53 protein-coding genes and 3 tRNA genes (2 of these 56 cut by a window edge) are annotated in these 55,592 nt (G+C 62.2%); 42 read left to right on the top strand and 14 right to left on the bottom strand.

Going from position 1 to position 55,592, the window contains the following annotated elements:
• Window positions 1-147 carry the end of an antibiotic biosynthesis monooxygenase family protein gene (locus AC1Q67_RS00805; protein WP_492235552.1) on the top strand. 150 nt of this gene lie to the left of the window's left edge, so only the last 147 of its 297 coding nucleotides appear in the window; its start codon lies beyond the left edge, outside the window; the stop codon is at window positions 145-147.
• 103 nt (window positions 148-250) lie between these two features.
• Here the strand turns inward: AC1Q67_RS00805 and AC1Q67_RS00800 are convergent, their stop codons facing one another.
• Window positions 251-1,402: an AI-2E family transporter gene (locus AC1Q67_RS00800; RefSeq protein WP_492235553.1), complete on the bottom strand. Its 1,152-nt coding sequence runs from the start codon at window positions 1,400-1,402 to the stop codon at window positions 251-253.
• A 133-nt stretch (window positions 1,403-1,535) separates the two neighbouring features.
• Between AC1Q67_RS00800 and AC1Q67_RS00795 the strand changes: the two genes are divergently transcribed.
• A complete protein-coding gene (locus AC1Q67_RS00795) occupies window positions 1,536-2,252 on the top strand; it encodes a hypothetical protein (RefSeq protein ID WP_492235554.1) in 717 nt (238 codons plus the stop codon).
• Between the two features lie 810 nt (window positions 2,253-3,062).
• Here AC1Q67_RS00795 and AC1Q67_RS00790 read toward each other — a convergent pair.
• Window positions 3,063-5,702, bottom strand: coding sequence for a DUF3772 domain-containing protein (locus tag AC1Q67_RS00790; protein ID WP_492235555.1), 2,640 nt, complete (start codon window positions 5,700-5,702; stop codon window positions 3,063-3,065).
• Window positions 5,703-5,900: 198 nt separating this feature from the next.
• On the opposite strand from AC1Q67_RS00790, the gene AC1Q67_RS00785 reads away from it, so the two are divergent.
• The 4 genes from AC1Q67_RS00785 to AC1Q67_RS00770 are packed head-to-tail and all read left to right on the top strand — an operon-like array spanning window position 5,901 to window position 7,349.
• Window positions 5,901-6,224: an ArsR/SmtB family transcription factor gene (locus tag AC1Q67_RS00785; protein ID WP_492235556.1), complete on the top strand. Its 324-nt coding sequence runs from the start codon at window positions 5,901-5,903 to the stop codon at window positions 6,222-6,224.
• On the top strand, window positions 6,221-6,652 hold the full coding sequence (locus AC1Q67_RS00780; RefSeq protein WP_492235557.1) for an SRPBCC family protein: 432 nt from the start codon (window positions 6,221-6,223) through the stop codon (window positions 6,650-6,652). Before AC1Q67_RS00785 ends, AC1Q67_RS00780 begins: the two co-directional genes overlap by 4 nt.
• A 39-nt stretch (window positions 6,653-6,691) precedes the next feature.
• On the top strand, window positions 6,692-6,904 hold the full coding sequence (locus AC1Q67_RS00775) for a hypothetical protein (protein WP_492235558.1): 213 nt from the start codon (window positions 6,692-6,694) through the stop codon (window positions 6,902-6,904).
• Window positions 6,905-6,911: 7 nt separating this feature from the next.
• Window positions 6,912-7,349 (top strand): DUF1801 domain-containing protein, encoded by a 438-nt coding sequence (locus tag AC1Q67_RS00770; protein WP_492235559.1) that lies wholly within the window; start codon window positions 6,912-6,914, stop codon window positions 7,347-7,349.
• 247 nt (window positions 7,350-7,596) lie between these two features.
• Here AC1Q67_RS00770 and glnA read toward each other — a convergent pair whose 3' ends face one another.
• A complete protein-coding gene (glnA, locus tag AC1Q67_RS00765; RefSeq protein WP_024575266.1) occupies window positions 7,597-9,006 on the bottom strand; it encodes a type I glutamate--ammonia ligase in 1,410 nt (469 codons plus the stop codon).
• A 131-nt stretch (window positions 9,007-9,137) separates the two neighbouring features.
• Window positions 9,138-9,476 (bottom strand): P-II family nitrogen regulator, encoded by a 339-nt coding sequence (locus tag AC1Q67_RS00760; RefSeq protein WP_024575267.1) that lies wholly within the window; start codon window positions 9,474-9,476, stop codon window positions 9,138-9,140.
• 384 nt (window positions 9,477-9,860) lie between these two features.
• Between AC1Q67_RS00760 and AC1Q67_RS00755 the strand changes: the two genes are divergently transcribed.
• Both AC1Q67_RS00755 and AC1Q67_RS00750 read left to right on the top strand, forming a co-directional pair.
• Window positions 9,861-11,360 (top strand): NAD(P)H-hydrate dehydratase, encoded by a 1,500-nt coding sequence (locus tag AC1Q67_RS00755; protein WP_492235560.1) that lies wholly within the window; start codon window positions 9,861-9,863, stop codon window positions 11,358-11,360.
• Between the two features lie 95 nt (window positions 11,361-11,455).
• Window positions 11,456-11,755 carry a DUF1330 domain-containing protein gene (locus tag AC1Q67_RS00750; RefSeq protein WP_492235561.1) on the top strand — a complete coding sequence of 100 codons (300 nt, stop codon included), beginning with the start codon at window positions 11,456-11,458 and terminating at the stop codon, window positions 11,753-11,755.
• A 103-nt stretch (window positions 11,756-11,858) separates the two neighbouring features.
• Here the strand turns inward: AC1Q67_RS00750 and AC1Q67_RS00745 are convergent, their stop codons facing one another.
• Window positions 11,859-13,166, bottom strand: coding sequence for a multicopper oxidase family protein (locus AC1Q67_RS00745; protein WP_492235562.1), 1,308 nt, complete (start codon window positions 13,164-13,166; stop codon window positions 11,859-11,861).
• A gap of 186 nt (window positions 13,167-13,352) precedes the next feature.
• On the opposite strand from AC1Q67_RS00745, the gene AC1Q67_RS00740 reads away from it, so the two are divergent.
• Window positions 13,353-13,437 (top strand) — tRNA-Leu (locus AC1Q67_RS00740).
• A gap of 166 nt (window positions 13,438-13,603) precedes the next feature.
• Window positions 13,604-14,962, top strand: a complete 1,359-nt coding sequence (gene tig / locus AC1Q67_RS00735; protein WP_492235563.1) for a trigger factor — start codon at window positions 13,604-13,606, stop codon at window positions 14,960-14,962.
• A 34-nt stretch (window positions 14,963-14,996) separates the two neighbouring features.
• On the opposite strand, the gene AC1Q67_RS00730 is transcribed toward tig, so the two are convergent.
• Window positions 14,997-15,443 (bottom strand): MaoC/PaaZ C-terminal domain-containing protein, encoded by a 447-nt coding sequence (locus tag AC1Q67_RS00730; RefSeq protein WP_492235564.1) that lies wholly within the window; start codon window positions 15,441-15,443, stop codon window positions 14,997-14,999.
• A 336-nt stretch (window positions 15,444-15,779) separates the two neighbouring features.
• On the opposite strand from AC1Q67_RS00730, the gene AC1Q67_RS00725 reads away from it, so the two are divergent.
• The 9 genes from AC1Q67_RS00725 (at window position 15,780) to AC1Q67_RS00685 (ending at window position 26,657) form a co-directional block, all read left to right on the top strand.
• A complete protein-coding gene (locus AC1Q67_RS00725) occupies window positions 15,780-16,412 on the top strand; it encodes an ATP-dependent Clp protease proteolytic subunit (RefSeq protein WP_024575273.1) in 633 nt (210 codons plus the stop codon).
• A 269-nt stretch (window positions 16,413-16,681) separates the two neighbouring features.
• Window positions 16,682-20,053, top strand: coding sequence for a CHAT domain-containing protein (locus AC1Q67_RS00720; protein WP_492235565.1), 3,372 nt, complete (start codon window positions 16,682-16,684; stop codon window positions 20,051-20,053).
• Window positions 20,054-20,130: 77 nt separating this feature from the next.
• On the top strand, window positions 20,131-20,583 hold the full coding sequence (locus AC1Q67_RS00715) for a hypothetical protein (protein WP_492235566.1): 453 nt from the start codon (window positions 20,131-20,133) through the stop codon (window positions 20,581-20,583).
• Window positions 20,584-20,639: 56 nt separating this feature from the next.
• Window positions 20,640-20,804: a hypothetical protein gene (locus AC1Q67_RS00710; protein WP_492235567.1), complete on the top strand. Its 165-nt coding sequence runs from the start codon at window positions 20,640-20,642 to the stop codon at window positions 20,802-20,804.
• A 48-nt stretch (window positions 20,805-20,852) separates the two neighbouring features.
• Entirely contained in the window at window positions 20,853-21,620 is a 768-nt protein-coding gene (locus tag AC1Q67_RS00705) for a hypothetical protein (RefSeq protein WP_492235568.1), read from the top strand.
• 342 nt (window positions 21,621-21,962) lie between these two features.
• Window positions 21,963-23,237 (top strand): ATP-dependent Clp protease ATP-binding subunit ClpX, encoded by a 1,275-nt coding sequence (gene clpX, locus AC1Q67_RS00700; RefSeq protein ID WP_024575278.1) that lies wholly within the window; start codon window positions 21,963-21,965, stop codon window positions 23,235-23,237.
• A gap of 333 nt (window positions 23,238-23,570) precedes the next feature.
• Entirely contained in the window at window positions 23,571-26,000 is a 2,430-nt protein-coding gene (lon, locus tag AC1Q67_RS00695) for an endopeptidase La (protein ID WP_024575279.1), read from the top strand.
• A 174-nt stretch (window positions 26,001-26,174) separates the two neighbouring features.
• Window positions 26,175-26,251: transfer RNA gene (locus AC1Q67_RS00690), tRNA-Val, on the top strand.
• Between the two features lie 97 nt (window positions 26,252-26,348).
• Window positions 26,349-26,657, top strand: coding sequence for a YciI family protein (locus AC1Q67_RS00685; RefSeq protein ID WP_492235569.1), 309 nt, complete (start codon window positions 26,349-26,351; stop codon window positions 26,655-26,657).
• Between the two features lie 172 nt (window positions 26,658-26,829).
• Here AC1Q67_RS00685 and AC1Q67_RS00680 read toward each other — a convergent pair whose 3' ends face one another.
• The 5 genes from AC1Q67_RS00680 to AC1Q67_RS00660 form a co-directional block, all read right to left on the bottom strand.
• The gene (locus tag AC1Q67_RS00680) at window positions 26,830-27,411 is read right to left on the bottom strand and encodes a hypothetical protein (protein ID WP_492235570.1); all 582 of its coding nucleotides are present in this window, start codon (window positions 27,409-27,411) and stop codon (window positions 26,830-26,832) included.
• Window positions 27,408-28,679: a peptidase T gene (pepT, locus tag AC1Q67_RS00675; RefSeq protein ID WP_192817761.1), complete on the bottom strand. Its 1,272-nt coding sequence runs from the start codon at window positions 28,677-28,679 to the stop codon at window positions 27,408-27,410. Before pepT ends, AC1Q67_RS00680 begins: the two co-directional genes overlap by 4 nt.
• A gap of 218 nt (window positions 28,680-28,897) precedes the next feature.
• Window positions 28,898-29,197 carry an HU family DNA-binding protein gene (locus AC1Q67_RS00670; RefSeq protein ID WP_024575283.1) on the bottom strand — a complete coding sequence of 100 codons (300 nt, stop codon included), beginning with the start codon at window positions 29,195-29,197 and terminating at the stop codon, window positions 28,898-28,900.
• Window positions 29,198-29,470: 273 nt separating this feature from the next.
• Window positions 29,471-29,547, bottom strand: a tRNA-Asp gene (locus AC1Q67_RS00665).
• An 81-nt stretch (window positions 29,548-29,628) separates the two neighbouring features.
• On the bottom strand, window positions 29,629-30,048 hold the full coding sequence (locus tag AC1Q67_RS00660) for a MarR family winged helix-turn-helix transcriptional regulator (protein ID WP_029659783.1): 420 nt from the start codon (window positions 30,046-30,048) through the stop codon (window positions 29,629-29,631).
• Between the two features lie 147 nt (window positions 30,049-30,195).
• Here AC1Q67_RS00660 and AC1Q67_RS00655 point away from each other — a divergent pair, with 147 nt between their 5' ends.
• The 22 genes from AC1Q67_RS00655 to AC1Q67_RS00550 all read left to right on the top strand — a co-directional run bounded on the left by AC1Q67_RS00655 (window position 30,196) and on the right by AC1Q67_RS00550 (window position 51,623).
• Entirely contained in the window at window positions 30,196-31,074 is an 879-nt protein-coding gene (locus AC1Q67_RS00655) for an NmrA family NAD(P)-binding protein (protein WP_492235571.1), read from the top strand.
• Between the two features lie 175 nt (window positions 31,075-31,249).
• Complete coding sequence (locus tag AC1Q67_RS00650) at window positions 31,250-32,341, top strand: tartrate dehydrogenase (protein WP_492235572.1); 1,092 nt, start codon at window positions 31,250-31,252, stop codon at window positions 32,339-32,341.
• A gap of 281 nt (window positions 32,342-32,622) precedes the next feature.
• Window positions 32,623-32,988, top strand: a complete 366-nt coding sequence (locus AC1Q67_RS00645; protein ID WP_024575287.1) for an NADH-quinone oxidoreductase subunit A — start codon at window positions 32,623-32,625, stop codon at window positions 32,986-32,988.
• Window positions 32,979-33,575, top strand: a complete 597-nt coding sequence (locus tag AC1Q67_RS00640; protein WP_024575288.1) for a NuoB/complex I 20 kDa subunit family protein — start codon at window positions 32,979-32,981, stop codon at window positions 33,573-33,575. Before AC1Q67_RS00645 ends, AC1Q67_RS00640 begins: the two co-directional genes overlap by 10 nt.
• A gap of 6 nt (window positions 33,576-33,581) precedes the next feature.
• The gene (locus AC1Q67_RS00635; RefSeq protein WP_024575289.1) at window positions 33,582-34,220 is read left to right on the top strand and encodes an NADH-quinone oxidoreductase subunit C; all 639 of its coding nucleotides are present in this window, start codon (window positions 33,582-33,584) and stop codon (window positions 34,218-34,220) included.
• Window positions 34,220-35,428 carry an NADH-quinone oxidoreductase subunit D gene (locus AC1Q67_RS00630; protein ID WP_492235573.1) on the top strand — a complete coding sequence of 403 codons (1,209 nt, stop codon included), beginning with the start codon at window positions 34,220-34,222 and terminating at the stop codon, window positions 35,426-35,428. The genes AC1Q67_RS00635 and AC1Q67_RS00630 overlap by 1 nt, the downstream gene beginning before the upstream one ends.
• Complete coding sequence (locus AC1Q67_RS00625) at window positions 35,428-36,399, top strand: FkbM family methyltransferase (protein WP_492235574.1); 972 nt, start codon at window positions 35,428-35,430, stop codon at window positions 36,397-36,399. The genes AC1Q67_RS00630 and AC1Q67_RS00625 overlap by 1 nt, the downstream gene beginning before the upstream one ends.
• A gap of 50 nt (window positions 36,400-36,449) precedes the next feature.
• Window positions 36,450-37,223 (top strand): NADH-quinone oxidoreductase subunit NuoE, encoded by a 774-nt coding sequence (gene nuoE, locus AC1Q67_RS00620; RefSeq protein WP_492235575.1) that lies wholly within the window; start codon window positions 36,450-36,452, stop codon window positions 37,221-37,223.
• Complete coding sequence (locus AC1Q67_RS00615; RefSeq protein ID WP_492235576.1) at window positions 37,220-37,399, top strand: hypothetical protein; 180 nt, start codon at window positions 37,220-37,222, stop codon at window positions 37,397-37,399. The genes nuoE and AC1Q67_RS00615 overlap by 4 nt, the downstream gene beginning before the upstream one ends.
• Window positions 37,400-37,409: 10 nt before the next feature.
• Window positions 37,410-38,735, top strand: a complete 1,326-nt coding sequence (gene nuoF, locus AC1Q67_RS00610; RefSeq protein ID WP_024575294.1) for an NADH-quinone oxidoreductase subunit NuoF — start codon at window positions 37,410-37,412, stop codon at window positions 38,733-38,735.
• 5 nt (window positions 38,736-38,740) lie between these two features.
• On the top strand, window positions 38,741-40,816 hold the full coding sequence (gene nuoG / locus AC1Q67_RS00605; protein ID WP_492235577.1) for an NADH-quinone oxidoreductase subunit NuoG: 2,076 nt from the start codon (window positions 38,741-38,743) through the stop codon (window positions 40,814-40,816).
• Window positions 40,817-40,826: 10 nt separating this feature from the next.
• Complete coding sequence (gene nuoH, locus AC1Q67_RS00600) at window positions 40,827-41,867, top strand: NADH-quinone oxidoreductase subunit NuoH (protein ID WP_024575296.1); 1,041 nt, start codon at window positions 40,827-40,829, stop codon at window positions 41,865-41,867.
• Window positions 41,868-41,874: 7 nt separating this feature from the next.
• Window positions 41,875-42,363 (top strand): NADH-quinone oxidoreductase subunit NuoI, encoded by a 489-nt coding sequence (nuoI, locus tag AC1Q67_RS00595; protein ID WP_002711590.1) that lies wholly within the window; start codon window positions 41,875-41,877, stop codon window positions 42,361-42,363.
• Between the two features lie 9 nt (window positions 42,364-42,372).
• A complete protein-coding gene (locus tag AC1Q67_RS00590) occupies window positions 42,373-43,011 on the top strand; it encodes an NADH-quinone oxidoreductase subunit J (RefSeq protein WP_492235578.1) in 639 nt (212 codons plus the stop codon).
• Entirely contained in the window at window positions 43,008-43,316 is a 309-nt protein-coding gene (gene nuoK, locus AC1Q67_RS00585; RefSeq protein WP_024575298.1) for an NADH-quinone oxidoreductase subunit NuoK, read from the top strand. The genes AC1Q67_RS00590 and nuoK overlap by 4 nt, the downstream gene beginning before the upstream one ends.
• A 92-nt stretch (window positions 43,317-43,408) precedes the next feature.
• Entirely contained in the window at window positions 43,409-45,484 is a 2,076-nt protein-coding gene (gene nuoL, locus AC1Q67_RS00580; RefSeq protein WP_492235579.1) for an NADH-quinone oxidoreductase subunit L, read from the top strand.
• On the top strand, window positions 45,484-46,992 hold the full coding sequence (locus tag AC1Q67_RS00575) for an NADH-quinone oxidoreductase subunit M (protein WP_492235580.1): 1,509 nt from the start codon (window positions 45,484-45,486) through the stop codon (window positions 46,990-46,992). Before nuoL ends, AC1Q67_RS00575 begins: the two co-directional genes overlap by 1 nt.
• Window positions 46,993-47,004: 12 nt before the next feature.
• The gene (nuoN, locus tag AC1Q67_RS00570; RefSeq protein ID WP_492235581.1) at window positions 47,005-48,432 is read left to right on the top strand and encodes an NADH-quinone oxidoreductase subunit NuoN; all 1,428 of its coding nucleotides are present in this window, start codon (window positions 47,005-47,007) and stop codon (window positions 48,430-48,432) included.
• Entirely contained in the window at window positions 48,432-49,235 is an 804-nt protein-coding gene (locus AC1Q67_RS00565; protein ID WP_492235582.1) for a biotin--[acetyl-CoA-carboxylase] ligase, read from the top strand. The genes nuoN and AC1Q67_RS00565 overlap by 1 nt, the downstream gene beginning before the upstream one ends.
• 1 nt (window position 49,236) lies before the next feature.
• Window positions 49,237-50,907: a ribonuclease J gene (locus AC1Q67_RS00560; RefSeq protein WP_492235583.1), complete on the top strand. Its 1,671-nt coding sequence runs from the start codon at window positions 49,237-49,239 to the stop codon at window positions 50,905-50,907.
• Window positions 50,908-50,934: 27 nt separating this feature from the next.
• Window positions 50,935-51,339: a methylmalonyl-CoA epimerase gene (gene mce / locus AC1Q67_RS00555; protein WP_024575304.1), complete on the top strand. Its 405-nt coding sequence runs from the start codon at window positions 50,935-50,937 to the stop codon at window positions 51,337-51,339.
• An 8-nt stretch (window positions 51,340-51,347) separates the two neighbouring features.
• The gene (locus AC1Q67_RS00550; RefSeq protein WP_492235584.1) at window positions 51,348-51,623 is read left to right on the top strand and encodes a DUF1467 family protein; all 276 of its coding nucleotides are present in this window, start codon (window positions 51,348-51,350) and stop codon (window positions 51,621-51,623) included.
• 479 nt (window positions 51,624-52,102) lie between these two features.
• Here AC1Q67_RS00550 and AC1Q67_RS00545 read toward each other — a convergent pair whose 3' ends face one another.
• Genes AC1Q67_RS00545 through AC1Q67_RS00535 form a run of 3 tightly spaced genes read right to left on the bottom strand, consistent with a single transcriptional unit; the run spans window position 52,103 to window position 55,202 of the window.
• Window positions 52,103-52,570, bottom strand: a complete 468-nt coding sequence (locus AC1Q67_RS00545; protein WP_492235585.1) for a copper uptake system-associated protein — start codon at window positions 52,568-52,570, stop codon at window positions 52,103-52,105.
• 52 nt (window positions 52,571-52,622) lie between these two features.
• Window positions 52,623-54,764: a TonB-dependent receptor family protein gene (locus AC1Q67_RS00540; RefSeq protein ID WP_492235586.1), complete on the bottom strand. Its 2,142-nt coding sequence runs from the start codon at window positions 54,762-54,764 to the stop codon at window positions 52,623-52,625.
• A gap of 57 nt (window positions 54,765-54,821) precedes the next feature.
• Window positions 54,822-55,202 carry a hypothetical protein gene (locus AC1Q67_RS00535; protein ID WP_492235587.1) on the bottom strand — a complete coding sequence of 127 codons (381 nt, stop codon included), beginning with the start codon at window positions 55,200-55,202 and terminating at the stop codon, window positions 54,822-54,824.
• Between the two features lie 165 nt (window positions 55,203-55,367).
• Between AC1Q67_RS00535 and proS the strand changes: the two genes are divergently transcribed.
• Window positions 55,368-55,592, top strand: the beginning of a protein-coding gene (gene proS / locus AC1Q67_RS00530; RefSeq protein WP_492235588.1) for a proline--tRNA ligase. The gene runs 1,098 nt beyond the window's last position; only the first 225 of its 1,323 coding nucleotides appear in the window; its start codon is at window positions 55,368-55,370; the stop codon falls past the right edge of the window.

The following is a 55,592-nucleotide window of genomic DNA, read 5'->3' as shown; positions in this document are numbered from 1 at the left end:
CGCCTGCACATCAAGTGGGAAACCCTCGAAAACCACACGGTGGATTTTCGCGAATCCGACAATTTCACCGAGTGGCGCGCGCTGGTCGGTCCGCATTTCGCGTCGCCGCCGGAAGTTGAGCACACCAACACGGTGGCGAGCTTCTGACACTATTCGCCGTCATTGCGAGGAGGTATTGCGACGAAGCAATCCAGTCTTTGCTGTCAAAAGCTGGATTGCTTGGCTTCGCTCGCAATGACGAACGTTTACGTCACGCTATCTTGAACTCCGGTTCGCGCTGCTCGTCCTCTTCGCGCAGATAGGTGATGATCACCTTCACGATCGCCATCAGCGGCAGCGCCAGCGCCAGTCCCCACAGCCCGAACACGACGCCGAGCAGGATCTGGAACGCGAACAGCGTCGCGGGCGGGATGTCGAGCGCCTGACGCTGGATGATCGGCGTCAGGATGTAGCTTTCCAGCGCGTGCACGCCGAGAAACAGCACGAAGGCACTGAAGGCCGCAACCCAGCCTGAGGCGAGGCTTGCCAGCACGATGATGAGGCCGCCGATCAGGGCGCCGACGGTCGGGATGAACGCCAGCAAGCCGGCCTGAATGCCGAGGATGAAGGCGCTGTCGATCCCGATGATCGTGAGGCCGATCCATGTCACCAGGAACACGGCGGCCATGGTGATCATCTGCGCGATCAGCCAGCGCTCCAGCGTGTCGCTGATCCGGTCAACCACGGCCGTGACACTTGCCCGGTGTTTCCTGGGAGACAGCGCCAGTACGCCTTTGCGATAGACGCCCGGCTGCGCCGCGAATGACAGGCCGAGAAACAGCACGATGAAGAAGTTGCCGACGGCGCTGACCGTGCCGAGCAGCAGCTTCAGGGTCTGGCTGACGATGGCACCGCCGCCGGAGGCGAGGGCGCCTGCGCTCGGCAGGCCTTTCGGCAGGCCGGGCGAGGGCGCCGGAACTGTTGCCGCCGGCGTGTCGGTGGCGCCCGCCGGTGTCGCTGTCACCGAACCCAATTCGAGATAGCTGGTATCGACGCCATGCTGTTCAAGGAACGTCTTCACGGTCACAAGTTGCGACTTGAGGGTGTTGCTCAGAACGGCAGCCTGCCGGGCGATGGTCGAGCCGCCGAGGAACACGACGCCGGACAGAAACCCCGCCAGCACCACGCAGACCAGCGCGAGGCGCAGCGCGTGCGGCCCGCCCATGACCTTCCGCAGCAGATTCGTCATGGCGGTGAGGGCGACGCCGAGCAGGATGCCCGCGAACACCAGAAACAGCGTGGCCGCATAGTACCAGGCGAACACCAGGAAGGCCGTGAAGGCGACGACACCGATGCCCCCCACTGCGATCGACCACGCAAGGTCACTGCGGGTCTGCACTCGGGTCTCGATGGGGGCTGACACGTGCGATCCTCTTCCGTTATTGCGGTCGCAGTCTTTCCCGAAAGGCCGCGCCGGATCAAGAGAAGATGGCGTGACAGCGGCGTGGCCAGCGCCTAATCCAGAGGCTTGCGCGCAGAATCAAAGGTCACGCCGCATGAACTGGAAGAGATGGATTGGCCTGGCGGTGCTGCTGGCAGCGCTGGTGATCGGCGAGCGAATCTACCTTTACCGGCCTGACCACAAATACCGGCTTACCCTGGAAGTCGATACGCCCGGCGGTGCCCGCTCGGCGTCCGGCGTGATCTCGGTGACCCCCAATCGCGCCTATGGCGGCTCCGGCAGCGGACCGGCCGGCCCCCGCATCAAGGGCGATGCCGTGTTTGCCGATCTCGGGAGCGGGCGAAATCTCACGGCGCTCCTGCTGCACGGAACGAACTCGGCCGAGACGGATGGCCTGAGCTACCTGCCGCTGCGAGCGTTTGCCGCGGCCGGACGGCGGATCGATTTCCGCGACGTCAAAAAGCAAACCGGGAGCGTCGCTGTTACGGGCGAGTTGATCCCGACGTTGGTGACATTCGCTGATGTGTCGAACCCCGCATCCGCACGCGTGGTCGATCCCGCGAATCTGTCGGCTGCCCTTGGCGACGGGTTTGGGTTGCGGCGGGTATCAATTGATATTGTGCCGGCGGGAGTATGGCCGCTGGATTTTGGCGGCGCGCTGGGCGAGCCGGTGACGCGGGATATTCAGTCACGGCTGCCGTGGTCAAACGATCCGGCAAAGGCGGCCGCGGCGCTGAGTGCGGCGGGGATCGTCGCCGTGCCGCCGCCGGATGCGGGCTTCAGTCCGGTGCAAGCGTTCCGGCGTGAGTAACGCGGCGTCTCGCTTTGTTCCGATTCAATTTTCAAACAGCAGGCGCGCGTGGGGCTTGCCCCATTCGCGCCAACGAAGACGAGCGTCATCGCTCTCGCGCTTCAATCGCGCGAGGTGAGCTTTTCGTTGTGCCCCTCAGCGCGCGCGAGGCCTGTCTCGTTCGCGCCCTCAAAACGAGGGGCATGGAGCGCCGCGAGGCGCACCTTGTGTTCGTTTCGCTTCCGGCATCGCGTGCGAAGCGATGGATGTCCGGAAGCGCATCGCCTTGCGGCGCTCCATTGCGGCGATTTTGGGCGAGGGGACCGTACTTCCGGGTGCGGACGGGGGGAAGGTACTCGACCCCTGATCCGGACGGCTTTCGCCGCCTTCGTCCGCTCCGCGTCCAGCCGGCGAACGGCAGAGCCACGTAGTTGGCCCGGACGGTGACCCCAGCCTCCCGGACGCAACGGGTGCGAACCGTGCGCGCAGGCGCCGCATCCTGCTCCGCTTCAAAGCGCCCTCGAGAAGCGCCCCTCACGAACAGGACGCAGCGAATTTAAGCGCGGTGCGGAGCGCGGGGATACGTATCCCCATCACGAAATGTTTCGGGAGTCGGAATTTCCCCACTCGTCATTCCGGGGCGCGCGGCTTCGCGCGAACCCGGAATCCATGTTCACTCACCGGATTCCCGCAGGATGGATTCCGGGCCTGCGCCAAGCGGCGCATCCCGGAATGACGAGCAACAATCGAGTTATGCAGTCTGGTTGCTTCGCTTCGCCCGCAGTGACGGACGATTTCGGATGTTGATGTCTCGCGCAATCCGCGCTGCGCTTACTGCCAGCTTTCCTTGCCGGTTCTTTTCCCATCTGTCCTGGTGGCATCAGCCTTGGAACGGTCGCCTCTGGCGCGATCGGTTTTGCCGTTGTCGGCCCTGACCCGATCGCCCGCAGTGGCCTCGGCCGTCTCAAGCCCGGAGTCGGGACGGTTGCGTCTACCAGCCGCGCGCACCATGGCTTCGATCCGGCCGAGATCGCGGATGTGGAGATCGCGCTGGGCGAAAGGCATTTCAATGCCTTCCTTGCGAAACCGCCTGAGGATTTCGAGCCGTATCTCGTCAGCGACACCGCCGTCAGCGCCGATATTGGCGACATGAAAGAACACCGTAAATTCCAGCGCATCGGCGCCGAAGTTGCCGAGGTTCGCAAATGGCGCGGGCGATTTCATTGTTCGCGGATGGTTGCCGGCGATATCGAGCAGGACCGCGATGACGTGATCCGGATCGGCATTGTAGGATGTTCCGACTTTCACCGACAGGCGCGCCGTATAACTGCCGTGCATCCAGTTGACGACCTGACCGCTGATCAAGTCGGCGTTGGGAACGATGACAGAGACATTGTCATAGGTCGCGATCTCGGTCGCACGCACATTGATGCGCTTGACGACGCCCATGCGGGCGCCGACCTCGATGCGATCGCCAACCTTGATCGGCCGCTCCACCAGCAGGATCAGGCCCGATACAAAGTTATTGATAATCGATTGCAGACCGAAGCCGATACCGACCGACAGTGCGCCGGCCACAATGGCGATGTTCTGTAGATTGAGGCCGACATACGACAGCGCGATGAAGACCGCCAGAATGATGCCGATGTAGCCGACCCCGGTCCGGATGGAGCTGCGAACGCCGAAGTCGAGATTGGTCTCGGGCAGAAAACGGGATTCGAGCCAGCCCTGGATCGCCCGGGTTGCCGCCACGCCGATGATCAGTACCAGGATCGCACCGAGAATTGCGGAGGGTGAGATCGTGAACTTGCCGATCGAGAATCCGAAGAACGCCGCCGACAGCGATCCGAACACATCGTCGAGATTGATCCCCCACGTGGCGAGGACCACGAACACGGCGAATGCAATCAAGGCCAACTGGACGAAGCCATTCAGCAACGCGGCAATCTGGCGGACCGCAGGGCCACTTAGTCCCGCCGTCTGCCGCAGAAACCGGCCCACGGCTCCATAATAGGAAAACGTCGCAGCGATCAACGCATCGGCAAACCGGCTGAGCAGAACAGCCGCCATCAGGACGACGACGACAAGTGTCATCTCTGCCGCGACGAACCCGCCAAACGAGACGAAGCCAACCAGCGGCCCAAGCACCGCGGTGGCCGCGAGCAACCAGCCGAGCGGAATCAGGAGACGCCATGCCGAGCCTGTGACGGTCGTTGCTGCGTACTCTTCTTCGTTGTCGCCATCGTCTCCAGTGTTGGCAGCGATGCGCAAGGCCGCCATGAACAGGAAAGCTTTCGTCAGGGCGACCACGCCGTCGCTGGCTGCCGATAGCTCGGCGGGGGCGCCGATCGCGCGATTCAGGCCCTGAAGCAGAACGCCAAAGCAGGCCGCGACGCCAAGCAGAGTCGCCACCGGGACCAGCTTGCCGGCGACCTCGTCGTCGAGATCGATCAACCGCCAGGCAGGCCGATCCGGCGCCAGCGTCGCTGTTGCAAGGCTGTAGAAAAAGAACGCAAGGGTGATCACGGCAAACAGCGGCCGTGCGATGGCGCTGACTTCGTCCGGCAGAACACCCAGCGCAATCAGCGCCTGATAGAGCACGAGCAGGCAGGTGCCGGGGATGAGGGTATTGGCGAGAACGATAACCGCCGCCGAGCTTGTCTTGCGCAGGGCTGAAGGCTCCGTGATCACGGCATCGCGGGTTGTCCAGCGCGCCTGCCAGCGCCGCCACGGCGACAGGAAAAAGCCGAGCAGGACAACGACGGCAATTGCGAAGCCCGAAGCGGCGCGAAGCGGCTGCTCCGCCATGACGCCGATCCACCGCGACCCAACTTCAATCAAGCGGCTTGTCGCGGGAGGAATGGCCCCAGCCACACTGACCCAGAACGATGGATTGATCAGACTGGGGGAGCGTTTGAAAACCGTGTCCGTGAACTTGGCACGGCGGCGCTCCGAGATGAGATCGAGCGATTGCTGCGCCCGTACGTTGATCAGGTTGGCCTGCTGAACGATGCTCTGACGCGCGGAAATCTCGGCCAGCAGCTTGGCACGTTCTAGTTTGACGTCGTCGGACTGCGGCGTTGTATCCTTTTCACCCGGCGCCAGTTCGGCGGCTCGTTCGGTCGCCTCATTGAGGCGCAGCGTCGTGGAGGCGATGAGGTCGCGTGCTGCCTTTTGCGCCTCGGTAATCCCGTCGCGGATCTGGGTCAGTCTGGCATCATCCGTCATGCCCAGCTGCAATTGCCATTCGGCCGCGTCGAGCAACTGCTTCCAGCCGTTGAGACTGGCGATGGCGCTCGGGTAGGTCGGGGTCGGCACGCTGGGAAGCGTTTCCTTCGCCGGGGCCGGTGCTGCAGCGGGGCTGTCGGCTTCCTTCGCCGTGGGGGGAGCGGGCGCTGGCGTAGCGGCCTGGAGGGCTGACCATGGCGTCAAGGCGAGGGCGAGGAAAACGGCAATCGTACGGATATTCATTATCGTCCTTGTTTCATCGAATTAATCGACGCTCATGCCGCATAAACACGGCGATGTTCTGTTCGCTGCCGGCCGGAGATGACCACCGGGTTCCACAGTTGAGGCGATGGCGTCTTGGGCGACTCCGGTTCCGCTTGACGCACTCATAACTCGTTGGCTATAGATCAATACATAGCCATCGGGTTATTGATCTCAGACATGCAGAATACTCAGGACATCCTCTTCAAAACACTGGCCGATCCGACCCGCCGGGCGATCTTCGAGCGGCTGTGCCGCGGCGGGGAGCAGACCGTCGGGGTGCTGACCGCGCAGGCCGGGGTCTCGCAACCGGCCGTCTCGAAGCATCTCGGCGTTCTGAAGCAGGCCGGGCTGGTGAGCGACCGGCATGAGGGACGCCAGACCCATTACAGCGCAAAGCCAAGCGCGCTGGCCCCCCTGATCGACTGGACCAGCCGGATGGCCGGATTCTGGGAAAGCCGCTTCGACGACCTCGAAAGCCTGCTCAAGAGGATGGATCAATGAACGATAGCGCAGCCGGCATCCGCTCCGTTGTTGTCGAGCGTGAGTTTCGTCACCCGCCGGAAAAACTCTGGCGCGCGCTGACACAGCCGCACCTGATCGAGGAGTGGCTGATGAAGAACGACTTCAAGCCTGTCGTTGGCCACAGCTTCAATCTCAAAGGCGAGTGGGGCGGCGTGCTGGACTGCGAGGTGCTCAAGCTCGAGCCGAACAGGACGCTATCCTACACCTGGAATTTTGCGCATGACGATGCGGCGTTCAATCTGACCAGCGTAGTGACGTTCACGCTCACGCCGACGGCGTCGGGGACTCATCTGCGCATGGAGCAGGCGGGCTTCCGGCCGGATCAGAAGCAGGCGTTCGGCGGCGCGCGCCACGGCTGGGAGCAGTTCTTCGGAAATCTGGAACAGGTGCTGGCGCGGGCCGCGTGAGGCACGCAGGCGCACCGTAACATCGGCATGGAGAATTCAATGAGCAACACTATCCGGCAGGTTCATCGCTGGCTGTCGATCATCTTCACCCTGACGGTCGTCGCCAACTTCGCTGCGATGGCGCTGGGCGAGCCGCCCGCCTGGATCGTCTATTCGCCGTTGCTGCCGCTGTTCCTGTTGATGTTCACCGGCCTGTATATGTTCGCGCTGCCATACGTCACCGGCGGGCGAGGCGCGGGCAAGCAGGTTTGATGATCCCATGACTCCATCGGAAAAGATCGATCAGTTGATCGCGGCCACCGCGGACTGGCGCGGCAGGACGCTCGCCGCCGTGCGCAAGGCCATCCTCAGTGCGAACAAGGAAATCGCCGAGGAATGGAAATGGATGGGAAGCCCGGTGTGGGAATGCGACGGCATCATCGCAGTCGGCAACGTGCACAAGGACAAGGTGAAACTGACGTTTTCGCATGGTGCATCGCTCGCCGATCCCGACAGGCTTTTCAACGCAGGCTTAGAGGGCAAGGTGTGGCGGGCGATCGATTGTGTCGAGGGCGACAAGGTCGATGCGGCCGCGCTGAAGAAACTGGTGCAGGCGGCGATTGAGTTCAATCGGGCGAAGCGGGCGAAGAAGAAGGCATCTGCGAAGAAAATTCCTGCAAAGAAAACAGCGGCGTCGGCGCGAACGAAAGCCGGTTAAAAGCAGGAAGGCGTGAACGGCCTTCTTCCTGTCGTCCCCGCGTAAGCGGGGACCCATACTCCCTGAATTATCGATTTGAGGGAAATGCTGGAGCGATCATCTCGTCGTCACCATAACTTTCGGTGGTTATGGGTCCCCGCTTTCGCGGGGACGACATGGGATATGTGATTGCGTCGAACCATATCTGGTCACAAACAAAAAGGCGCTCCTTTCGGAGCGCCTTTCCATTTCCGTAAGCGGAAGAAGCTTACTGCGAATAATACATGTCGAATTCGACCGGATGCGGGGTCATTTCGAAACGGGCGACTTCGGTCATCTTCAGCTCGATGAAGCTGTCGATGAAGTCGTCGTCGAACACGCCGCCGGCCTTGAGGAACGCGCGGTCCTTGTCGAGGCTTTCCAGCGCCTCGCGCAAGCTGCCGCACACCGTCGGAATGGTCTTCAGTTCTTCCTTCGGCAGATCGTACAGATCCTTGTCCATCGCCGGGCCTGGATCGATCTTGTTCTTGATGCCGTCGAGGCCGGCCATCAGCATCGCCGCAAAGGCGAGATACGGATTCGCCATCGGATCGGGGAAACGCACCTCGACGCGCTTCGCCTTCGGCGAGGTCGTGTAGGGGATGCGGCAGGAGGCCGAACGGTTGCGCGCCGAGTAGGCGAGCAGCACCGGCGCTTCATAGCCCGGGACCAGACGCTTGTAGGAGTTGGTCGACGGGTTGGTGAAGGCGTTGATGGCCTTGGCGTGCTTGATGATGCCGCCGATGTAATGGAGGCAGGTTTCCGACAGGTCGGCATACTTGTTGCCGGCGAAGGTCGGCTTGCCGTCCTTCCAGATCGACTGGTGCACATGCATCCCCGAGCCGTTGTCGCCGTAAACCGGCTTCGGCATGAAGGTGGCGGTCTTGCCGTAGATGTGCGCGACCTGATGGATGCAGTACTTGTAGACCTGCATCTGGTCGGCCATGTGGGTCAGCGTGTCGAACTTCATGCCGAGTTCGTGCTGGGCCGACGCCACCTCGTGGTGATGCTTCTCGACCTTGACGCCCATCTTGGCCATCGAGCCGAGCATTTCCGAGCGCATGTCCTGCACCGAGTCCTGCGGCGGAACGGGGAAGTACCCGCCCTTGGTGCGGATGCGGTGGCCAAGGTTGCCGCCTTCATACTCGGTGTCCGAGTTGGTCGGCAGTTCGGACGAGTCCAGCTTGAAACCGGTGTTGTACGGATTCGCGGAGAAGCGCACGTCGTCGAACACGAAGAACTCGGCTTCCGGGCCGACGAACACGGTGTCGCCAACGCCCATCGCCTTGACCTGGGCTTCGGCCTTCTTGGCAATGCCGCGCGGGTCGCGGTTGTAAGGCTCGCCGGTGGACGGCTCGAGAATGTCGCAGACGATGACCATGGTGGTCTCGGCGAAGAACGGATCGATGGTTGCCGTCGCGGGGTCGGGCATCAGCGTCATGTCGGACTCGTTGATGGCCTTCCAGCCGGCGATCGACGAGCCGTCGAACATCGTGCCTTCGGCAAAGATGTCCTCGTCGATCATCGAGACGTCGAAAGTCACGTGCTGCCACTTGCCGCGCGGATCGGTGAAACGCAGGTCGACGTATTTTACGTCGTTGTCCTTGATCGACTTGAGGACGTCTTTGGCGGTCTTCATGGATACCCCTTATGTCTGCTTTGGCGTTCGTCGTGGAAATAGTCTGAATGCGGTGAGGGCCCCGGCCGGCAGAGACTGCCAGCGAGGCGAGGGCGGGCTTCGGATTTCAGGACACTCGCCTGAAATCAGCTTCAAATGGCGTCGAGGCCGGACTCTCCCGTTCTGATGCGGATGGCTTCCTCGACGTTGGATACGAATATCTTACCGTCGCCGATACGGCCAGTCTGCGCGGCGCGCCTGATCGCGTCTATGGCTTTCTCGACAAGATCGGCACCGATCACAATCTCAATCTTCACCTTGGGCAAGAAGTCCACGATGTATTCGGCGCCGCGGTACAGTTCGGCGTGGCCCTTTTGCCGCCCGAAGCCCTTGGCCTCGGTGACCGTGATGCCCTGAATTCCGACTTCCTGAAGGGCCTCTTTCACCTCGTCGAGCTTGAAGGGCTTGATGATGGCCTCGATCTTTTTCACTGAACGTCTCCCCGGCACTTCTACTGGCCTGTCTGTACTTCCATATCGCGCGATGGACGCGCTCGTCACGTCGGTTCGTCGTCACACCGTGGCCGCGAGCAGGTGAACGCCCGGGAAACGAGAGCTGGCCCGCCGGGCGTGTGCCGGTGAGCAAGACAATCCGAAAGTCTCCCCCCTAAAAGCAGGGTCTGTGCCAATTTATTAAGACGTTGAATTGAGCAACAAGATCATTTCGTTAGGGGGCGCTTTGCCTGTTTGTGCGGCTAATGCTGCGAGAGTGAAAGTCTATGAATTAGGCAATTGCACAAATATTAGACTGCCGTTTTTCACTTTCCTCCTATCAGAGTGCCTCTGGATGAGGCGAGCCGAACAGGCGAATGGCACATGGAAATCCTGACAGTCGCCGAGATGGGAAGGGCCGATGAAGCCGCGATCATGGGTGGCACCAGCGGCTTCTCCCTGATGCGCAGCGCAGGCCAGGCAGTCGCGATGGCCGCGGAGGCGATGGCGGAGCAGGGCCGGATCGTGGTCGTCGCGGGCCGTGGCAACAATGGAGGCGATGGCTTCATCGCCGCGGCGGAATTGGCGGCGCGCGGGCGAGATGTTTCCGTCATTCTGCTATGCGACCGCGCCACGCTGAAGGGCGATGCCGCGTTCGCCGCCGAGGAATGGACGGGCGCTGTCCTGCCGTGCGACCCGCAGGCGATCGGCAAACCCAATCTCATTATCGACGCGCTGTTCGGAGCGGGTCTCAATCGGCCGGTGAAGGGCGACCCTCGTGCGATGATCGAGGCGATGAACGCCAGCGGCGCTCCGATCCTGAGCGTCGATCTGCCGAGCGGCATCAACGGCGATACCGGCGAAGTGATGGGCATCGCGGTGGAGGCGTCCGCTACCGTCACGTTTTTCCGCCGCAAGCCGGGTCATCTGCTGTTGCCGGGACGCATTCACTGCGGCGAAGTCGATGTCGCCGACATCGGTATCGATGCGGACGTGCTCGACAGGATTGCGCCCAAGACGTTCGAGAACGTTCCGGACCTGTGGGCCGACGTGTTTCCATTTCCGCAGGTCGAGAGCCACAAGTACGCGCGCGGGCACGCCGTGGTTGTCTCGGGCGACCTGATTTCGACGGGAGCCGCGCGCCTTGCTGCGCGCGCCACCCTGCGGGCCGGCGCGGGGCTTGTCACGGTGGCGTCGCCGCGCGACGCGCTTGCGGTCAATGCCGCCGCGCTGACAGCGGTGATGGTGCGCGAGACCGAGACGCCGAAGCAGTTCGCCGAATTGCTGTCCGACAAGCGGCTCAGGGCCTGCGTGATCGGGCCGGGGGCAGGGATCGGTGAGCGCACGCGCGAGATCGTACAGGCGGCGCTGTCGGCCCAGCGCGCCCTGGTGCTCGATGCCGACGCGCTGACGAGTTTCGCCAAGGCTCCCGAGCGGCTGTTTACCGAGATCAAAAAGCAAAATGATCCACAGGTTGTCCTCACCCCCCATGATGGCGAATTCGGACGGTTGTTCAGTGCGTTGCAGTCCGATGATCCACTTACGTCGAAGCTTGAACGGGCGCGGCTAGCTGCCATCCAGTCGGGCGCCATAGTGCTTCTGAAGGGAGCTGACACTGTTGTCGCGGCGCCGGATGGGCGCGCCGCCATTACGGCCAATGCGCCGCCGTGGCTGGCAACGGCGGGATCGGGCGACGTGCTGGCCGGGATCATCGGCGGGATGCTCGCGCAGGGTGTTCCGGCATTTGAAGCGGCCTGCATCGGTGCGTGGATGCACGGTGAAGCGGGGCATGAGTTCGGACCGGGCCTGATCGCCGAGGATCTTCCGGAGATGCTGCCCATGGTGTTGCGCAACCTCTACGACGAGATCGGCATCGCATACTGAGCCAGATCGTTTCACAAACGCTGTCGATAGTTCTCGCGAAGGCACGGCGGCTTTCGCTATCCGATCCAAAGCATCAAACAGGTGAGACACAGAGAATGACGGTTTACGTGATTGCTCAGTTGAAGTTCACGAACGAGGACAGGTACCGGAAGTATCAGGCGAAGTTCTTCGACGTGTTCAAGGACTCGGGCGGCAGGCTGCTGGCGGCGGACGAGAAGCCGGTGGTCCTCGATGGGGAATGGACCGGCAACAAGGTTGTGGTGATGTCGTTCGCCGACGAGCAGCAGGCGAAAGCCTTTCTCGATTCTCCCGGCTATCAGGAGATTTCAAAGGATCGGATCGCCGGCGCGGATACGATCGCGCTGCTGGTGCACGGATTGCCTGCGCCGGTTTAAAAAGCTGATGTCGTCATTGCGAGGAGCGTAGCGACGAAGCAATCCACTCTTTGGGTATGAGAAAGAATGGATTGCTTCGCTTCGCTCGCAATGACGACTGAGTTCACTCCACCGCATAACTTCGCACGAGTTTCGGCGCGGTCCAGTTGATCGCGGTGGCTTCCATCAGCCAGCGTCCCGGATACTCGGCGAGGAATGCAATGCGCTGGGTCTGTCCTTTGTCCAGCATCAGGGTGTCGAGCCAGAACGGCTTCCAGCCGTCGTCGAGCCGGTCGAGCAGGCGGAAGTGATGCCCGTGCAGGCGGAAAGCGACCGGCGCGGAGGTTGGATTTGCGATCGCCAGTACGACGGTGCGGTCGCGCTTGACGCTGTAGGCGGGCTTCGCCGCGGCATCGAACTTTGATGGAGCGATCCATTGTGCGTTCGGATCGAGCGAGAGATCGCTGCGCAGCGCGCCCTGAAGGTTCAGCCGTTCGGGCATCCCATTGGACGGAAAGGCGGGTGCTGAGGGTAATGGCGCCGGGCGAACGGGCGCGTCGCTCAAGGTCGTCAGCCGCGCAATCGTCTTCGGCGCGGTGCCGTCATGCAGGATGATCTGCGAGACCGTCCCCGGCGCGCGTGTCGCGTCGATGAAGGCATCGATCCGCGATCCGGGTGCGAGCACAAGCTGGCCGTCACGCGCGAGGAAGGGTTCGGCAGGAAGGCCGTCGATGGCCATGACGCGCACGTCATGATTCTCGATCCGGAGGCCGAGGGGAGCGCGGGCGCATCCATTGACGATACGCAGGCGCAACCGCTCGTTGAGTTTTGCGGTGATGTCGAGGCTTGCCTGCCCATTGACGGTGTAGGCTGCGGTGGTGCCGTCAGGATCGCTTCCCGGCAGGATCGCGCTGCCGTCCGCTCTCACGCGCCATTCCTCGATCAGCAGAACCTCATCGCGGTCGGCCGCGATCTTTGGATTGTCTTCAACGATCAGCGCGCGGGCGGCGGTGGGTTGCCCGGTGGCTTCACCGGCGAGCAGGGCATTGACCAGATATGTTCCGGACTGGCGCAGCGGCAGTGTGAATGCCGCCCGTCCGCCCGGTGGGACCGGAGCCTGTCCGGTCAGTGGGGATGCTGCCTGCGCGCCATCGATTCCGAGCCAGTTCAGCACGATAGGAGCGGGGAGTTCATTTAAAAGCGTAACGGCGAGGTCGCCCTTGGAGAATCGCAGCGGTCCGGATGTGCCTGTATCGAGTGCCCAGATCTGGCTCTTGGGCAGTCCCGCGCCCGGCGTCGCGGGTCGTGCCCGCAGGGACAGGGGGGTGCCGCTCTGTGCCGTGGCAGGGAGCCGCAGCCCGGAAGCAAGGGCGGTTCCGCCCAGTCCGGCCAGCAGGGCCCGCCTGGACGGCGAAAAAACCTGATTTGTCATGGCGTTTTTCATGGCCCATGCGGACCATTTTCCCGTTGCGCTGTCCAGCGGGCGCTTGGTCGCTCGGGAAGGTGCCCGAGCGCGCCCTAAGGCCGCGTTGCGAAAGCCATTTTTTTGGCTCGCGCAGCGGGTACACCATGTTATAAGCCCGCCGCTCGCGGCTGTGCCGGGACAGACAACCACTGCGCGCTCGTGGCGGAATTGGTAGACGCGCTGGGTTTAGGTTCCAGTGTCGAAAGATGTGGGGGTTCGAGTCCCTCCGAGCGCACCAGGCGCGATTTTTCGTTTGCGCGAAATTCTGGAGGAGGCGTCCCTCGCGGGAACGTGTCCGCCGCACCACCGATGCATTCCGAACGGCTCCGCTGCCGGATGGTTTGTATCCAATCGATTGACAACGACCCGGCGGCGCCGGGTCAAGCCGGAAGAAGATTGACGCCATGCAGGTCACCGAGACCCTCGCCGAGGGATTGAAGCACGAGTTCAAGGTCAGCGTTCCCGCATCGGATATCGATGCCCAGGTGGATGCCCGTCTTGTCGACATGAAGGACAAGGTCCGGCTGAACGGTTTCCGTCCCGGCAAGGTGCCTGTCGCTCACCTCAAGAAGGTCTACGGCCGCTCCGTCGCCGCCGAGACCGTCGAGCAGCTGATCCGCGACACCAACGCCGGAATTTTCACCGAGCGCGGTTTCCGTCTTGCGACCGAACCCAAGGTCACGATGCCGACCGAGGAAAAGGAAATCGAAAACATTCTGGCGGGCAAGTCCGACCTGAACTATTCGGTCGCGATCGAAGTCGTGCCCGCGATCGAACTGGCTGACTTCAAGACCTTCAATGTCGAGAAGCCGGTGGCGGAAGTGACCGATGCCGACATCGACGAAGCGCTGAAGCGCATCGCCGACCAGAGCCGCCCCTATGAGGCGAAGGCGGAAGGCGCGAAGGCCGAGAAGGGCGATCGCGTCACTGTTGCCTTCAAGGGCACCATCGACGGCGTGGCGTTCGACGGCGGCACCGGCGAGAACATCCAGGTCGTGATCGGCTCGGGCACCTTCATTCCGGGCTTCGAAGACCAGCTCATCGGCATCGCGTCGGGCGAAACCCGCAACGTGAAGGCCTCGTTCCCGAAGAACTATGCCGCGCCGAATCTCGCCGGCAAGGACGCGGAATTCGAGACCACCGCGAGCCTGATCGAAGCGCCGCAGGAGTCGAAGGTCGATGACGAGTTCGCCAAGAACCTCGGCATGGAATCGCTCGACAAGCTGAAGGAAGCCATGCGCGAGCGTCTCGTGCAGGAATTCTCCGGCGCCTCGCGTCAGCGCGTGAAGCGTACGCTGCTCGACAAGCTCGACGAGACCCACAAGTTCGGTCCGCCGCCGTCGCTGGTCGAGGAAGAGTTCAACCTGATGTGGAACTCGATCAAGGCCGAGATGGAATCGACCGGCAAGACCTTTGCCGACGAGAACACCACCGAGGAGGCGGCGAAGGAAGAGTATCACAAGATCGCGGATCGCCGCGTTCGCCTCGGCCTCGTGCTCTCCGAGATCGGTGAGAAGAACAAGATCACCGTCACCGACGATGAGGTCAGCCGTGCGCTGATCGACCGTGCGCGCCAGTCGCCGGGCCGCGAGAAGGAAGTCTGGGATTTCTATCGCAGCAACCCGAACGCGCTGGCCCAGCTTCGCGCACCGATCTACGAGGACAAGGTCGTCGATTTCATCCTCGAGCTTGCCAACGTGACCGAAAAGAAGGTCTCGCGCGACGACCTGCTCAAGGAAGAAGAAGACAAGACGGCCGCCTGATAGCGGCCGCTGCGACCGGACCGGTCATCGTCAGCTACGGCTGCGGGTGATCGGGTCGCAAATGGATTACGGCATCCAGGACGACCGACAGAACCGTATCGGTTCCGTCGGTCAGCTGGCTGCGGATCGTGATGACGGCATTCTTCCGTTCGGGCCGAAGCGCTATCTCGGCGATCTCTGCGTGCCCCGTGAGCGTCATGCCGGGGCGGACCGGTCTCTGAAATCTGGATTCGATGCGGGTGCCCGCAACGCCGGCGACCTGCCACCACATCGCCTCGACAATCAGCCGCTGATAGATCGCCGTGGTGTGCAATCCGCTGGCGATGATGCCGCCGAAGGGCCCGTTCCTGGCGGCGACCGGATCGACATGGATAAAGAGCGGGTCGAAACGTTCCGCAAATTCGATGATTTCGGCTTGCCCGATCGGATAGGCGCGAAACGGAAAACGTTGCCCGACCGTGAGATCTTCGGCGTAAAGCATGAGGGGATGGTCCTGACCGTGAGAAGGGGCCGACGATAGCAGGTCGGGTCCGTGCGGCCATTACCTCGCGGATCAAGCCCACGGCGGCCGAAAAACCATTAACGATACGGGCCGAATAAGCCCTTCCGATCCGGCCGCGTCGCTTTTCGCCCCCGGCCGAATCGGCTTCAACTGGCCGGGCTTGGGCCTTCTTGGGCTTTTTCCCGCTCTTGTGGCCGGGCTACCTTGCTATATCTGTAGGGTCCGACCCTTCTGCATCACGAGGCACATCGTCCGCCGGAACCCTTCAAGTCCCCAAGACGTCCGGCTGCGCCTCAACTAACCTTCAGGTGATAAATGCGCGATCCCGTTGAAACCTACATGAACCTCGTGCCGATGGTGGTCGAGCAGACCAACCGCGGCGAGAGGGCGTACGACATTTTTTCGCGCCTCCTGAAAGAGCGCATCATTTTCGTGACCGGTCCGGTCGAGGACGGCATGTCGGTGCTGATCGTCGCGCAGCTCCTGTTCCTGGAAGCTGAGAATCCGAAGAAGGAAATCTCGATGTACATCAACTCGCCCGGCGGCGTGGTGACGTCGGGTCTGGCGATCTATGACACCATGCAGTTCATCCGCCCGCCGGTCTCCACGCTCTGCACGGGGCAGGCGGCATCGATGGGTTCGCTGCTTCTCGCCGCCGGCGAGAAGGACATGCGCTTCTCGCTGCCGAACTCGCGGATCATGGTCCACCAGCCATCGGGCGGGTTCCAGGGCCAGGCCACCGACATCATGCTGCACGCGCAGGAAATCCTGAACCTGAAGAAGCGGCTGAACGAGATCTACGTCAAGCACACCGGCCAGCCCTACAAGGCGATCGAGGACGCGCTGGAGCGCGACAAGTTCCTGACCGCCGAAATGGCGAAGGACTTCGGTCTGGTTGACAAGGTGATCGACAAGCGCGCCGAGGAAACAGCGCCGAAAGCGCCGTAACTCAGGTTCCCGGCCTGGTTGTGACAGTCAATGCGGACGCCTTCGGGCGTCCGTTTTCGTTTGGGTGGCACTACCCAATTGGATAGGTGGTTTTTGCGGTTTCGTCCGCGGGCCGTACTTGACCGCAATCTGTTATTGGCCGCTAATTATCTCAATTGATCCGGGACGTTTGGCCCGTCTTATTTCGATCTGTATTTTTTGGACGGTCTCCAATTGCGCTCCGGACACGCCGCATTTCGGTGGGAACGACAATGTCCGGGAGCAGACCCATGATGACAGCAGCAAAGAGCGGCTTGGCCGCGTTCATCGTTTCGCTCTGCTCGTTCATCACCACTGTTCCAGCCTCGGCGCTTGAACTCGAGCAGGCGCGCGAAAGCTGCCGCAACTCGATCGGCCGACCCACCTACATGGCGTGCAAGCAGAGCGGCGGACCGCATGAAGCCTGCATGGCGCGCGCGAAAGCCGCTGCCACGCCGTGTGTCCGCAATGCGATGATGGCCGCACGGCCGAAGGCGGCGCTGTTCGACGCCGCGAAGGTGTCCGCGCCGAAGAAGGAGGACATCGCCGCAGGCGCCGCGGCGCTTGCGAAAAACGCGACGACGCTCGTGGCGCCGCCGCGCACGGTGTCGGACATCACGGCGATTCTCGACCAGCAGAAGCCGGATCCCGCCAAGATCGCCGAGTTGAACGCGACGGCCGATGCACCGGTCCCGGCCGGTTTGAAGGGGAACGAACTCGCGGCGTTCCACTACAAGCGAGGGCAGGCACGAACGCTCGTCGGCCGCAGCAATGATGCGCTGGCCGATGCGGAACTGGCGGTCTCGCTTGGCAAGGGTGACGACTACAAGAACGTCGTGAGCCGCTACGAGGATTTTCTGATCCGCCGCCTGCGCGACAAGGGCGAGAATAAGCGCGCGATGGCGATGTACACCAAACAGATCGCCACGTTCTCCGCCATGCCCAAGGGCAAGGGGCGCCTGTTCGGTCTCCATAACGCCGTGACAATCCTCTCGCTCCAGTCCGGAGACGTGAACACGGCGGAATCCTACGTCGCGCGAAATCGCAGCCTGATGGATGAGGCGCGCCGGTGGCAGGGCTTTCCGATCTACGGAATGGCCTGGCAGGCCATCCTCGAGGACGGCATCGCGCGGGTCGCGGAGGCGCGGGGGCGCTTTGCCGACGCGGAGGCCGCCTATCGCAAGTCCGGCATCTTCTATGCGAACTCGCTGGCGACTATGTCGCAGTGGGAAAGCAAGCCCGCCGAAGGCGAGATGGAGCGGTTCATTGATTGGGCCACGGCGTTTGAAGGCCGTACCAAGGTCAAGCAGGGGCGTGTCGGCGAAGGCGAGGCGGATGTGCGGCGCGCGTTGCTCAGCCGCCTCAGCAAGTCCGGTAAATTCCATGCCGACACCGCGGGCATTCTGTCGGTGTTCGTTTATGTGGTTCAAGAGCAGGGCCGTTACGCAGAGGCCGAACGGCTTCAGCGCGAAGTCATCGATATCTACAAGGGGCTCGGCTACGCCGACGACTCCGGTCAGATGGTCAATGCGAATGTCTTCCTTGCGCAGATTTTGAATCTTGAACGCAAGTATGAAGAGGCCACCAAGCTCTACGATCAGGTCGACGTCTGGACAGCGAAATGGGAGCCTTCGCGCCGTGAAGCGGTGAGCGGTGGCCTTGCCCGTGTCTCCATCCTGCTCACGCAAGGCAACTACGACAACGCGCTTGAAATTGCGCAGCGATCGTATGAACGGGAAAGGGCACGCTCGGGCGACAAGAGCCTCAATACCGCTGTTGCGCGCGGCTATTATGCGATAGCGCTGGCGCGCAAGGGCAGGACCAACGAGGCGCTGCAGGCGTACAAGGATTCCATCCCGGTCCTGCAGACCGCATCCGGCGGCAGCGACGACGACAGCGGATCGACGGCCGCGGCGCGCGAAGGCCGCATCCGGTTCGTGGTCGAAGGTTATCTCCGCACGCTGGCGCTCAATCCGGCGGCTGCGCCCCCCAATGTTGCAGAGGAAACCTTTGCCTATGCGGATCTGCTGCGCGGGCAATCTGTGCAACGCGCATTGCAGGCGTCGTCCGCCCGTGCGTCCACCAGCAATCCTGAACTCGCCAAGCTGATGCGTACGTCGCAGGACAATGAAAAGCGGATCGGTGCGGCGGTCGCCACGCTGAACAACCTGCTGACCCTTCCTCCCGCCGAACGCGAGGAGAAAGCCGTCAAGGCAACGCAGGCGGAAATCGCGGCATTGCAGGCTGCACGGACGCAGACGCTAGGCGAGATTGCGAAGAAGTTTCCCGACTACGGAAATCTTGTGAACCCGCCGCCGCCGAACGCGAGCGACCTGCAAAAACAGCTCACGGGAGAGGAGGCGCTGCTGTCGTTCTACTTCGGCCGCTTCGACAGCTTCATCTGGGTGGTGCGGAAGGACGCCCCGGTGCAGTTCGCCCGGATCAAGATGTCGCTCGGCGATCTGAACGCGACCGTGACCAAGCTGCGCGAGGCGCTGGAGCCGAAGGCGGCGATGATCTCGGACATTCCGGCATTCGATGTGAAACTGGCGTCGGAGCTGTACGATCAGTTGCTGAAGCCGCTGGAGAGCAGCTGGAAGCCAGCGAAAAGCCTGATCGTCGTGACCAACGGCGGGCTCGGCCTGCTGCCGCTCTCGCTGCTGCCGACCGCCCCCGCCGAAATCAAAACGAATGACGACCCTCTGTTCGTGAGCTATCGCAACGTGCCCTGGCTGGCGCGGACTCATGCGGTAACGCTGGTGCCGTCGGCATCTGCCTTGCTGACGTTGCGCAAGCTGCCGGCGGGCAAGGCCACGCGGCAGGATCTGATCGCGTTCGGTGATCCTTACTTCAGCAAGGAGCAGGCGGATGAGGCGGCGAAGACCGACAAACTGATACAGGTCGCCGATGCTTCGGTCGCCACGCGCGGCGTGCCGCTCAAGCGGCGCAACAGCCCGCAGCTCGAGGGCGTCGACAGTGCGCAGCTTGGACAGTTGCCGCGCTTGCCCGATACCTCGGAAGAACTGACCTCGATCGCGCTCGCGCTCCAGGCCGATCCCACCAAGGTTCTCAACCTCGGCAAGGACGCGAACGAGAAGAAGGTGAAGTCGATGGACCTCTCGGGGTTCAAGATTGTCGCCTTCGCCACGCATGGTCTGGTGCCGGGCGAACTGGATGGCTTGACGCAACCGGCGCTGGCGCTGTCGGCGCCCGCGATCTCCGACGGCGATGGCGACGGGCTGCTGACGATGGAGGAAATTCTGTCGCTCAAGCTCGATGCCGACTGGGTCGTGCTGTCCGCCTGCAACACGGCGGCCGGAGCAGGCGCGGGTGCCGAGGCCGCATCCGGTCTTGGCCGGGCGTTCTTCTACGCCGGGACACGTGCGCTTCTGGTGACCAACTGGTCGGTGCATTCGCAGTCGGCCCGCGAGCTGGTGACGGATCTGTTCAAGCGGCAGGCCGATGATCCGAAGCTGACACGCGGCGAGGCGCTGCGGCAGGCGATGATGGCGCTGGCTGACGGGCCGGGTTACCTCGGTGCGAACGGCAAGACAGAGTTCGCCTACGCGCATCCACTGTTCTGGGCGCCGTATTCGATTATCGGTGACGGCGGCGGGCGTTAAGGAAGGACAGGCAAAGTGTCTTTCGAAGGAAGATGTCGTGCTGTAGACTTGCGGCATTGCGGTTGAGGAGATTTGAGATGCGCCGGTCGTTGTTGCAGGTTGCGGTGCTCGCAACCGGTTTCGTCCTGATGGCTGCGCCCCCGGTCAGCGCTGGCACCGTTCTGATTTCCGCCGACGAGGCCAAGCTTCCTCCGCCCGCAGGCGCGGTCGCGGTTGCCACCCGCGGCATCACGCGCGGACCCAAGGTCGCCTTTGTCGGGACTGCCGATCCAGCGAAGTCGCCGATGCGTCTTCAATTGAAGTTCGAGTCATTCGGCGGGGCCAGGATCGATACGGATTCGCTGAAGGTAACTTACATCAAGAGCCCGTCGGTCGATCTGACGCCGCGAATGAAGCCGTTCGTCAAGCCGGACGGGATCGACATGCCCGATGCGGAATTGCCGGCCGGCGATCATGTCATTCGCGTGGATGTGAAGGATTCGGAGGGACGCACTGCGACCACCAGCTTCACCCTTAAAGTCGCGCCCTGAGCCGCATGCCGGCACATTGTCCCTTTTGCGCACAGCCGACAGTCGCCGAGGCGCTGGTGTGCAGTTCGTGCTCGCGCGACATCACGATTCCGGAAACGCTGATCGCCGAACGGGACGACCTCGTCCGCAAGCGGACTCTGGCCCGCGAAGAACTGATGCAGGCGAAGGCGGAGCTTGAAGCATTGCGGCGGCGCCAGCGCCTCTCGTTGCGGCGGGGTTGATATGTCCGGACGGTTCGCTTTCCTTACATCTCACCCAGCGGCATTCTGATGGAATGTCCTTTTTGCGCCGAGAAGGTGAAAGACGAAGCGCTGGTCTGCAAGCACTGCTCGCGCGACCTGCGGGTGGTGCGCCCGGTGCTTCTCGAAATCGAGAGCATCGTCTCGGACATCGAAAAGATAAGGCGCGAGTTCGACAATGTCAGCGCGCGGCTTTACCGGCGGCGCCATCCTGTCAGATCGTTCGCGGTTCACAGTATCGGTTACATCCTGATTCCGGCGATCCTGCTGGTCGCGGCGCATATCATCGTCACCATCGTACTGAACGTGTCGCCGCTCTACCTGCGGATCGCCTCGGTGATCATTCCGTTGCCGTTCGGCTTCGCCATCTACGCGGTTCAGAAAATCGGCTATCGCGGCGCCGCCGTTGTCGGCATCCTGACGGCGCTGCTCAGCGTGTTCTGTATGCTGACCGTGACGGGCCTGAACGACCATGTTCCGATCCTTCCGGGATCGTGGGTGGAATGGCGCGAGGTGCTGGAGTATTCGGCGAGCATCGCGCTGGCGTTCCTGACCGGCAACATTCTCGGCATCCTGATCTTGCAGCTGCTGGCCAGTTCCCTGTCTCAGGTGGATCGGCCGAATGCCGCCGCCTACCAAGCAGCTCGTTTTCTCGGGCCGTATGTCGGGGAGGAGCAGCTCCGGCGCCGGGCGAGAATCATTCAGGAATTGATGCGCACGGCTGGCCCGCTGCTTGGCATCTTGTCCACAGCGGCCGGGTCGATATATGCGGGCCTCAAGGGCATCCTGGGCACATAGCTGCCAACCGGTGTCCGCCCGGCGGAGTTCCATCGGGCAGAGGCCCGTGTCATTCCCGCAACGCTGCAATGAATTCGACAGGCCAAGCTCCTGAAATCGCGCAAAATTGCGCCAAGATCACGGAGTTGAATGGTTGGGCGGTTAGCGAATTCTTGATAGTCGGGTGTCACCATGGTTGGCTAGGGACCGTGGATCAGGATTCGATTGAGCCGTGATTCGCACGGTAACTGAGGTGACGGGTCTTTTTTGGTACGGTTTTTGCTCCTATCTACACATCATCTCGGTGTGTGCCGGGATGGGGCAAGCCCCTAGAACAAGATCGAGCGGCGGACGGAGATAGGAATGAGCAAGGTCGGTACGAGCGATTCAAAGAACACTCTCTATTGCTCGTTCTGCGGGAAGAGCCAGCACGAAGTCCGCAAACTCATTGCGGGCCCGACCGTATTCATCTGCGATGAATGCGTCGAACTGTGCATGGACATCATCCGCGAGGAGAACAAGTCGTCGCTGGTGAAGTCGCGCGACGGTATTCCGACGCCGAAGGAGATTTGCAAGGTTCTGGACGATTACGTGATCGGTCAGCAGCACGCCAAGAAGGTGCTCTCGGTCGCGGTCCACAACCACTACAAGCGCCTCAACCATCAGACCAAGCACAACGATGTTGAGCTGGCGAAGTCGAACATCCTGCTGATCGGTCCAACCGGTTCGGGCAAGACACTGCTCGCGCAGACGCTCGCCCGCATCCTCGACGTGCCGTTCACGATGGCTGACGCGACCACGCTCACCGAAGCCGGTTACGTTGGTGAGGACGTCGAGAACATTATCCTGAAGCTGTTGCAGGCGGCCGACTACAACGTCGAGCGCGCCCAGCGCGGCATCGTCTACATCGACGAAATCGACAAGATTTCGCGCAAGTCCGACAATCCGTCGATCACCCGCGACGTGTCGGGCGAGGGTGTGCAGCAGGCGCTGCTGAAGATCATGGAAGGAACGGTCGCTTCCGTGCCGCCGCAGGGCGGACGCAAGCATCCACAGCAGGAGTTCCTGCAGGTGGACACGACCAACATCCTCTTCATCTGCGGCGGTGCGTTCTCGGGCCTGGAGAAGATCATCTCCTCGCGCGGGCGGACCACGTCGATCGGCTTCGCTGCACAGGTTCTGGCGCCGGAAGACCGCCGCACGGGCGAAATCTTCCGCGAGGTCGAGCCGGAAGATCTGCTCAAGTACGGTCTGATCCCGGAATTCGTCGGACGTCTGCCGGTTGTGGCGACGCTCGAGGACCTCGATGAGGCTTCGCTGAAGAAGATCCTGGTCGAGCCGAAGAACGCGCTGGTGAAACAGTACCAGCGGCTGTTCGAGATGGAGAATATCGAGCTGACCTTCGCCGACGAAGCGCTTGGCGCGGTGGCCCGCAAGGCCATCGAGCGCAAGACCGGCGCGCGCGGGTTGCGGTCGATCCTCGAAAGCATTCTGCTCGAGACCATGTTCGACCTTCCGGGCCTTGAAGGCGTCGAGGAAGTCGTCATTTCGCGCGAAGTGGTCGAGGCGACGGCGCGTCCGCTGTACATCTATGCCGACCGGTCTGACCGCGCGGCTGAGACCAGCGCGAGCGCCTGAGCAGGCCGCATAGACCACTGAGGTTTTCAACAGGAACCGGCTGCCGAGCCCCCTCGGCAGCCGGTTCCGCGTTTTACACGACTTTAGAATAACCCAAGTCTGGCAGGGGTTTTTCGCTCTCTTGACACCCCCATGCACCATAGCCACCTAATGGTGTGCTGCGGCAAGGTAAGTCTATCGAGTCGCAGCACACCTACCCGGACAGGGAGAGGCCGCACCGCGGCTGCTGGCTCAAAAGAGCTCCTTCTTTGTTCGGCACACAAGGCACCTTGTGGCAGTCGCGTCAGGAAAGGCGGATTGCGTGCAAGGGGGCGCAACAAAAGGATTATGGGCATGACAACTGCCTCAAAGCCTCGTCCAGTCATCGTTTACGGCGAAAGCCACTCTTATCCGGTGCTGCCGCTTCGCGACATCGTCGTCTTCCCGCACATGATCGTGCCGCTGTTCGTCGGCCGCGAGAAGTCGATCAAGGCGCTCGAAGAGGTCATGAAGAACGATGCGCTGATTTTCCTCGCGACGCAGAAGAACGCGTCCGATGACGATCCGGCTCCGGATGCAATTTACGAGATCGGTACGCTCGCCAGCGTGCTGCAGCTCCTGAAGCTTCCCGACGGCACCGTGAAGGTGCTGGTCGAAGGCCTGGAGCGCGCGAAGGCCGGCAAGTATTCCGATCGCTCCGATTTCTATGAGGCCGAAGCCGTGGCCCTTGCCGACGTCGATGCCAAGAGCGTCGAGGCGGAGGCTTTGTCGCGTTCGGTCGTGTCCGACTTCGAGAGCTATGTGAAGCTAAACAAGAAGATTTCCGCCGAAGTGGTGGGGGTCGTTCAGCAGATCACGGATTTCGCGAAGCTCGCGGACACCGTGGCGTCGCATCTCGCCGTCAAGATCTCCGATCGCCAGACTATCCTGGAAACGTTGTCCGTCTCCCAGCGCCTTGAGAAGGTGATGGGCCTGATGGAGAGCGAGATCTCGGTGCTGCAGGTTGAGAAGAAGATCCGCTCGCGCGTCAAGCGCCAGATGGAGAAGACCCAGCGCGAGTACTACCTCAACGAGCAGATGAAGGCGATCCAGAAGGAGCTCGGCGACGACGAAGGCCGCGACGAACTTGCTGATCTCGAAGAGAAGATCAACAAGACCAAGCTCTCGAAGGAAGCTCGCGAGAAGGCGGCGCATGAACTGAAGAAGCTGCGGCAGATGTCTCCGATGTCCGCCGAGGCGACGGTCGTGCGCAACTATCTCGACTGGCTGCTGTCGATTCCATGGGGCAAGAAGTCCAAGGTCAAGAAGGACCTCGTTGCCGCGCAGGAAGTGCTCGACTCGGATCACTACGGGCTTGAGAAGGTCAAGGACCGCATCGTCGAGTATCTCGCCGTGCAGTCCCGCGCCAACAAGCTGACCGGACCGATCCTGTGCCTCGTCGGCCCTCCGGGCGTCGGCAAGACCTCGCTTGGCAAGTCGATCGCGAAGGCGACCGGACGTGAGTTCGTGCGCGTGTCGCTGGGCGGCGTGCGGGATGAAGCGGAAATCCGCGGACACCGCCGCACCTACATCGGCTCGATGCCCGGCAAGATCATCCAGTCGATGCGCAAGGCGAAGACCTCGAACCCGCTGTTCCTGCTGGACGAGATCGACAAGATGGGCGCCGATTTCCGCGGCGATCCGTCGTCGGCTCTGCTTGAGGTCCTCGACCCCGAGCAGAACGGCACGTTCAACGATCACTACCTCGAGGTGGATTACGACCTCTCCAACGTGATGTTCATCACGACCGCGAATACGCTCAATATTCCCGGACCGCTGATGGACCGCATGGAGATCATCCGCATCGCCGGCTACACCGAGAACGAGAAGGTTGAGATCGCCCGCAAGCATCTCATCCCGAATGCGATCGCCAAGCACGGCCTGAACTCGAAGGAATGGTCGATCGACGACGAAGCGCTGCTGTTCCTGATCCGCCGCTACACCCGCGAAGCGGGCGTGCGTAACCTCGAGCGTGAGATTTCGACACTGGCCCGCAAGGGTGTGAAGGAACTCATGATCTCGAAGAAGAAGTCGGTGAAGGTGACTGCGGCCGTTGTCGAGGAGTTCCTCGGTGTGCCGAAGTATCGCTACGGCGAGATCGACAGCGAGGACCAGGTCGGTGTTGTGACCGGTCTGGCGTGGACCGAGGTGGGCGGCGAGCTGCTGACCATTGAAAGCGTCATGATGCCCGGCAAGGGCCGCATGACGGTGACGGGCAACCTGCGCGACGTGATGAAGGAGTCGATTTCGGCTGCTGCGTCCTACGTCCGCTCGCGAGCGATCAACTACGGCATCGAGCCGCCGTTGTTCGACCGCCGCGACATCCACGTGCACGTGCCGGAAGGTGCGACGCCGAAGGATGGTCCGTCTGCCGGTGTCGCGATGACGACGTCCATCGTCTCGGTGCTGACCGGCATTCCGATCCGGCATGATGTCGCCATGACCGGCGAGATCACGCTGCGGGGCCGGGTGCTGCCGATCGGCGGTCTGAAGGAGAAGCTGCTTGCGGCCGCTCGTGGCGGCATCAAGACGGTCTTCATTCCTGAGGACAACGCCAAGGACCTCACGGAGATTTCCGACGCCATCAAGGGCGGCATGGAAATCATCCCGGTCGCGCGGATGGACGAAGTGCTGGCCAAGGCGCTGGTGCGGGTTCCGACCCCGATCGTCTGGGAAGAGGACGTCAAGGCGCTGGCAACGCCTGAGGCCGATGAGGCCACAGGCGGCCTGACCACCGCGCACTGAGTGATACGCTGAATTGATGATAAAACGGCGCCTTCGGGCGCCGTTTTTTTTATCGGCATCCGGCAGCAATCCGCAGGAAGATCGATGGCCGATGCCGCCCCGCTGATTGAGAGGCGGTTTCGCACCTCAGGACGGCTTGCACACCGGGGCCGAGGAACGCTAAACAGGCCATGAGGGCGGTTAGCTCAGCTGGTTAGAGCATCTCGTTTACACCGAGAGGGTCGGCGGTTCGAATCCGTCACCGCCTACCACCCATGCGCTTGCCATCCTGTCATGGCGCCGCCATGTTGCGTGCCCTAGCATCGCGAAGTCTTTGCCCCTCTCACTGCTGTCAGCGCGGAGTGATCGATGAAGTACTTCCTTTGCCGCTTCGTCCCTCCGGGGCCGGACTTCCTCAAGACCATGACCCCCGAGCAAAAGGTGCTGATGAAATCGCACGGCGAGTTCTTGCAGGCCTTGCTGGAGCAGGGCGGCGTTGTCGCGCACGGGCCGGTGGCCGATCCGGCGGGCGGCTGGGGCATGTCGCTGTTCGAGATGGCCGACGACGAGAGCGCCGACGATGTCCGCGCCATCGTTGCGGAGGACCCGATGGTCAAGGCCAACATCGGCGCACGCTATGAGGTGCTGCCGATGCTTCAACTGCGGATGCGGGGCTAGGGCACTTCGAATCAACGGATGTATGGTTCTGTCTCACCTCTCCCGTGGGGAGAGGTCGACGCGCGAAGCGCGGCGGGTGAGGGCGTAGAATCTCTCGATAGACCTAGCCCCTCACCCCAACCCTCTCCCCACTGGGGAGAGGGAGCACATCCGATGTCGAACTATGCTTGCGCTAGCGCCTCGTCAGGACGAACTGCGATTGCGTCAGGCGGCATGGCTTTCCGCCGGCACAATCGGCAAGGGCAAGCAGTTTCGCGCTGCGAACGAGACGCTCCTTGGTGTCCTCGGAGCGGTGCGGCGTCAGCACGCTCATCGCGGTGCGCAGGGAATCCGCGATGTCCTCATTCGCCTTCGCGTCGGTTCTGTCGGTAAGGACGGCTACGTCGATGATGTCGTGATTGCGCGCGTCGATATCGACGAACACCAGCCCGATCGGGAGCGGCGCAAGCGCGACATTGTCGAATTTGCAGGTCAGCGCGTTTTGGCACATCGAGAGAAGGCGACGCCCTTGCGGCCGCCACAGGCATTCGGGTTTTGCATTGGCGCGCACAAGGCACACGGCGATGTCGGGCGCCGCATTGAGGTTGAGCTTTGAATTGCCGAGCCGGGGCACGCCGTCCCACGGGCTGCCGTTGGTCTTGGTGGCATCCGCGGTCACGGTGATGTCAAACCGTTGGTCCTGCGCCTGTGCGTTGAGCGGCACAAGGAGAGCGAGCGAGAGCACCGCGGCGAGGCGGTTCACAATCCGGATCATGCCTTTTCCTCCCAGATCGCGGCGAGATGGACGATGGTGCGCACCGCCGCTTCCATGTCCTGAACGCTGACCCATTCGAGGCGCGAGTGGAAGGCGTGTTCGCCGGCGAAGATGTTCGGGCAGGGCAGCCCCATGAATGACAGGCGCGAGCCGTCGGTGCCGCCACGGATGCTGCTCAGGACAGGCTGGAGTCCGGCGCGGCCGATCGCTTCCAGCGCATGCTCGACCACTTCCGGATGACGGTCGAGCACCTCCTTCATGTTGCGGTACTGTTCCTTGACCTCGAATTTATAGGTCGAATGCGGGAAGTCCTTGATGACGCCGCGCACGATGTCCTCCAGCAGCGCCTCTTTCTCCTTCAGGCCCTGCACGGTGAAATCGCGTACGATCAGCGACAGCGTCGCGCTGTCGAGGCCGCCCTGAAGCCCGACCGGATGCAGGAAGCCTTCACGGCCCTCGGTGGTTTCCGGGGCAAGGTCCCTCGGCAGCCGGTCGACGATGCGCGATGCGATCTTGAGCGCGTGCTCCATCTTCCCCTTGGCAAAGCCCGGATGGATGCTGACGCCCTGGATGGTGATGGTCACGCCGTCCGCCGAAAAGGTCTCGTCTTCGAGATGGCCGGCGCTTTCACCGTCGATGGTGTAGCCGAACGCGGCGCCGAGCTTCTTGAGATCGACCTTGTCCGCTCCGCGGCCTATTTCCTCGTCCGGCGTGAAAAGAACTTTGATCGCGCCGTGTTTTATCTGCGGATTGGCGATCAGGACCTGCATGGCATCCATGATCTCGGCGACGCCGGCCTTGTTGTCGGCGCCCAGAAGGGTGGTGCCGTCGGTGGTGACGATGTCGCTGCCGATTTGGTCTTTGAGCGCCGGATTGTCCGCCGCGCGAATAACCTGCGATGGATCGGCGGGCAAGACGATGTCGCCGCCCTGATAGTTGCGAACGATCTGCGGCTTGACGTCCTTGCCGGTGCAGTCCGGCGAAGTGTCCATGTGCGAGCAGAAGCAGATGACCGGCACGGTTTTCGCGGTATTGGCGGGCAGCGTCGCGTAGACATAGCCGAGTTCGTCCATATGGGCGTCGGCGAGTCCCAGATCGCGCAACTCCTGCGCGAGCAGGCGGCCGAGGTCCTTCTGCTTCTCGGTGGACGGGCAGGTGGGAGAGGATGCGTCGGACTGGGTGTCGATGCGGACGTAACGCAGGAAACGGTCAAGAACGGTATGAGAGAAGATGACGGGCAAGATGGTGGCTCCGGTTTCGATCGTCATACGCGGGCATAGCCGTTTGAAGAACGGCATCGCTTCCGCTCGCCTATGACCCGCGTATCCATCACGTGAAATGCATTTCGTGAAAGATGGATTGCCGGGTCAAGCCCGGCAATGACGAGCAGTCGGTGACGGCGAAATGCTGCCTGCCCTGGCTCAATGAAAAACGCCATCCCGGCGGTACCGGAATGGCGTCGGGCCTTAAAGTCTGGATGCCGGACTTAGACGGCTTCCTTCAATTCCTTGGCAGCACGGAAGGCAACCTTCTTGCTCGCCTTGATGTGGATCGCTTCGCCGGTGGCCGGGTTGCGGCCCATACGGGCGGCGCGCTTGCGAACCTGGAGGATGCCGAGGCCGACGATGCGGATACGCTCGCCCTTCTTCAGGTGCTTGGTGATCTTGGTGACGAGGTCGCCGAGGATGGTTTCAGCGGTCTTCTTCGACAACTCGTGCTCTTCGGCGAGAGCAGCGGCAAGGTGCTTCAGGGTAATGGTCGCTGGGGTAGCTGCTTTCTTTGCCATATTTGGCCCTCCTCGTGGATACTAGGCTTCACAAAACCAACGGTACATCAGGGCTTATTTGATTCGGGAGCGTCCTGACTACGAGTTTTGCCTGTAAATAGCGCCTTATTTAAATCGGCGGTGGAAAAGAGCCTGACACACAAGGGGAAATGCAACAACACCCTCGCAAATGTGGCCTCGGAACGGGCGCTGCGCGTCGGCCCGACCCCGGACGGACGGTGTAGTCCGGCGCGAACGTGCGAAGCAGGAACTGATTGTTTTTATGAGATAATTTGGCGCGAGAGACGGGGCTCGAACCCGCGACCTCCGGCGTGACAGGCCGGCGCTCTAACCAACTGAGCTACTCCCGCAAGGCCGCATCAGCGGACCGCAGGGTCCCGGACTTAAAGGTGCCGCCCTGCCAAGTCAAGCACTGCAGACTTTTTACACGATCAGCCTGTGACCGCGCTGAGTACGGAGCGAAATTGCTCCGCAAACCTCGCGCCGTGCTTCTGTTCGAAGCTGTCGTGGGCGTTCCGCCAGAGCGGATAAGCCTTGTCGAGGAGGGAGCGGCCTTTTCGCGTGAGCAGGATGTCGCGGCTGCGACGGTCTTCTTTTGAAACCCTGACGTCGACGAGGCCATCGCGTTCGAGGGGGCGGAGATTCTTCCCCATCGTGGTGCGATTCATCACCATCAGTTCGGCCAGCCGGTTCACCGACAGGCCGCCTTCCTTGTTCAGCGCCATCAGGAGCATGAACTGCGTCACCCGCACGCCTGAGGGCGCAAGCGCGGCGTCGTAGATCTGGGTCATGCGGCGCGCCGCCTTGCGCACGGCGAAGCAGTTGCACGTGTCCAGTCCCGGTTGCGCCATGACCCGTCCGCTTCCTGTTTCAAGAGTTCCGGCCGTCGCAGCCGGGATCAAAAATTAGGTGAACATTCTCCTGTTTTTGTCAAGCCCTTGCCAAAGACCGGTTTGGATAATAGGAGCATATGCTCTTAGTATTGGGAGGAGATGAAAATGAGCGATTTAATGCTGGTGACGGGTGCGACGGGTTCGACAGGGAAGGCCGCCGTTCGCGAATTGAGACAAGCGGGCGCCCAGGTACGGGCGTTCGTTCACAGGGATGACGCGCGGGCCGATGCGTTGCGGGACCTCGGTGCGGAGGTGATGGTCGGCGATCTGCTGGACCTCGCTGCCGTGCGGGCCGCAACCAGGGGCGTAACGGCAGCTTATTTTGTCTATCCGATCCGGAGTGGATTGGTCGATGCGACAGCGTATTTCGCGCAGGCGGCGTCAGAAGCGGGTGTGAAGTTCATCGTGAACATGTCGCAGATTTCGGCGCGTTCGGATGCCAAGAGCAACGCGGCTCGCCAGCACTGGGTCTGTGAACGGATGCTGGATCGGTCCGGCATTCCGGTCGTGCATCTGCGCCCGACCTTCTTCGCCCAGTGGCTTCTGTATTTCGGCCGCGGCAGCGGGATCGCTTCGACGGGCCAGATCGTGCTGCCGTTCGGGGAGGGGCGTCACGCGCCGATCGCGGGAGAAGATCAGGGGCGGTTGATCGCTGCGATTTTGAGGGACCCGGCACCTCATGCCGGAAAGACCTATCCTCTCTACGGTTCCACCGAAATGAACCACCATGAGATCGCTGCACAGGTCACCACGGTGCTTGGCAAGGAGATCAGCTACATCGCGCAGTCCATTCCGGACTTCAAGGCGCAGCTTGAAAGCCTGCATGCGCCGCAGCACCTGGTTCAACACCTGTGCGAAGTGGCGCAGGACTATCAGGACGGCATCTTCGCCGGCACCAACGATATCATCGAGCGTGTCACAGGGCGTCCGCCTCTAACGGTTCCTGAGTTCGTCGAACTCCACCGGGCGGAATTTTCCGCCTGACTTCGGCCGGTCCCGGACGGCGCGTGCCGCACGGGGCCGGACCGACCGCTCCTACGGCCGCGCCACGGGCATCCCCACCCAGCACGATTGTCATTTCAGCCGGGACGCTATCTCCTGTATTGCTGCCCGGCGACGCAGGATCGACCGCGCTCAAAATCATGTGGGGAAACGTTTAATGCCGACCACCAGCACCGGAACCAACAGGAAATACAGGCTGGCCGTGATTCCCGGCGACGGCATCGGCAAGGAAGTGGTGCCCGAGGGGTTGCGGGTGCTGGAAGCGGCGGCAAAGAAGTTCAATTTTGAACTGACGCTCGACAGTTTCGACTTCGCCTCCTGTGACTACTACCAGAAGCACGGCAAGATGATGCCGGACGACTGGAAGACCCAGATCGGCAGCCACGATGCGATCTTCTTCGGCGCGGTGGGCATGCCGTCGATCCTGCCGGACCACATTTCGCTGTGGGGATCGCTGATCCAGTTTCGCCGGGAGTTCGACCAGTATGTGAACCTTCGGCCTGTTCGCCTGATGCCCGGCGTGAAGTCGCCGCTGGCCGGCAGAAAGCCCGGCGATATCGACTTTTTCGTCGTGCGCGAGAACACCGAGGGCGAGTATTCGTCCATCGGCGGGCGGATGTTTCCGGGCACCGACCGCGAGGTGGTGATTCAGGAAAGCGTCATGTCACGTACCGGCGTCGACCGGATCCTGAAGTTCGCCTTTGAGCTTGCGCAAACCCGCCCCAAGAAGCACCTGACCTCTGCCACCAAGTCGAACGGTATTTCGATCACGATGCCGTACTGGGACGAGCGCGTGGAGGAGATGGCGAAGGCCTATCCGGGCGTGAAGTGGGACAAGTATCATATTGATATTCTGGCCGCGAACTTCGTCCTGCACCCTGACTGGTTCGACGTTGTGGTCGGCTCGAACCTGTTCGGAGACATCCTGTCGGATCTCGGCCCGGCCTGCACCGGCACCATCGGCATTGCTCCGTCCGGCAGTCTCAATCCGGAACGCAAGTTTCCCTCGCTGTTCGAGCCGGTTCACGGCTCCGCGCCGGACATCGCCGGGAAGGGAATCGCCAACCCCGTCGGCCAGATCTGGTCGGCCGCGATGATGCTGGACCATCTCGGCGAGCCGGAAGCGGGCAAGGCGATTGTGTCGGCGATCGAGACCGTTCTGGCCGACGAGAGGCTGCGGACGCGCGATCTCGGCGGACAGGCCGACACGGTTGCATGCGGCAAGGAAATCGCGCGTCTGCTGTCATAAAGGCAGATGCTCGCGGTCTACGCCGAAGGTCGTAGACTGCGTTGTTCCCGGCGTCGTTCCCCCGTCTCGCGTCGCTGCTAATAAGCGCCGCAGATGGGTCCATCGGTGGAGCTTTGGGTGCCGGGAGGCCCGGTGCCACCGGGTTTCCGATCGGCGATCAAAGCGGATCAGGCCTCAAAACAGCTTGTCTTGCCCTCCCTGTTGCGCTGCGCTATCCCTTTCGAACCATTCCAATGTTTCGCGAATCCGCGGGACAAATTCGGGCAGCATGAGGATCGCCGATGGGCGGAATTCTGCAGAATTACCTGCCACTTGTGGTGTTTATCGGAGTCGCGACCGTGATCGGTCTCGCGCTTCTGATCGCACCGTTCATCGTCGCCTATCAGCAGCCGGATCCGGAAAAGCTTTCTGCCTATGAATGCGGCTTCAATGCATTCGACGATGCGCGCATGAAATTCGATGTGCGGTTCTATCTGGTTGCCATTCTTTTCATCATCTTCGATCTGGAAGTCGCCTTCCTGTTCCCGTGGGCAGTGGCATTCGGCAAGCTCGGCCTCGCCGGGTTCTGGTCGATGATGGTGTTCCTCGCCGTGCTGACCGTCGGCTTTGCCTATGAATGGAAGAAGGGAGCGCTCGAATGGGATTGAGCCCCAACACGGCGCCTTCGATCATGCAGCCCGCGGTCTCGCAGGCGGCAACCGGGATTCTCGATCCGCGTACCGGCCAGCCGGTCGGCGCGGACGACAAGTACTTTCTCGAGATCAACAGCGAGCTGTCCGACAAGGGCTTCTTCGTTGCCGCGACAGACGACCTGATCACCTGGGCGCGCACCGGCTCGCTGATGTGGATGACCTTCGGCCTCGCATGCTGCGCAGTCGAGATGATGCAGGTATCGATGCCGCGCTACGACGTCGAGCGCTTCGGCTTCGCACCACGCGCTTCGCCGCGCCAGTCCGACGTGATGATCGTCGCCGGCACGCTGACCAACAAGATGGCGCCTGCGCTCCGCAAGGTCTACGACCAGATGCCGGAGCCGCGTTACGTCATCTCGATGGGGTCGTGCGCCAACGGCGGCGGCTACTATCACTACTCGTATTCGGTGGTGCGCGGCTGCGATCGCATCGTGCCTGTCGACATTTATGTTCCGGGTTGTCCGCCGACCGCGGAGGCGCTGCTTTACGGCGTGCTGCTGTTGCAGAAGAAGATCCGGCGCACCGGAACGATTGAACGGTAATCGCACATGGATGATGCGAAACTAGACGCTCTTGGCCAGACGATCGTGGCCGCGCTTCCCGGCGCGGCGCTCGGGCATTCGGTTGCATTCAATCAGCTCGCGATCTCGGTCGATCTTGCAAAGATCGTGGACGTCGTCCGCGTGCTGAAGACCGATCCGCGCTTCCGCTTCGTGAACGTCACCGACGTGACGGCGGTGGACTATCCGGGCCGCGAGAACCGCTTCGATGTGATCTATCACTTCATGTCGCCGGTGCTGAACACGCGGCTGCGTCTGCGCGGCGAGGCGAACGAGACCACGCAGGTGCCGTCGATCATCTCGGTGTTTCCGGGCGCGGACTGGTTCGAACGCGAGACCTACGATCTGTACGGTGTGATCTTCATCGGCCATCCCGACATGCGACGCCTGCTGACCGACTACGGTTTCGACGGTCATCCGTTGCGCAAGGACTTCCCGCTGACCGGCTTCGTCGAGGTCCGCTACGACGACGCCGAGAAGCGCGTTGTCTACGAGCCGGTCCGACTTAATCAGGAATTCCGCAAGTTCGACTTCCTCTCGCCATGGGAAGGCGCGGACTACGCGCTGCCGGGCGATGAGAAGGCCGCTGCGCCCGCGTCGGCGCCAGCACCAAAGGCAGGTGGCTGATGACCGACGTTCTGAACGCCGAAGCTACCGGCGAGCGCAATTTCACCATCAACTTCGGGCCGCAGCATCCGGCCGCGCACGGCGTGCTGCGTCTGGTGCTTGAGCTTGACGGCGAAGTCGTCGAGCGCGTCGATCCGCATATCGGTCTGCTTCATCGCGGCACCGAAAAGCTGATCGAGCAGAAGACCTATCTTCAGGCGATTCCGTATTTCGACCGGCTCGACTACGTCGCGCCGATGAATCAGGAGCATGCATTCTGCCTCGCGGCGGAAAAGCTGCTCGGCATCACCGTGCCGCGCCGCGGCCAACTGATCCGCGTGCTGTATTCCGAGATCGGCCGCATCCTGTCGCACCTGCTGAACGTGACCACGCAGGCGATGGACGTCGGCGCGCTGACACCGCCGCTCTGGGGTTTCGAAGAGCGCGAAAAGCTGATGGTGTTCTATGAGCGCGCCTCCGGCTCGCGCATGCACGCGGCGTTCTTCCGCGTCGGCGGTGTGCATCAGGATCTGCCGCCCGCGCTGATCAACGACATCGAAGCGTGGTGCGATCCGTTCCTCAAGGTCGTCGACGATCTCGAAACGCTGCTCACCGACAACCGCATCTTCAAGCAGCGCAACGTCGATATCGGCGTGGTGACACTCGATCAGGCGTGGGAGTGGGGCTTCTCCGGCGTGATGGTGCGCGGCTCGGGCGCGGCATGGGATCTGCGCAAGTCGCAGCCTTACGAATGTTACGCCGAGATGGATTTCGATATTCCGATCGGCAAGAACGGCGACTGCTACGATCGCTACTGCATCCGCATGGAAGAAATGCGCCAGTCGGTGCGCATCATGAAGCAGTGCATCGAGAAGCTGCGCGCGCCCGAGGGGCAGGGACCGGTTGTCGTCGAGGACAACAAGATCGCGCCGCCGCGCCGCAGCGAGATGAAGCGCTCGATGGAAGCGCTGATCCACCACTTCAAGCTCTATACCGAAGGCGTTCACGTCCCCGCCGGCGAAGTCTACGCCGCGGTCGAAGCGCCGAAGGGCGAGTTCGGCGTGTTCCTGGTCGCCGACGGCACCAACAAGCCGTACAAGTGCAAGATCCGCGCGCCGGGCTTCGCACACCTTCAGGCAATGGACTTCATCTGCAAGGGCCATCTGCTGGCGGACGTCTCGGCCATTCTCGGTTCGCTCGACATCGTGTTCGGCGAGGTGGACCGCTGATGGCGCAGCAGCCGATCATCTTTGATCGTACCACCGGTGAAATGACCGGTGCGACGCCGTGGGAGCGCAGCATCGGCTTTGCGCTGCTCGCAGGATCGAAGGTCGGCGCGTACATTTCCCATCGCGGTTACAACAGCGCGGCCAATCTGCTGAAGACGCTGTTTCTTCCCGAGCGCGACATCAATGTCATGCTCAATCCGGATGCTGCGTTCTCATTCCCATACGGCGACGGCTACTGGAGCAAGCTGCTCAACCGCACCTTCAAGTACGAGGACGAGCTTGAACTGTTCCTGCTCGACTCCAAGGACGTCAACTATACGCTGATCGATTGCGGCGCGAACTACGGTTACTGGTCGGTCATGGTGTCCAGCCAGCGTTTCGGCTCGCGCCCGTCGATCGCGATGGAGCCGTCGTCGCGGAATTATCCACGGCTGGCGCACAATGCGAAGATCAACAACGGCCGGTTCGAGGCGATCAACGCCGCCATCGGCTCCGCACGCGGCACGGCGCGCCTGTCGGGCGACCGTCACGAGGCGTTCAGCATCGCAGGCGGTACCGATGCGGGCGGCGAGGAAGTAAAGGTGCTTGCACTCGATAACCTGATCGAGGACGGCAAGATCCCGGCGCAGGGCAAATACATCATCAAGCTCGACGTCGAAGGCGTCGAGATCGATGCCATGAAGGGCGGCAAGCGGATTCTGGAAACGGATTCGGTCGTGGTCTGCGAGGAACACGGCAACGATCCGACCCACAGCGTGTCGCGCTACATTCTCGAACAGACGCCGATGAAGGCAATCATCCACGATCCGGCAACGGATCGCTTCGAAGCGCTGACCCAGTTGTCCACGCTCGACCGCATCAAGGTCGCCTCGCACGTTGGCTATAACGTGTTTGCGACCTCGAGCGCGTTCTGGGAGCAGCGTATCTACAGCATGAATTCAGGCAACGCGCGCCGCGCCATGACGCAATGAGATTTGACGCAACAAGACTTGGCGCAATGAAAGATCGAAAGACTTAAACGATGGCCGTCCGCCGTTTGGCTCCGAAAGAGGTGCAGCCCGCAAGCTTCGCGTTCAGCGCGGAGAATCTGGCGTGGGCGAAAGCCCAGATCGAGAAATACCCGCCGGGCCGTCAGCAGTCCGCGGTGATCCCGATCCTGTGGCGCGTGCAGGAACAGCATGACGGCTGGGTGTCCGAGGTTGCGATCCGTGCGGTCGCCGACCTGCTGGACATGCCCTATATCCGCGTGCTGGAAATCGCCACGTTCTACACGATGTTCCAGCTCGAACCGGTCGGCAAGAAGGCGCATGTGCAGGTTTGCGGCACGACGCCGTGCATGCTGCGCGGCGCGAAAGACCTGATCGAGGTCTGCAAGAACCGTATTCATCACGATCCGTTCCATGTCTCGGCCGACGGCAATTTCTCGTGGGAAGAGGTCGAGTGTCTCGGCGCCTGCGTGAATGCGCCGATGGTGATGATCTGGAAGGACACCTATGAGGATCTGACGCCCGAGAGCCTGAACAGAGTGCTCGACGGCTTCGAGACCGGCAATTTGCCCAAGCCCGGCCCACAGATCGATCGCCAGTATGCCGCGCCGGCCGGCGGGCCGACGTCGCTCACCACCCCTGCTAGCAACGACAACAGGGGCAGCGTATCCGCACCGAACAAGCCTGCGCTCACGGACGCCGAGTCCAAGAAGCAGACCGAGGCTGCCAACGTGCAGGAGCGCCCGTCGCCGAAGCCGCCCATGGGCGACTCCACAAAGACGAACCCTCCGAAAGGAGACAAGTCATGACCGGTGCCGCGCTTCGCTACATCGCGCTTCACGCGGTTGTCGCCGCTGTCTTCATCTTCTTTCTGAATTTCTACATTCTGAAAACCGAACTCCAGTCCGCCGTGTTCTGGGCGATCGGCTTTGGTGCGATGGCGGGCGGGCTCGCCTATCAGCAATCGAAGCGCTCGGGGTCTTAAGGTAGCGATCATGCTCGACGACAAGGACCGCATCTTCCGCAATCTCTACGGGCTCGACGACTGGGGCCTGGAGGGCGCGCGCCGCCGTGGCGCATGGGACGGCACCAAGGCGATCATCGACCGGGGCCGCGACTGGATCGTCGCCGAAATGAAGGCGTCAGGCCTGCGCGGGCGCGGCGGGGCGGGCTTCCCGACCGGCATGAAATGGTCGTTCATGCCGAAGGACAACGCCGACGGACGTCCGAGCTATCTCGTCGTCAACGCCGACGAGTCCGAGCCGGGCACCTGCAAGGATCGCGAGATCATGCGGCACGATCCGCATCTGCTGGTGGAAGGCTGCCTGATTGCCAGCGCCGCGATGGGCGCGCATGTCGCTTACATCTATGTGCGCGGCGAGTTCATCCGAGAGCGCGAGCATCTGCAGGCGGCGGTCGATCAGGCCTATGAGGCGAAGCTGATCGGCAAGGACAACGTTCACGGTTATCCGTTCGATCTTTACGTTCACCACGGCGCCGGCGCGTACATCTGCGGTGAGGAAACCGCGTTGCTCGAAAGCCTCGAAGGCAAGAAAGGCCAGCCGCGCCTGAAGCCGCCGTTCCCGGCCAACGTCGGTCTTTATGGTTGCCCGACCACCGTGAACAACGTCGAGTCGATCGCGGTCGCGCCGGACATCCTGCGCCGGGGCGCGGCGTGGTTCGCCGCCATCGGCCGTCCGAACAATGTCGGCACCAAGCTTTACGGCATCTCCGGTCACGTCAACACGCCGTGCGTCGTCGAAGACGCCATGAGCATTCCGTTCAGGGAACTTATCGAGAAGCACGGCGGCGGCATTCGCGGCGGCTGGGACAATCTGCTGGCGATCATTCCCGGCGGCGCATCGTGCCCGCTGATCCCGGCGGCGGATTGCCAGGATCTGATCATGGATTTCGACGGCACCCGCGCAGTGAAGTCGAGCTTCGGCACCGCCGGCGTCATCGTGATGGACAAGTCGACGGACGTGGTCGCGGCCATCGCGCGCATTTCCTACTTCTTCAAGCATGAGAGCTGCGGCCAGTGCACGCCGTGCCGTGAAGGCACTGGCTGGATGTGGCGTGTGCTGTCACGCATGGTCGAAGGCCGCGCCCACAAGCGCGAGATCGACATGTTGCTGGAAGTCACCAAGCAGGTCGAAGGCCACACCATCTGCGCGCTCGGCGACGCGGCGGCTTGGCCGATCCAGGGTCTGATCCGCGCCTTCCGTCCGGAGATCGAACGGCGCATTGACGATTTCACGCGCAAGTCGACCATCGATGACGTCGGCGTTCTCGATCCGATCAACATGGTCGCGGCGGAGTAATGGCGATGACCAAAATTCTCGTCGACGGAAAAGAGATTGACGTTCCTGCCGAGTACACGCTGCTGCAGGCGTGCGAGGCGGCGGGCGCCGAGATTCCGCGCTTCTGCTACCACGAGCGGCTGTCGATCGCCGGCAACTGCCGCATGTGCCTCGTTGAGGTCGCCGGTTCGCCGAAGCCGGTCGCAAGCTGCGCCTGGGCCGTGCGCGACTGTCGCCCGGGTCCGAACGGCGAACTGCCGGCGGTCAAGACCAAATCGCCGATGGTGAAGAAGGCACGCGAAGGCGTGATGGAATTCCTGCTGATCAACCATCCGCTCGATTGCCCGATCTGCGATCAGGGCGGCGAGTGCGATCTCCAGGATCAGGCGATGGGTTACGGCGTCGACACCAGCCGTTTCATGGAGAACAAGCGCGCGGTCGAGGACAAGTACATCGGCGCGCTGGTGAAGACCTCGATGAACCGCTGCATCCAGTGCACGCGCTGCGTCCGCTTCACCACTGAAGTTTGCGGCGTGCCGGAACTGGGCCTGACCGGCCGCGGCGAGGACGTCGAGATCACGACGTATCTCCAGAGTGCGCTGACGTCCGAACTGCAGGGCAACCTCGTCGACATCTGCCCGGTCGGTGCGCTGACCTCGAAGCCATACGCATTTGCCGCGCGTCCGTGGGAACTGGGCAAGACCCAGTCCATCGACGTGATGGATGCGATTGGCTCCGCGATCCGCGTCGATACGCGCGGCCGCGAAGTGATGCGCATCCTGCCGCGCGTCAATGAAAGCGTGAACGAGGAGTGGATCTCCGACAAGACGCGCCACATCGTCGACGGTCTGCGCACGCAGCGCCTGGATCGGCCGTACATTCGCGAGAACGGCAAACTGCGCGCAGCGAGCTGGACCGAGGCTTTCGCGACCATCGCCAAGGCGGTTGCGCGTTCCGACGGCCGGCGCACCGGCGCAATCGCCGGTGACCTCGCCGCGGTCGAGGAGATGTTCGCGCTCAAGGAACTGCTCACCTCATTCGGGTCGGCGAATTTCGCCACCCAGGACGGCGGTGGGTTCGATCCGAAGGCGGGCCGCGCGTCGTACATCTTCAATCCGACTATCGCAGGAATCGAACAGGCGGACGCGCTGCTGATCGTCGGTTCCAACCCGCGCAAGGAAGCGGCTGTTCTCAACGCACGCATCCGCAAGCGCTGGCGCACGGGCGCGCTCAAGATCGGCGTGATCGGCGACAGGGCCGACCTGACCTATGATTACGAGCATCTCGGCGCGGGCACCGATACGCTGAGCGACCTCGCTGCCGGCAAGCATTCCTTCGCCGATGTCCTGAAGGGCGCGAAGCATCCGATCGTGCTGGTGGGCGCGGGCGTTGCCGCCCGTCACGATGGCGCAGCGGTGCTGTCGCAGGCGGCCAAGCTCGCCGTCGATCTCGGCGCGCTGAAGGACGGCTGGAACGGATTTGCGGTGCTTCATAATGCCGCCTCGCGCGTCGGTGCGCTCGACATCGGCTTCACGCCGGGGGCGGGCGGCCTGAGCGTCGCGCAGATGACCGCGTTCGGCACGCTCGATGTGCTGTTCTCGCTCGGCGCAGACGATGTCAGCCCGGCGGATGGCACCTTCGTGGTTTACATCGGCACGCACGGCGACAAGGGCGCACACCGCGCCGACGTGATCCTGCCGGGTGCCGCCTACACCGAGAAGGCCGGTCTTTACGTCAACACCGAAGGCCGGGTGCAGATGGCCAACCGCGCCGCGTTCCCGCCGGGCGACGCGCGCGAGGACTGGGCGATCATCCGCGCGCTGTCCGATGTTCTCGGCAAGAAACTGCCGTTCGACTCGCTCGGGCAACTGCGTCAGGCGATCTTCAAGGCCGCACCGCACCTGATGCGGATCGACCAGATCGAGGCGGGCGATGCGGCAGGCGTGAAAGCGCTTGCGGCGCGCGGCGGCTCGGTCGAGAAGGGCGCCTTCAAGAGCCCGGTCGAGGACTTCTACCTGACCAATCCCATTGCGCGGGCATCCGCGGTGATGGCCGAATGTTCCAAGCTCGCCTCCGGGCAGATTCTGACGGCGGCGGAGTGAGCGTGACCCGATGACCGAATTCTTCGCAAGCGAGTTATGGACAGGCTATCTGTGGCCGATCATCATCATGGTCGCGCAGAGCCTGCTGCTGCTCGTGCTATTGCTGGTTGCCATCGCCTACATCCTGCTGGCCGACCGCAAGATCTGGGCGGCGGTGCAGATCCGCCGCGGCCCCAACGTGGTGGGTCCATGGGGGCTGCTGCAATCCTTCGCGGACCTTCTGAAGTTCGTGCTGAAAGAGCCGACCATTCCGGACGGCGCGAACAAGGCCGTGTTCCTTCTTGCGCCGCTGGTGACCTGCGTGCTGGCTCTGGCTGCGTGGGCGGTGATCCCCGTCAATCTCAACTGGGTGATCGCCGACATCAATGTCGGCATCCTCTACATCTTCGCGATCTCGTCGCTGTCGATCTACGGCATCATCATGGCCGGCTGGGCGTCGAACTCGAAGTATCCGTTTCTTGCCGCGCTTCGCTCCGCAGCCCAGATGGTGTCCTACGAAGTTTCCATCGGCTTCGTCATCATCACCGTGCTGCTGTGCGTCGGTTCGCTGAACCTGACGGCGGTGGTCGCGGCGCAGGACACCAAGCTCGGCATTCTCGGCTGGTACTGGCTGCCGCTGTTCCCGATGTTCGTGATTTTCTACGTCTCGGCGCTGGCGGAAACCAATCGTCCGCCGTTCGATCTGGTGGAAGCGGAATCCGAACTGGTCGCGGGCTTCATGACCGAATACGGCTCGACGCCGTATCTGCTGTTCATGCTCGGCGAATACGTCGCGATCTGCACCATGTGTGCGCTGGCGACGATCCTGTTCCTCGGCGGCTGGCTGTCGCCGATCCCGTTCGCGCCGTTCACCTGGGTGCCGGGCGTGATCTGGTTCGTGCTGAAGCTGTTCTTCATGTTCTTCCTGATCGCGATGGCGAAGGCGATCGTGCCGCGCTACCGCTACGACCAGCTGATGCGGCTGGGCTGGAAGGTCTTCCTGCCGTTGTCGCTGGCGATGGTCGTCATCGTCGCCGGTGTCCTGCAATTCGCGAACCTAGCGCCGAAGTGAGGGCATCATGGGCATAGCATCCACAGCCAATTCGCTCCTGCTGAAAGAGTTCGTCTCGGCGTTCGTTCTCGCCATGCGCTACTTCTTCAAGCCGAAGCCGACGCTGAACTACCCCTTCGAGAAGGGGCCGATCTCGCCGCGCTTCCGTGGTGAGCATGCGCTGCGCCGTTATCCGAACGGCGAGGAACGCTGCATCGCCTGCAAGCTGTGCGAAGCGATCTGTCCGGCGCAGGCCATTACCATCGAAGCCGGTCCGCGCCGCAATGACGGCACGCGCCGCACGGTGCGCTATGACATCGACATGGTGAAGTGCATCTATTGCGGGCTTTGCCAGGAGGCATGTCCGGTCGACGCCATCGTCGAGGGCCCGAATTTCGAATTCGCGACGGAAACGCGCGAGGAGCTTTATTATGACAAGGCGAGACTGCTCGCCAACGGCGATCGGTGGGAGCGCGAGATTGCGAAGAACATCGAACTCGACGCGCCGTACCGGTGAGGTGAGGGTATGATCGGTCCCGCGCTCTTTTTCTATCTCTTTGCTGGCGTCTGCGTGGCGTCGGCGATCATGGTTGTGACTTCGCGCAACCCTGTGCACTCCGTGCTGTTCCTGATCCTTGCGTTCGTGAACGCGGCGGGACTGTTCATGCTGCTCGGCGCGGAATTCCTCGCGATGATCCTGATCGTGGTCTACGTCGGCGCGGTCGCGGTGCTGTTCCTGTTCGTCATCATGATGCTGGACGTGGACTTCGCCGAACTCCGGCAGGGCTTCATCGAGTATCTGCCGGTCGGCCTGCTGATCGGCGCGGTGTTCCTCGCCGAACTGCTGCTTGTGGCGCTTGGCTGGGCGATCCACCCATCGATCTCGAAGGCGATCACGTCTCCGATCCCCGGCGGGGTCACCAACACAGAAGCGCTCGGCCTCGTGCTGTACACGAAGTATCTGCCTTACTTCCAATTGGCGGGTCTGGTGCTGCTGGTCGCCATGATCGGCGCCATCGTGCTCACGCTGCGGCACAAGCCGAGCGTGAAGCGGCAGGACATCAACGCACAGAACGCGCGCACCAAGGCTGCTGCGATGGATGTGCGCAAGGTCGCGCCGGGGCAGGGACTTCAGGACGCGGACTCCGGGGAGTGGGTGCGATGACAATCGGTCTCGGTCACTATCTCGCGGTCGCCGCTATCCTGTTCACGATCGGCATTCTCGGCATCTTCCTCAACCGGAAGAACGTCATTGTCATCCTGATGTCGATCGAACTCATTCTGCTTGCCGTGAACATCAACCTGGTGGCGTTCTCGTCGTTCCTCGGCGACATCGTGGGGCAGGTGTTCGCGCTTCTGGTGCTGACGGTTGCCGCGGCTGAAGCGGCGATCGGGCTTGCCGTACTGGTGGTGTTCTTCCGGAATCGCGGTTCGATCGCGGTCGAGGACATCAATCTGATGAAGGGTTAACGCATGATCCCGAAAAGCATGCCCTCGGGCAACGACCCGGCGGGTGGACACCGGTTTTCGGACCAGATCATGCGTCTTGAGAGAATCACGCCATGATTCAGGCAATCGTTTTCCTGCCGCTGATCGGCGCGCTCATTGCGGGCGCGGTGGCGCTGTTTGGCGCCCATGCACGCAATCCGAGCGGCGACGAAATGGATCACGCCCATGGTCATGACGGGCACGGCGCAGCTCACGCTCACGCGGCCCATGACGATCACGGACACGGCGACCACGGGCATGACGATCATGGACCGGTCGAACCGCCGGCGGCCGGCTCACGCACCGCCGAGATCGTCACCACCGCGCTGCTGCTGATTTCCGCCGCGCTGTCATGGATGACGCTGGTCGATGTCGGGTTCCTGCATCACGACACACGCGCTCAGCTTTTCACCTGGATCGGCTCGGGTGATCTCGTCGTCAACTGGGCGCTGCGCGTCGATACGCTGACCGCCGTGATGCTGGTGGTGGTCACCTCGGTGTCGTCGCTCGTGCACCTGTATTCGATCGGCTACATGAACGAGGACCCGAACCGTCCGCGGTTCATGGCCTATCTGTCGCTGTTTACCTTCATGATGCTCATGTTGGTAACCGCGGACAACCTCGTGCAGATGTTCTTCGGCTGGGAAGGCGTGGGCCTGGCAAGCTACCTGCTGATCGGTTTCTGGTTCCAGAAGCCGTCGGCCAATGCCGCCGCCATCAAGGCGTTCGTGGTCAACCGCGTCGGCGACTTCGGCTTCCTGCTCGGTATCTTCGCGATCTTCATGATGGTCGGCTCGGTCGATTTCGACACGATCTTCGCCGCGGCCCCCGGCCTAACAGGCAAGACCATTCACTTCTTCGCCTGGAACGTCGATGCGCTCACGCTGATCTGCCTGTTCCTGTTCATGGGCGCGATGGGCAAGTCCGCGCAGTTCCTGCTGCACACCTGGTTGCCAGACGCCATGGAAGGCCCGACGCCGGTGTCGGCGCTGATCCACGCCGCGACCATGGTCACCGCCGGCGTGTTCATGGTGGCGCGCCTGTCGCCGCTGTTCGAACTCGCTCCGAACGCGCAGGCCGCCGTGATGCTGGTCGGCGCGACCACTGCGCTGTTCGCCGCCACCATCGGCCTCGTGCAGAACGACATCAAACGCATCGTTGCTTATTCGACCTGTTCGCAGCTCGGCTACATGTTCGTGGCCATGGGAGCAGGGGCCTATTCGGTCGGCATGTTCCACCTGTTCACCCACGCTTTCTTCAAGGCGTTGCTGTTCCTGGGATCGGGCTCGGTGATCGTCGCGATGCATCACGAGCAGGACATCCGCAACATGGGTGGCCTGAAGGACAAGATCCCGTTCACCTACATCACCATGGTGATCGGCACGCTGGCGCTGACGGGCTTCCCGCTGACGGCAGGCTATTTCTCCAAGGACGCGATCATCGAGTCCGCCTTCGTGGCGCACAATCCGTTCGCTCTTTACGGCTTTCTCTGCACCGTGATCGCCGCGGGCCTCACCTCGTTCTATTCATGGCGCCTGATCTTCAAGACGTTCCATGGCGAGCCGCACGACCAGAAGCACTACGAGGCCGCGCACGAGAGCCCGTACACCATGCTGATCCCGCTCGCCGTGCTGGCGGTGGGCTCGATCCTCGCGGGCTTCCCGTTCAAGGAGCTGTTCGCGGGCCACGGCATTCATGAATTCTTCCGCGAGTCGCTGAAGATGAATCCCAAGATCATCGAGGAGATGCATCACATTCCGGCGACGATTGCGTTCCTGCCGACGGTGATGATGGTGGTCGGCTTCTTCGTGTCGTGGCTGTTCTATATCCGCAAGCCCTATCTGCCGGTCGAACTCGCGAACCAGCATCCGGGCCTGTACCGCTTCCTGCTCAACAAGTGGTACTTCGACGAGCTGTATGACTTCTTGTTCGTGCGACCGGCCAAGTGGCTGGGACGCTTCCTGTGGAAGAAGGGCGACGGCTTCATCATCGACGGGTTCGGTCCTGACGGCGTATCCGCGCGCGTGCTCGATGTCACGCGCAACGTCGTGCGGCTCCAGACCGGCTATCTCTATCACTATGCATTCGCGATGCTGATCGGCGTGGCCGGTCTCATCACGTGGTTTATCTTCGGTCTCGGGGGCCAATGATGACAACCTGGCCCATTCTTTCCGTCGTCACGTTCCTGCCGATCGTCGGCGCGATCCTGATTTACCTCAGCCGCGGTGACGACGAAGCCGCGCGCGGCAATGCGCGCTGGATCGCGCTGTGGACCACGATCATCACTTTCGCGGTGTCGCTCATTCTGGTGATGCGGTTCGATCCGTCGAATCCCGGCTTCCAGTTCGTCGAGAAGGCGCCGTGGCTCGCCAACACCATCACCTATCACATGGGCGTCGACGGCATTTCGCTGCCGTTCGTGATCCTGACCACGGCACTGATGCCGTTCTGCATTCTCGCAAGCTGGAAGTCGGTCACACTGCGCGTGCGCGAATACATGATGGCGTTTCTGTTCCTCGAGACGCTGATGGTCGGTACGTTCTCCGCGCTCGATCTCGTGCTGTTCTATCTGTTCTTCGAAGGCGGCCTGATCCCGATGTTCCTCATCATCGGCGTCTGGGGCGGCCCGCGCCGGGTCTATGCCAGCTTCAAGTTCTTCCTCTACACGTTGCTCGGCTCGGTGCTGATGCTGCTCGCCATCATGGCGCTGTATCTGAACGCCGGGACCACCGACATTCCGACGCTGATGAACACCGCCGTGCCGCGCAGCCTCCAGACATGGGCGTGGCTGGCGTTCTTCGCCTCGTTCGCGGTGAAGATGCCGATGTGGCCGGTGCACACCTGGTTGCCGGACGCGCACGTCGAGGCACCGACCGCGGGCTCCGTCGTGCTGGCGGCCATTCTGCTGAAGATGGGCGGCTACGGCTTCCTGCGTTTCTCGCTGCCGATGTTCCCGCTGGCGTCACATGACTTTGCGCCGCTGGTCTTCACGCTCTCAACGATTGCGATCGTCTATACGTCGCTGGTCGCGCTGATGCAGGAAGACATCAAGAAGCTGATTGCTTACTCGTCCGTCGCTCACATGGGCTTCGTCACCATGGGCATTTTCGCGGGCACCATGCAGGGCGTCGCCGGCGGCGTGTTCCAGATGGTGTCGCACGGCATCGTCTCGGGCGCGCTGTTCCTCTGCGTCGGCGTGGTCTACGACCGGCTGCACACCCGCGAGATTGCCGCCTATGGTGGCCTCGTGAACAGGATGCCGCTCTATGCCTTCGTGTTCATGGTCTTCACCATGGCGAACGTCGGTCTGCCGGGCACATCGGGATTCGTCGGCGAGTTCATGACCCTGATCGGCACGTTCAAGGTCAGCATTCCGACTGCGACGGTGGCCGCGCTGGGCGTGATCCTGTCGGCGGCCTATGCGCTTTGGCTTTATCGCAAGGTGGTGTTCGGCGTGCTCGACAAGCCGTCGCTCGCCAGCATCAAGGATCTGACGCTGCGGGAAGGGATTATTCTCGCGCCGCTGGTCATTCTCACCATTCTCTTTGGCGTATATCCGAAGCCGGTCCTCGATATGTCGGCGGCCTCGGTGCAGCAGCTCGTCACGAACTACAACACCGCCATCACCGCCGTGAAAGCGGCGGCGCTGGTTCAGTAACGGAAACGGCTTATGACTTTCGCAGGATATTCGCTGCTTCCCGTGCTGCCGGAACTGGTGCTGGCCGCTGGCGCCATGGCGCTCCTGATGCTCGGCGCGTTTCGCGGACCGCAGACGACGTCGCTGGTAACCGGCATCGCTGTGGTTTTGCTCGTTGTGACGGGCGGTCTCGAACTGTGGCTGCCGGCTGGCAAGCTGACCACCTTCGGCGGCAGTTTCATCGTCGACGACTATGCGCGGTTCCTGAAAATCCTGGCGTTGATCGGCTCCGGCGTCACGCTGATCCTGTCGCGCGCGTACCTCGCCGAGCAGGCGAAGATTTTCGAGTATGCGATCCTGGTGATGCTCTCCACCACCGGCATGATGGTGCTGATCTCCGCCGGCGACCTGATCATGCTCTATCTCGGCCTCGAACTGATGAGCCTTGCGCTCTACGTCGTGGCGGCGAGCCATCGTGACGACACCAAATCGACGGAAGCGGGCCTGAAGTATTTCGTGCTCGGCGCGCTGTCGTCCGGCATGCTGCTGTACGGCGCGTCGCTGATTTACGGTTTCACGGGCACCGTGAGCTTCGCAGGCATCGCCGCGGAAGCGAAGAGCGGCAACATCGGCCTTGTGTTCGGACTGGTGTTCCTGCTGGCAGGTCTCTGCTTCAAGGTCTCCGCCGTACCGTTCCACATGTGGACGCCGGACGTGTATGAAGGCGCACCGACGCCTGTCACCGCGTTCTTTGCGTCCGCGCCGAAGGTCGCCGCGCTCGCCGTGTTCACCCGCGTGGCGCTGACGGCGTTCCCCGGAATCGTGCCGCAGTGGCAGCAGATCGTGGTGTTCGTCTCCATCGCCTCGATGGCTCTGGGATCGTTCGCGGCCATCGGCCAGAAGAACATCAAGCGCCTGATGGCCTATTCGTCCATCGGCCACATGGGCTTCGCGCTGGTCGGCCTCGCCGCCGGAACGCAGCAGGGCGCGCAGGGCGTGCTGGTCTATATCGCGATCTATGTCGCCATGACGCTCGGCACTTTCGCCATCATCCTGGCCATGAAGCGCAATGGCCGGGCGGTCGAAACCATCAGCGATTTCGCGGGCCTGTCACGGACCAACCCGATGCTGGCGTTCTTCTTTGCGATGTTACTGTTCTCGCTGGCTGGCATTCCGCCGCTCGCCGGCTTCTTCGCGAAGTTCTATGTGTTCCTGGCTGCGATCAAGGCGGGGCTGTTTACGCTCGCGGTGATCGGCGTGGTGACCAGCGTGGTGGGCGCGTTCTACTATCTCACCATCGTCAAGGTGATGTACTTCGACGAGCCGAAGGAAGCGATGGAGCCAATGCGTATCGAGCTTCGGGTGGTGCTGGCTGTCGCCGGCATCTTCAACCTGCTGTTCTTCGTCTATCCCGCGCCGCTGGTGAATGCTGCCACGGTGGCCGCGAAGTCGCTGTTTTAATGGCGTTCGCGCTCGGTCCACGGGCCAGAGCCCAGAACTATCGCGTTGAGGCGTTCGACAGCATTGGTTCGACCAATGCCGAGGCGCTCGAGCGGGCTAGGGCAGGCGAGCGCGGGCCGCTCTGGCTGGTGACGGATCTGCAAACAGCGGGACGCGGCCGCCGCCAGCGAGAATGGATTTCCCCGCGCGGCAATCTTGCCGCCACCATTGTCGAGACGCTGGACGTGCAGCCTCCCGTCGCGGCGACGCTCGGGTTTGCCGCAGGTCTGTCGTTGGAAGCTGCCTTGCAGACGGTGAGCATGGAACACCGGATGCGATCAGGGGCGTCCGTCCAGTTTCTGCTGAAATGGCCGAACGATGTTCTGGCCGACGACAAGAAGCTGTCGGGCATCCTGCTCGAGGCCGAAACCATTGGCGGTGATCTCGCCGTCGCCGTTGGTATGGGAACCAATGTGATCTCCGCGCCGGAAGGGACGCCGTATCCGGCGACCTCGCTGGCCGCGCTCGGCATCACTGCCGGTGCCGGGGACCTGTTCATGGCGCTGTCCGATGCATGGGCCGAGTTTCGCGGCATCTGGGACAACGGCCGGGGCTTCGGTGAAATCCGCAGCCGTTGGCTGGATCGCGCGGCCGGGCTCGGCGAGCCGGTCTCGATCCAGTCGAGCGGAACAAGCGTCGAGGGTATCTTCGAAACCATCGACGAGACCGGCTGCCTGATCATCGCCGGCCATGACGGCAAGCGCACGCCCATCGCCGCCGGCGATGTCCATTTCGGATCCGCCAAATCGTCTGGAGCAGCCTGATATGTCGCGACCTGACGAACTCACATTCGCTCCGCTCGGCGGTATCGGCGAGATTGGCATGAACCTGTCGATCTACGGCCTCGGCAAGGGGCAGCAGCGAAGCTGGCTCGCCATCGACCTCGGCGTGTCGTTCGGCAACGAGGAACACCTGCCGGGCATCGATGTGGTGATGCCGGACATCCGCTTTCTTGTGAAGGAGCGGAAGAATCTGGTCGGGCTGGTTCTGACCCACGCCCACGAGGATCATTTCGGCGCGATTATCGATCTGTGGCCGCAACTGAAATGCCCGATCTATGCGACCCAGTTCAGCGCGGCGCTGTTCGAGGCCAAATGCGCCAGCGAGCGCAATCCACCGAGGATTCCGGTCACCGTGATTCCGTCGGGCGGCACTGTCCAGATCGGCCCGTTCAGCGTCGAATTCATTCCGGTGGCGCATTCGATTCCGGAGTCACACGCGCTGGCGATCCGCACGTCCGCCGGAACCGTGCTGCACACCGGCGACTGGAAGATTGATCCGACGCCGATCATCGGCAAACCGACCGACGAGAAGCGGCTGCGCGAGCTTGGTGATGAGGGCGTCATGGCGCTGGTCGGCGACTCGACCAATGCGGTGCGCGAAGGCCGCTCGCCGTCGGAGCGGGAAGTCGCGAAGAACATCACCGAACTGGTGAAGGCAGCGAAGGGGCGCGTCGCGGTGACGACGTTCGCGTCCAACGTGGCACGGCTGCGCGCTGTTGCGGACGCCGCGAAGGCAGCCGACCGCGAGGTCGTCGTGGTCGGGCGCGCGATGGAGCGGGTGGTGCAGGTCGCACGCGAGACCGGCTATCTCGACGGCGTGCAGGCGTTTCGCAGCGCCGACTACTATGGAAACTTTCCGCCTGACAAGGTGCTGGCGCTGTGCACCGGCAGCCAGGGAGAGCCGCGCGCCGCGCTGGCCCGCATCGCCAACGACGATCATCCGCAGGTGACGCTGAATAAGGGCGACACCGTGATCTTTTCGTCGCGGACCATTCCCGGCAACGAGAAGGCCGTCGGTGCGATCATCAACGGTCTGATCATGCAGGGCGTCGAGGTCATCACCGACCGCACTCACATGGTGCACGTCTCCGGCCATCCGAGGCGCGACGAGTTGCGCGACATGATCTCCTGGGTTCGTCCGCAACTGCTGATCCCGGCGCATGGCGAGGCGCTGCATTTATCCGAGCATGCCAAGCTCGCCCGCGAGTGCGGCGTGCCGAAGGTGCTGATCTGCAAGAACGGCGATCTGGTGCGCTTGGGTCCGGGCGATCCGGCGATCATCGAGGAGCTGCCGAGCGGGCGGATCTACAAGGACGGTAACATTCTTGAAGCGGAAAAGGCCCGCGCCGTGATCGAGCGGCGGCGGCTGGCATTTGCCGGCTGCGCCTTCGTCGCCATCGCGGTCACCGACAAGGGCGATCTGGCCGACGATCCCGAGGTTGATCTCGTCGGCATTCCGGAAAAGAATAAGGCAGGCGAGGTCATCGCGGACGAGGTGTTCGACCTCGTTGTTTCCACAGTGGAGAACCTCCCGCGCGCGCGGCGCCGCGATCCCGATGCGATTTCCGAATCCGTGCGGCGCGCGGTCCGCTCCGAAATCAACGACCAGTGGGGCAAGAAGCCGCTTTGCGTCGTGCACGTGCTGATGGTTTGATTTCCGTTCGATAGTCAGGAGCAAGACATGCTGGGCCGTCTCAATCATGTGGCGATTGCGGTGAAGGATGCCGAGAAAGCAGCCAAGATTTATGGCACGGCCTTCGGCGCGGAAATTTCCGGCGCGGTGCCGCTGCCCGAGCATGGCGTCATCACCGTGTTCGCGACGCTGCCCAACACCAAGATTGAATTCATCCAGCCGCTCGGCGAGGATTCTCCGATCGCGAAGTTTGTCGAGCGTAATCCTGATGGCGGCATCCACCATATCTGCTACGAGGTGCCGGAGATCATCGCCGCGCGCGACACGCTGATCGCGGAGGGGGCTCGCGTGCTGGGCGACGGCAATCCGAAGATCGGCGCGCACGGCAAGCCGGTGCTGTTCCTGCATCCGAAGGACTTCTCCGGCGCGCTCGTCGAAATCGAACAGTCTTGAGAATTTAGATGGTCTATTCGCTCTCAACCGCGTTCGCGATCTACTTCGTGCTTTGGTGGGTGGTGCTGTTCGCAGTGTTGCCGTTCGGCGTGCGCAGCCAGATGGAGAACGGTGAGGCGATTGCCGGCACCGATCCGGGCGCGCCCAGTGCCGCCCGCATGGGTCGCAAACTGCTGTGGACCACAGCCATCTCCGCTGCGATCTTCGCAGCGGGAATGTGGGCCTTCAGGGCGGGTTATCTGAATATCGAGCGCCTGTCGCAGCTCATGGGCATTCCGCTTTAGCGGCGCGGTTCGCGAAGCGAACCGTGGGGCACGAGGCGGCGCCACTGGCGATATAATTCATCCCGATCGATTGTGATTCCGGGGTACGGCGTTCGCGCACAGACGATCAAACGTGCGCGAAAGAAAAAAGAGCAGGGCCTAAGCCCTGCTCCAAAAATTGTGTCGACCCTATTTTCCCCGAAAAAGTTGGATTTATCCTTGGTTAGACGGGGCGACGCTGCTTATGCGCGTCAGGGGCTCCTCCCGAGACTTGGACCACCAGACGATGCGACGAATAGCCGTATCGCGCTGACGCGTTTTTGTAGCGGAAGGATTCTGACTTGTCACGTTTTTCAGCATTAAATGTCTACTTTTGCGGCAGTGCACAATTGACGGATTCAGCCGGAAACAAGCCGTTTGGCGGCGTTTTTGCCTCGCTCGCGTTGAGCGAATGAAAAATGGTGGACGACTACCATCGCATATCGCGCGCTGTCACCGGCTCAGTGCTTGTGCGCCGAATCGTGGTCCATCATGACCAGGCCCTCAAATCTCGAAAACTGAGCTCGTTGTTTTGGATCGAGCGCCGCTTCTGCATTGGCGAGATCGCGCTCAAGACGCAAGGCGTCTTCGGCGGGCACACCGGCCTTGATCATTGCGCCTTGATTTTTGATTTCATCGCCGGTGCAGAGAACGATACGCCATTCGTTGTGTCTGCTGTGCAGCAAGGCACGACCGCCCATCTCACCCTGGGACCAGTCGGCAATAGCGTGATTGCCGGACACCACGACAGGACCGACCGTCAGCCTCGCGTCAGGTTTGTCGAACATGTGGTGCAGCATGGCTGAGATCGCAGTTTCCTGCGGTCCCGCGCTTGCGTTGCCGGACACCACGGCCACCCCGAGCAACAGCAAAAATCCTATGAGACGTACTTGCATCGAAGAATATCCACCGCGTGCTTCGTGAAACATTTCTTCCCGGCGATTACTCACCGCCGGGAAGCGCTTTGGTCCGCCCAGATGGTTACCACCGCACCTTCATACCGGCATACACCGCGCGGCCGGTGCCTGGCTCGAACAGCGGAGAAGCGGCGTTTGCGAGTCGCGTGATGCTCGTGCTCGCGATGTACGCCGTGTTCGCGATGTTGCGTGCCTCAAGATACATCGAATACTTGCCGTCATCGACGCCGGCCTTGAGGCCCCAGATTGCGTAAGCGGCCGTGGTGAACGTATTGAAGTTGTCCACGTAGTAAGCCTGTGGCACCCATTCGATATTCGGGCCGATGTAGAAGCCGTTGGCATGCTTGTAGAGCGCTTCGGCGCGCAGGAAGTGACGCGGCGCGCCAGGAAGCTGGTTGTTGCCGAACACCGGATCGTTGTCGAAGCGGAAGTCGTTGTAGGTGTAGGAGAGGTTGATCCACACCTTGTCCGCGTCAGGCGTGAAGACATTCTTGAGCACCGCGACACCGAGGCCAGCCTCGATCCCCTGATGGACCGTGCGGTCGGCATTGACCACGTTGCACTGTCCCGGCGCGCCATACATGCATTGCAGTTCGTTCTTGATCTCTGCGCGATAGCCGGTGAGTTCCCAAGTCAGATCGGGACGTCTGCCGCGTGTCCCGATCTCGTAGGTCGTCGCCGTCTGTGGCTGGATCAAGTAAAACGGAATCGCGGGAGCAGCCGAGCTTTCGCCGAAACTCGGCACTTCGGCGCTGCGCGAAATATTGGCGAAGGCTTGCCATGTCGGATCGATATCCCAGAGCAGTCCGGCTTTTGGACTCCACAGGTTGAACTCCGTCGAGCCACTCGATGTCGCACCGAACCGGGCCGTGCGATCGCGCGTCGCGTACAGGAACTGGGTGCCGCCGATGGCAGCGACGTTCGGCAGGAAGTAGAACGAGTTCTCCACATAAGCGGAGGTATTCTTCGACTTGTCGAGCGATGACGACAGCAGCGCACCTTTGTAGCCGCCGATGTTCTGATACTGCTTGTTGTCGATCTCGCCGTTGACGACGTTGACGCCCGCCACCAGCCGGTTGCGGAAGCCGCCGATGACCCGGTCGTCGGTGACTTTGCCGAAGCCGCCGTAGTCTTTGTACTGATAGTCCAGCCACTGGAAGATCGGATGCATCAGGTGGCGGTCCACCGCGAAAGCGCCGAACTCCACCGTGGTCGCACCGAACCGGACCGTCGTCTTGTTGGCGATCCGCCCGCTGTCGATGTTGCGCTGCTGGTCGTTGATGACGTTGCCGGCTGCCGCAGTCTCGGGCGATGTGAGCGCGGATGCCCTCGTTACCGAGCCCGGAATGCGCTGCCGGATGTCATTGGCGTTGATATAGAAGCGCGTCTCGAAATCCGGCGAGAACTGATAGCCGATATTGCCGCTGGCGCGGGTCGAGTGGCCGTAGCTGTGATCGCGGAATCCTTCGGCGCTCTGGTTCGATGCGGTGAAGAACGCGTCCCACGGGCCGTTTGCGCCACCGACGCTGCCCTGGAAGCGGCGATAGCCGAACGAGCCCATGTCGATCCCGGCGCTGTTGACGCCAAAATCGCGGCCGGTCGGCGTCACGAAATTGATCGCGCCGCCGAGCGAGTTCGCGCCGAACTGCAAGGCGTTCGCGCCCTTGTAGACCTCGACATACTTGTAGGCGGTCGGATCTATTTCCTGGAAATCGCCGTAGCCGTCGGAGGTGTTGATCGGAATGCCGTCCATGTAGAGCTGGACGCCGCGCAGATGGAAATTGCGCGACAGGCCCGAGCCGCGAATGGAAAGCCGGGTGTCGTCGCCCCATTTCGGCTGTGCGAACACGCCGGGCACGTAGCCGAGGATGTCCTTGATGGTGCTGGCGACAGAGTTGTTCTTGTACTCTTCCGCCGCAACGACGGCGACGCCGCCGGGTGTCTGCTGGATGTCCTGACGCGCCTGATCCGCAGTCTTTACGCCGAGCGGTGCGGGTGCAGCGGTGGGCGCGGTTGAGGCTGAACCGGACTGAACCGGTGCCGGCATTGCGACGCGGTTCCTAACCGGACGCGGCTGTCGTTCGGTTTGCACCACAACAGGCGGAAGTTCCTGAGGCGCGGTTTGCGCGTGGGCGAGCGGGATCGTTGAGACGGTCGCGGCGGACGCCAGCAGGATGCTGCGCGCCCGTATGGAAACGGAAAACATGGGTTAAGTCCCACCTGTGACATTGACGATTGAACGGATGCGCGAAAGCGCGGGTCGTCAGGTCAGGTGGGGAGGGCCGCGGGGCTGGTGATCGCTCTGCGCAAAGCGGACAGCGACAGGGTCGTTCGGCGCGGGTTCGAACAGAACGCGCAGCGCGATGCGGATGGCCAGCGCCGGGGTCTGCGGCGGCTGGTCAGCCGTTGCCACGGCACTCGACAGGCACAGCGGGCAGCGGACGATCGGCTTGGCGGGATCGCTGTTGCCGTCGGCGTCGGGAATCGCTGAACTGCCGTTGAGGCAGAGTTCGTGGAGGGCGTTGAACTTGAGCGGCGAGATCGAGGCCAGCAGGGCGCTGGTCAGCATCACGTTGAAGACAAGCGCATAGACCGCGACAAACGCAGCCCATCGTCCTATCGATCTGATCCGTGTCGCAGCCATATGAAACCCCATCAGGCTGTTACCATGGGGGGCGGGAACCGCAAATCCCCCAAAAGCCACACCCATGCTTCCTCTTGTGTTTTGCCATTTGATCCGCTTTCACTGAAAAGGTTCCCAAGCTTTCCCTCCGATTCCCGGATCAATCCCGAAACTCTGAGTGTTCCCATGCGATTGTCGCGTTTTTTTCTGCCAATTCTCAAAGAAACGCCGAAGGAGGCCGAGATCGTGTCGCATCGCCTGATGCTGCGCGCGGGGATGATGCGGCAGGAGGCGGCTGGCATCTATGCATGGCTGCCGCTGGGCTTCCGGGTGCTGAAGAAGATCGAGCAGATCGTGCGCGAAGAGCAGAATCGCGCCGGCGCCATCGAACTCCTGATGCCGACCCTGCAG

The sequence above is a fragment of the Afipia sp. GW823-FHT06G09 genome, from assembly GCF_058794875.1.
Note: the sequence above shows the minus strand (reverse complement) of the source record. Positions and strands in the feature narration are given on the sequence as shown.

Excerpts from the sequence above, each read along its gene's own strand:
- nuoI (WP_002711590.1), top strand. The coding sequence starts at position 41,875 with ATGGGCATAGCATCCACAGCCAATTCGCTCCTGCTGAAAGAGTTCGTC.
- AC1Q67_RS00655 (WP_492235571.1), top strand. The coding sequence starts at position 30,196 with ATGAGCGATTTAATGCTGGTGACGGGTGCGACGGGTTCGACAGGGAAG.
- AC1Q67_RS00670 (WP_024575283.1), bottom strand. The coding sequence starts at position 29,197 with ATGGCAAAGAAAGCAGCTACCCCAGCGACCATTACCCTGAAGCACCTT.
- AC1Q67_RS00575 (WP_492235580.1), top strand. The coding sequence starts at position 45,484 with ATGACAACCTGGCCCATTCTTTCCGTCGTCACGTTCCTGCCGATCGTC.
- AC1Q67_RS00560 (WP_492235583.1), top strand. The coding sequence starts at position 49,237 with ATGTCGCGACCTGACGAACTCACATTCGCTCCGCTCGGCGGTATCGGC.
- AC1Q67_RS00565 (WP_492235582.1), top strand. The coding sequence starts at position 48,432 with ATGGCGTTCGCGCTCGGTCCACGGGCCAGAGCCCAGAACTATCGCGTT.
- AC1Q67_RS00540 (WP_492235586.1), bottom strand. The coding sequence starts at position 54,764 with ATGTTTTCCGTTTCCATACGGGCGCGCAGCATCCTGCTGGCGTCCGCC.
- nuoG (WP_492235577.1), top strand. The coding sequence starts at position 38,741 with ATGACCAAAATTCTCGTCGACGGAAAAGAGATTGACGTTCCTGCCGAG.
- AC1Q67_RS00660 (WP_029659783.1), bottom strand. The coding sequence starts at position 30,048 with ATGGCGCAACCGGGACTGGACACGTGCAACTGCTTCGCCGTGCGCAAG.
- AC1Q67_RS00750 (WP_492235561.1), top strand. The coding sequence starts at position 11,456 with ATGACGGTTTACGTGATTGCTCAGTTGAAGTTCACGAACGAGGACAGG.
- tig (WP_492235563.1), top strand. The coding sequence starts at position 13,604 with ATGCAGGTCACCGAGACCCTCGCCGAGGGATTGAAGCACGAGTTCAAG.
- clpX (WP_024575278.1), top strand. The coding sequence starts at position 21,963 with ATGAGCAAGGTCGGTACGAGCGATTCAAAGAACACTCTCTATTGCTCG.
- AC1Q67_RS00650 (WP_492235572.1), top strand. The coding sequence starts at position 31,250 with ATGCCGACCACCAGCACCGGAACCAACAGGAAATACAGGCTGGCCGTG.
- AC1Q67_RS00730 (WP_492235564.1), bottom strand. The coding sequence starts at position 15,443 with ATGCTTTACGCCGAAGATCTCACGGTCGGGCAACGTTTTCCGTTTCGC.
- AC1Q67_RS00705 (WP_492235568.1), top strand. The coding sequence starts at position 20,853 with ATGGAATGTCCTTTTTGCGCCGAGAAGGTGAAAGACGAAGCGCTGGTC.
- AC1Q67_RS00795 (WP_492235554.1), top strand. The coding sequence starts at position 1,536 with ATGAACTGGAAGAGATGGATTGGCCTGGCGGTGCTGCTGGCAGCGCTG.
- lon (WP_024575279.1), top strand. The coding sequence starts at position 23,571 with ATGACAACTGCCTCAAAGCCTCGTCCAGTCATCGTTTACGGCGAAAGC.
- AC1Q67_RS00645 (WP_024575287.1), top strand. The coding sequence starts at position 32,623 with ATGGGCGGAATTCTGCAGAATTACCTGCCACTTGTGGTGTTTATCGGA.
- AC1Q67_RS00680 (WP_492235570.1), bottom strand. The coding sequence starts at position 27,411 with ATGATCCGGATTGTGAACCGCCTCGCCGCGGTGCTCTCGCTCGCTCTC.
- AC1Q67_RS00755 (WP_492235560.1), top strand. The coding sequence starts at position 9,861 with ATGGAAATCCTGACAGTCGCCGAGATGGGAAGGGCCGATGAAGCCGCG.
- pepT (WP_192817761.1), bottom strand. The coding sequence starts at position 28,679 with ATGACGATCGAAACCGGAGCCACCATCTTGCCCGTCATCTTCTCTCAT.
- AC1Q67_RS00590 (WP_492235578.1), top strand. The coding sequence starts at position 42,373 with ATGATCGGTCCCGCGCTCTTTTTCTATCTCTTTGCTGGCGTCTGCGTG.
- mce (WP_024575304.1), top strand. The coding sequence starts at position 50,935 with ATGCTGGGCCGTCTCAATCATGTGGCGATTGCGGTGAAGGATGCCGAG.
- AC1Q67_RS00635 (WP_024575289.1), top strand. The coding sequence starts at position 33,582 with ATGGATGATGCGAAACTAGACGCTCTTGGCCAGACGATCGTGGCCGCG.
- AC1Q67_RS00790 (WP_492235555.1), bottom strand. The coding sequence starts at position 5,702 with ATGAATATCCGTACGATTGCCGTTTTCCTCGCCCTCGCCTTGACGCCA.
- AC1Q67_RS00535 (WP_492235587.1), bottom strand. The coding sequence starts at position 55,202 with ATGGCTGCGACACGGATCAGATCGATAGGACGATGGGCTGCGTTTGTC.
- AC1Q67_RS00745 (WP_492235562.1), bottom strand. The coding sequence starts at position 13,166 with ATGACAAATCAGGTTTTTTCGCCGTCCAGGCGGGCCCTGCTGGCCGGA.
- AC1Q67_RS00775 (WP_492235558.1), top strand. The coding sequence starts at position 6,692 with ATGAGCAACACTATCCGGCAGGTTCATCGCTGGCTGTCGATCATCTTC.
- AC1Q67_RS00720 (WP_492235565.1), top strand. The coding sequence starts at position 16,682 with ATGATGACAGCAGCAAAGAGCGGCTTGGCCGCGTTCATCGTTTCGCTC.
- AC1Q67_RS00615 (WP_492235576.1), top strand. The coding sequence starts at position 37,220 with ATGACCGGTGCCGCGCTTCGCTACATCGCGCTTCACGCGGTTGTCGCC.
- AC1Q67_RS00550 (WP_492235584.1), top strand. The coding sequence starts at position 51,348 with ATGGTCTATTCGCTCTCAACCGCGTTCGCGATCTACTTCGTGCTTTGG.
- AC1Q67_RS00625 (WP_492235574.1), top strand. The coding sequence starts at position 35,428 with ATGGCGCAGCAGCCGATCATCTTTGATCGTACCACCGGTGAAATGACC.
- glnA (WP_024575266.1), bottom strand. The coding sequence starts at position 9,006 with ATGAAGACCGCCAAAGACGTCCTCAAGTCGATCAAGGACAACGACGTA.
- AC1Q67_RS00715 (WP_492235566.1), top strand. The coding sequence starts at position 20,131 with ATGCGCCGGTCGTTGTTGCAGGTTGCGGTGCTCGCAACCGGTTTCGTC.
- nuoE (WP_492235575.1), top strand. The coding sequence starts at position 36,450 with ATGGCCGTCCGCCGTTTGGCTCCGAAAGAGGTGCAGCCCGCAAGCTTC.
- nuoL (WP_492235579.1), top strand. The coding sequence starts at position 43,409 with ATGATTCAGGCAATCGTTTTCCTGCCGCTGATCGGCGCGCTCATTGCG.
- AC1Q67_RS00640 (WP_024575288.1), top strand. The coding sequence starts at position 32,979 with ATGGGATTGAGCCCCAACACGGCGCCTTCGATCATGCAGCCCGCGGTC.
- AC1Q67_RS00785 (WP_492235556.1), top strand. The coding sequence starts at position 5,901 with ATGCAGAATACTCAGGACATCCTCTTCAAAACACTGGCCGATCCGACC.
- AC1Q67_RS00685 (WP_492235569.1), top strand. The coding sequence starts at position 26,349 with ATGAAGTACTTCCTTTGCCGCTTCGTCCCTCCGGGGCCGGACTTCCTC.
- AC1Q67_RS00545 (WP_492235585.1), bottom strand. The coding sequence starts at position 52,570 with ATGTTTCACGAAGCACGCGGTGGATATTCTTCGATGCAAGTACGTCTC.
- nuoH (WP_024575296.1), top strand. The coding sequence starts at position 40,827 with ATGACCGAATTCTTCGCAAGCGAGTTATGGACAGGCTATCTGTGGCCG.
- nuoF (WP_024575294.1), top strand. The coding sequence starts at position 37,410 with ATGCTCGACGACAAGGACCGCATCTTCCGCAATCTCTACGGGCTCGAC.
- AC1Q67_RS00780 (WP_492235557.1), top strand. The coding sequence starts at position 6,221 with ATGAACGATAGCGCAGCCGGCATCCGCTCCGTTGTTGTCGAGCGTGAG.
- nuoK (WP_024575298.1), top strand. The coding sequence starts at position 43,008 with ATGACAATCGGTCTCGGTCACTATCTCGCGGTCGCCGCTATCCTGTTC.
- AC1Q67_RS00770 (WP_492235559.1), top strand. The coding sequence starts at position 6,912 with ATGACTCCATCGGAAAAGATCGATCAGTTGATCGCGGCCACCGCGGAC.
- nuoN (WP_492235581.1), top strand. The coding sequence starts at position 47,005 with ATGACTTTCGCAGGATATTCGCTGCTTCCCGTGCTGCCGGAACTGGTG.
- AC1Q67_RS00630 (WP_492235573.1), top strand. The coding sequence starts at position 34,220 with ATGACCGACGTTCTGAACGCCGAAGCTACCGGCGAGCGCAATTTCACC.
- AC1Q67_RS00725 (WP_024575273.1), top strand. The coding sequence starts at position 15,780 with ATGCGCGATCCCGTTGAAACCTACATGAACCTCGTGCCGATGGTGGTC.